This window comes from Chthonomonas calidirosea T49 (genome assembly GCF_000427095.1).
GTDB classification, from domain to species: Bacteria; Armatimonadota; Chthonomonadetes; order Chthonomonadales; family Chthonomonadaceae; genus Chthonomonas; species Chthonomonas calidirosea.
This window is the reverse complement of the sequence record NC_021487.1, coordinates 634387-692057: the sequence shown is the minus strand read 5'-3', so window position 1 is coordinate 692057 and position 57671 is coordinate 634387. Positions and strand designations below refer to the sequence as shown.

Sequence of the window (57671 nt, the reverse complement as noted above, 5' to 3'; positions counted from 1 at the left end):
GCGCTTCCCTTACATTGAAGAAGCCCCATACTCGTAATCGCAAGCAAAGGTTGTCGGCAATTTGTATGGTAAGCCGTCCCGCGGGCGTCCCTCCGAAGGTTTCGCTGTCAGCAAATTGGATATGAAGGACATCTGTAAGGGGGTAGTGATGAGGCGAAAGCTTGGAGGGTTCACCATTGGCGAGGTTGACATGCTGGATATACAAATTCTTATCGGTAAGCCCCACATTCACGAGGGCGGCGAAAAGGGCTTCCGGACACACATTCAGTTTTCCTTTCAGTCCTCCTGCGATCCAAGCTCTTGTGTAGCCGAGAAGATGTTCATCTGGAGCGAGTAGAGATTGCAGCCCTTCGATGAGAGAGGCTATTTCTGTTGGCTCTTCGTTTTGGGAGGCACGCGCTTCGTAGGCGTAGCGTGCTTTGTACCCGCGCTTTCTCATAGCAGTTCCCTTCTTTATGCTTTTTCTATAGCTTCCGTACGGAGCGGACAGGGATGAGGTTTCAGCTTTCTATCTTTGCAGGTAGTTTATAATATAATAATAGATCGCAAACCTGCAGCTTCAATTGCGCTAAAGCACGCTACGCTGAGCCAGTGAAATAAAGTTCCTGTATTCCCTCTATTTCACGGCATTCTGATAACGAGTTGGAGCATGGGCTTCTCAAGCGTTGCGTTCATGGTTTGCACCTTGCCGTTTTGGTTGACGGTTATTACATAATCGCCCAAGAAGCCGCGGGTAGTGCAAATACCTTTCGCATTTGTGGTAAGCTTTTCGTCCGTCCACCAGCGATGAAACACCATATCCTCCCAAGCTTGACCTACCGGTCGAATGCGCCAATCTTTGGAGAAGAGGGCGGCTTGAGGGATCCAATGGGCCCCTTCCCAAAAGCCCCACATGACGATGCCAGATACTGCTGGATGACTGAAGGCGGCCGTCAGGAAATCGCGCATGTATCGTGCTTGTGTCTGCGGATCGGAGACGTTGATATCTAACTCGGTTACCTCGATAGGAAGACCAAACTTGGCGAATCGATCGAGAATTTGAAGAATACGCGTGGGAGGGGTAAGATTGCGGCCAAAGTGGCACTGTACTCCGATGCCCTGTAGCGGGGCATGATGATCGAGCAGATATTGAATGATCTCGGCATACCGGTTCTGATGATTAATATCGGTGCCACCGGCAGCTAAAATGTTGTAGTCATTAATGAACAACCGAGTGGTCGGGTCTATCTCATGGGCAAGTTGGTACCAGTGTACGACGGCATCGAGCCCACCAAGGGCATCGTAAACCTCATGGTTGTCTACAGGCTCGTTGACGACATCCCACTCCGCGCACTGGCCTTTGAGGGCGCCTAGCTCGTCACGAATATGATCGTCTATCGCTTGCGCCAAGGCCTTTGGGTCGTCTTTAAGGGCGGCTACGTTGGCTGGAACATAGCGCCAGGTCGGCCAAACGAGGTTATGGCCTCGTACGGAGATATGGTGGTCGTTGAGCCACTGCACTGCCTTAGGGCCAGTCTGGCGGTCGAAAACCCACCACTGCCATTTCAGCTGATTTTCTATGGTGGCGCGATTAAAAAGCTTGAGAATCGTTTGCCGATACTGCTCGTCGTCCGGTGTGTTGCCCAAAAGATCCACCGCATTGACGGCGGAGCCAAATGGAAACGCATGCCGCAACATCGCGATGTGTACTTGGGCTCCGGGCACAGGTTTGCCTGAAGAATCAAGCACCTCTATGGTGATGGGGGCCATCCGAATCTGGCGGATACGTGCCTCGGCCTCTTTACGCCAAGCTGCGTTCGGCTCTTCTCCATCATAGTGAACAGGAGTGGTGGGCAGATCGCTTAGGGAGATATTAGGACCGTAGTCTCGTAGCTCAATGCCGCCGATGAGGAGCGTTTGCGGTGCGTAGCCAAGCCGAAAACAGACATGAGCCTCTCCAGGAGTGTAGTCTTCGACGGACTTGAAGGGGACATAGAATTTCTGCCATTGAGCCTGACATTGGACATCAAATTCCACCGACTTGGTATAGGGTTCGCCTGCTCTCTCAAAGATGAACTCGGTTTGAGCGTTGGCTGCCTTGAGGGAACGGACGTAGAAGATGCCCAACAGGACATCTCCTTTGTGCACCGGGGCGACGGTGGGGATAACGATCTGAGCATCCCACGGGTTTTGGGGCTTTGCTAAGGTCTGTAGTTCGAGGGCTTCGGTGAAAGGCTGCCCTTCTACCGAAACCACTTGGCCTTGAAGCAGGTTCGGGGTGTTGGTTAGCCAAGTTAGCTGAGGCGGGCCGTCGGGCAGAATACGGGTGTAGGGCGGAAGGCCCGCCGCCGATCGCATAACGAAAAAACCGAGTAACAGCATAACTGCCGTTTCTAGTATTGTGCGCGTCATGATGAGATATCTCCTTTCTTTCTCCATCCTCTTTGGGCCTCAACGGCCAACAGCAGCGCGACGCCGACAAAAAACCAACCCACCCGATCTTCCATGCCCATCAGGCGCACGCCGCTGAGCAGTACGGTGATGACCGCAACACCAAGCGCTGTCCCAAGTATGGTGGCTTGGCCACCAGTGATCGAGGTGCCCCCAAGGACCACGGCCGTGATGGCCTGTAGTTCTAGATATTGGCCGGCATCAGGGGTGGCTGTGGCTTTTAATGCCACATCAATGATGGCGGCCAAACCAACGCATAGGCCGCTAAGCATATAGACCAAAAGCTCGATGCGCGCTGTAGGGACTCCGGTGAGATAGGTAGCTCGACGGTTGCCACCGAGAGCAAGGAGACTGCGGCCAAAAGAGGTGTGTCGTAGAAGAACCCAACTGAAAACGATGGCGATAAGGCTGACCCACAAAAGAACTGGCAAACCGGCAAAGAGCGTGTTATCGAAAAGTTCGTTCATGGAGAGCGGAATCGCTGAAATGCTTCCACCATTGTAGATCATGGTAGCTCCCGCACGTGCGGCGGCGTAGCTTGCCAAAGTGATAAGAATCGCTGGCATGCGGGCTCGCCCAATAAGCACGCCGTGCAAGGCTCCAACGAGCAGGCCTACACCCAACGCGGCAAGGCACGCAGTAATCATTGTGCCGCCATGAAGCAGCACGAGGCCCAGCACCATCCCACTGAGGCCAAGTAAGGAGCCTACAGACAGGTCAATTCCGCCGGTAGCGATGACAAAAGTCATCCCTAGAGAGACCAACATCAGCTCGGCGGCCTGTTTGGTAAGGAGGCGGATATTAGCCCACGTTGCGAAGTCAGGTGCCCTCCAACTCAAAAAGCCTACAATAAAGATGAAGACAAAGGCAACACCGGTTTCTGCTGGAAGAGAGCGCAGCTTGCCCATTAAACCGTCTCCTCCTGCAGGTTGGTGTTTGCCCTACGGAGGCGCTCCAGAATGGCCGTCAATAGAATGACACCGCCGGTGATGACTCCGTACTCGCTGACCGGGCGCCCGGTAAGCACGAAGGCATCGCGTAGCAAGGCAAGCAGCACTGCCCCTAGAGCAGCCCCGATGACGGAACCCTCACCGCCTGTAATACGGGTTCCCCCAACGACACAAGCCGCGATGGCGTCGAGTTCGGTGCCTTGCCCAACACTGGCTTGGGTGGCGTTGTTGAAGGCCATAACGATGAGGCCGGCGAGACCGGCACAGAGGCCGCATAATAGATAGGCGCGTCGTTTTATCTTCTCGATAGGCACAGCGGAGAGTCTAGCCGCCATCTCATTGCCACCAATGGAAAGAAGCCAGCGCCCAAAGGTGGCACGTTGGACGAGAACCGTGAAGAGAAGCGTAACGGCTATAAGAAGGAGGACGGGAACCCAACCAGAGCCAATGCGGTTGAAGGCATGGGGAAAAGGGCCATAACTGTGATCATGAGTGAGAATGCCAGCCCCATGTCGGAAGATGAGAAATGTAGCCAGTGTGGCGAGAATCGGTGGCATACGCCGCCAAGTAACCAACATGCCGTTGAACCAGCCGGCACAAGCTCCAGCAAAGAGACCCATCGCTACAGCTATTGGCCAGGGCCAGCCCAACATAAGCACGCTGGCCGCACTGCAACTAGACAGAGCTAACGTAGAGCCGACGGAAATGTCAAGCCCTGCGGTAAAAAGAGGCAACGCCTCTCCACAAGCGAGGATACCAGTGTAGGCAGCGCTCTCACCGAGGGCGGTGAGGTTGCTTTCCGTGCGAAAAGCGGGCACAAAAATGCCCATAATCAGCAGGGTTATAAGTAACAGGAGAAGGACAGGAAGCTCGCGCGGAGCTTTCCGGGCGGTGAGCATAAGCATCCTACTTAAGTTCAGTTTGCCATATTGTAACGCATTCTCATCGAATTGTCTAGAGAGCTAGTTTGGGTTGCAATGCGGAGGGCTCTGCAGAATGGAGGGCTACTCGCCGATAATAGTTTGGGAAGGTGCATGTGTGATGGACAAAAGGAGCTGCATTTAACGACCTCTGCTTTCCGCTCTACGCCACACAGAGCACTTTCTGCGTGACAGAAGAAATTCGCTAGGGGCACGCTTCCGTGGCAGAAATTCTATCTCAAGAAGAGATTGAGGCGCTGTTAGCCTCTTTATCAAGCGACGGCACGGAGACCACATCGCCTACTGCAAGTCGCTCGAGCGGTAATCAGGCGAAACCCTCCTCACTCTCGGAGCCGCTACGACGCGATCAACGCGGGCCGATCGCCTACGAAATCTACGATTTTCGCCGACCCGACAAGTTCGCCAAAGACCAGTTACGCACACTCCAAATGCTTCACGAGACCTTTGCCCGTCTCTACGCCTCATCGCTTTCAGCCTATTTGCGCGTGCCGGTGCACGTTGACCTCGTTTCTGTGGAGCAGGTGCCCTATGAGGAGTACATCCGCTCTCTCTCTAGCAGCATCATTAACGTGTTCAGTATGGCACCGTTAGCTGGTCAAGCGATTTTGGAGGTGGAGCTGAACGTGATTCTCTGCATGATCGATCGCCTGTTGGGTGGGCCCGGTAGTGTGGTGAAAAGCTCTAGCGTGCTTACCGATATCGAGAAAGCGCTTACCGATTCGATCATCAACCGAGCGTTGAAAGACTTTCGAACGGCCTGGGAGGGCATCGCCCAATTTAATCCTAAGCGGGAAACCATGGAGACGCAAGCGCAGTTTGTGCAGATCGTCCCTCCGAACGACGTTGTCGTCTCTATTCTTTTCGAGGTTAAGGTGGGTGAACTGCGAGGCGCGATGTCTATCTGTATCCCTTATTTGCTGCTGAAGCCCATTACCGGCAAGCTCAGCGCCCAGAGGTGGTTCTCAAGCAGCTTGCGCAAAAACGTTGGCCGCCATGCACCGGTTTTAGCACAACGCCTGGCGAAAACTTATCTCACTTGCGTCGTTCGGCTTGGCAGTACCCAAATGACGGTACAACAACTGCTCGAGTTGAAGGAGGGAGATATCGTAACGCTCAGTCGCAAGCAGAACGAGGAGGTAGAGGTTCTGATCGGCGATAGGGTGAAATTTCGAGCCCAGCCAGGAGTGCGCGGCAAGAAGCTTGCCATCCATATTACTCGAGTGGAGCCGGCGACGGAGCAAGAAGCTCTGCTTACGCACAGATCCCCATCGTCTCGTCGCGCTTCCAAAATGAAAAACGCTGTTTAACGGTTAGGAGGTTATCTATGCCTGAACTTCTTCCAAAAGAGCTGGATACACTTAAAGAGCTTTTTTCAAATGTATGTTCGACCCTTGCTTTAAGTCTATCCGAGCAGATCAATCAGATGGTTGAGTGGGAACTGATCGCGTTCAACGAAATTCCCGTGCAGAGTCTGTTGAACCGAACGGAGACCGTGCTGTCTACCACATTTAGCCTAAGTCAACCCTATAGTTCTGAAGCGATACTTTGGTTTTCGGAGCGCGATGCCACGATCCTTTCTGACCTGGCGGCGGGACACGAGGGAACCGAGCCAACGGCATTAGATGCCACGCAGTTGGAGCCTGTTTCCACTACCTTGCGCGGTGTTGTGCGCGGATTTGCTAATGCTATAAGCAACGTGCAGGGCGAGACTGTTGAGGTGGAGAGCTGCGCTACTTTGCTTGGTCCGTTGAACCTTCCTCCTGTGTTTGCCTTAAGCGAAGGCGCTGTGCAGGCTCAGTTTTCCATTAACATCCCCGGTCTCGAAAGCCTGGATGCCACCCTACTCTTTACTCCAGAGCTTGCCCGAACGCTGCTCAACATTGCCGTTGAGGCAGAGGAGAGCCTCAGTGGAGAGGAAAGCGAACTAACAACGGCGGGAAGCGCGTCTGCGGGCGATGGTGAAACCCTTGGGTTGGAGGGTCTTTCTATACTTCCTTCCTTTGACCCAAATAAAGATGAAGACCTTCCACGTGGCATCTCGCTGCTGCTTGATATTCCACTGGAGGTAACGGTGGAGTTAGGGCGCGTTCGCATGTTGATACGAGACGTCCTCGAGCTAGGAGCCGGATCGATCGTCGAACTCGATCGCGTTGCCGGGGAGCCAGTGGACCTGCTCGTAAATGGAAAACTGATTGCCAAGGGTGAAGTGGTGGTTATAGAGGACAACTTCGGTATCCGCGTTACAGAGATCCTCAGCCCAGAAGAACGGGTAACAAGTCTGGGCAAGGCTAGTTAAGGAGCATCAACATGAAAAGGAAAGGCTTTCTGACATCTGTTTTGATGATCTTCATCGGATGCACTCTCTTGGCGAACGGGGTGCTGGCGCAGCCCTCTCAAGCCAGTGGAAAAGGCCAGTCGAGTGCGCCCAACAAGAGTTCGTCGGCGACGAAGACAGCGGTTCATTCTAGCGGAAAAGGTGCATTGTCGAACCTTTCACACGCTCAAAAGGCGTTGCCTTCTAACCAATCGAAGCCCATAGTGCGGACCACAAATTTGGCCAAAGGAACCGATCCACTTAGTCAGGCGCGCCCCGATGACCCAGCCCTTTCGGACAAATCTGCACGGCCTTTAGATAGCCCTGTTAGCGCCATAAGCGATGGTGGCCGTATGTTGCTCTATCTTATACCAATACTGGGGCTTATCGTGGGGGGAGTAGCGTTAGCGCGGAAGTTGCAAACTGGCCAGACAATCTTCTCCTTCTCCTCCGCACGTTCCAAGGCTCTGTCGAGAGGTTCCACACTCGGGCTCATGGTGAGGTTACAGCAGAGCCTAAAAAACCCTCTGCACTCTCCCTCTCTACGAAGTTTGAGAGTTATGGAGAGCTTAGCATTGGGAAACGCAGCCCTCTACCTTGTAGAGGCTCGGGGCCGATTGCTGCTGATAGGAGCGGCACCTGCTGGGGTCACTCTTCTGAAAGAGTTTGAAAGAGGGGATGAGACCGGTTTTGCATCCGATTTCCATGCGCTCGTGGAGGCCTCCGATGTGCAAGGCCTCGCTGTGCCTGACTCCGAGATTGTGGAAGAGTTGGACGAGCGATTGCAGGAGGTTAGCTCCAAGTTGGCGCGCAGAGCGCAACGTTTGAGAACCGTGCGAGAAGTGGAGGCGGATATTGAATAGGGGAGGCACATATCGAGGCTTCTATCAAAAGCTCACGTTTTGGATAGCTTTGGTAGTGCTAGGGTTGTTAGGATGTGCCGATGTGCACGCGCAGATGAATGGAGTGCCCGTACCGCACCTGCAAGTCGGCATCGGGAGCGCCAAGAACCCGCAGGATGTTGCCGTCACGGTACAGATCTTGATTCTGCTGACAGTGCTCTCGTTGGCGCCCTCCATTCTCATTATGATGACCTCTTTTACTAGGCTTATCATTGTGTTCTCCCTCTTACGGACGGCTTTAGGGGCGCCCCAAATCCCGCCCAATCAGGTGCTAGTGGGCTTATCGCTGTTTCTAACGCTCTTCATTATGCGCCCGACACTACAGGCTATCAATCAAGATGCATTTCAGCCGTATTTGAGGAAGCAGATCAACATCGAGCAAGCGATTCAGCGGGCGGAGGATCCATTACGTGCCTTTATGATTCGTCAGACCTATAAAAGCGATCTCTCTTTCTTTCTCAACCTCTCGCACGCTCCCCGGCCGCGCACCGCAGAGGATGTAAGCCTGATAACCCTGATCCCTGCCTTTCTCACCAGCGAACTGAAAACGGCGTTTATCATCGGCTTCTACATCTATTTGCCGTTCTTGGTCATTGATATCGTGGTGGCGAGCACCCTTATGAGTATGGGGATGATGATGTTGCCGCCGACCATTATCTCCTTGCCGGCGAAGCTCCTGCTTTTCGTGCTTGCCGATGGGTGGACGTTGCTTATTGGCTCGTTAGCACATAGTTTTCATTGAGCAGACACCTTTAACTGTTCCTCCGAAGCGAAGCTGCGCCTGTATAGGCGCAGTTTTTATGCCTGTCTTGCCGAAGTTGGCGAAAATCTACATGAGAAAGCAGGAACTAGAGGGGGCAGCGTGGAACTGTTATGACCGTCTATATATTCCAAAACAGGAGTGGTTGATGCTGAAGCATCCCGAAATCACACAACGTCGCATTGAGCAGTTTCTACAACGTACGCTGCGCCCTCTGCTTTGGGCAGAGACCGTGCCGATGGAGGCCGCTGTCTATCGCCCACATGGGGAATCGGCACGTGACTACCGTGAGATGAAGATAGATCCTGTAGCCGCACAGCGAGCGGAGTACACACCGGTAACGCCCGGCTATCGTTGGGGGCCTATTTGGTCGGACGCTTGGTTTAGACTTCAGGGACGGGTGCCGGAGGCTTGGCGCGGACAGGCAGTAGTCGCCCGCATCAACACGGGTGCCGAGTCGATTGTTTGGGATGAGGATAACCCCGTGCAGGGAATAGATCATCATCATGGCGAGTTGCTTGTGACCGAGGAGGCACGTGGGGGAGAGGAGATCACGCTTTTTGTTCAGGCTACCGGCATGAACCCGTATGTCAGTGTTAGCGGGCGACCACGCGATCCCGACCCGACTCCGTTTACCTTTCAGTATGCGGAGCTAGCTCTTTATGATCGTGAGCTTTTTGCCTTCTATTTCGATGTCAACATTGCCTATCAAGTAATGCTAGAACAGCCTCAAGACAGTCCTCGCTATGGACAGTTACTTTATGCGCTGAATGAAGTGGTCAATCTCTACGAGCCAGGCGATCGTGAGACCATGCGGGAGGCACGCAGAAGATTGGCCGAGGTCTATCAGCGTTCGGCCTCTCCTTCTGCCCACCAGATCAGTGCCATCGGCCATGCGCATATTGATACGGCGTGGCTTTGGCCTCTGGAGCGAACGCAGTACAAATGCATTCACACCTTTGCAACGGCCACGCGCTACATGGATCTCTATCCGGAGTACAAATTCATCTGTTCACAGGCCGCTCAATACGAGTGGGTCAAGCATATGGCGCCAAAGCTCTATGAGCGCATACGGGAGAAGATAAAGAGCGGTCAGTGGGAGGTAACAGGAAGCATGTGGGTGGAAGCGGACTGCAACCTCTCCAGCGGTGAGAGCCTGGTTCGCCAAATCTTGCATGGCAAGAACTTCTTTATGGACGAGTTCGGTATCGAAACGAGAGACCTTTGGCTGCCGGATGTGTTTGGTTACGCAGCGGCTTTACCCCAGATTCTCAAGAAGGCGCGGATAGACTATTTTCTCACTCAGAAGATCAGTTGGAACCAATTTAATAAGTTTCCGCACCACACCTTTCTCTGGCAGGGTATTGATGGCACACGGATCTTTACCCATTTCCCTCCGGCGGATACCTATAACGCCATGATGACTCCCAAAGAGTTGGCATATAATGTGCGCAACTTTAGGGAAAACGATCGGGCCACTCGCTCGCTTTACGTCTACGGTTATGGAGATGGGGGCGGAGGGCCGACCATCGAGATGATCGAGAACGCCGCTCGCCTTAAAGATGTGGAAGGCATGCCGCGAGTTACTCTAGAGAAGGCTTCTGAGTTTTTTAAGAAAGCGGAGGCGGAGGCCAAGGATCTCCCTGTTTGGGTAGGGGAGCTATATCTTGAGCTGCATCGGGGCACCTATACCACGCAGGCGCGCAATAAGCGTGGCAATAGAAAAAGCGAGTTCGCCCTCCGAGACGCCGAGTTTCTGAGCGTGATCAATCCAAAAGGCCTTGCCAGCTACCCGCACGGAGCGTTGGACAGAGCATGGAAGACAACGCTGTTGAATCAGTTCCATGATATCATCCCCGGCTCGAGTGTGAATGAGGTTTACCGAGACAGCGAGAAAGACTATGCGTCTATTTTGCAGACGGCGACCGCAATTATTCGCGAAAACGAAACGGCCTTGGCTGCAGAGATAGACACAACAGGGCTTCGGCGGCCGGTAATGGTGTGGAGCAACCTCAGCCATTTTGCCAATGAGGTGGTAAGTGTGCCGCTTGGTGCCAATGAAAAGCCTGTGGCTGCATTAGGGCCTGAGGGAGACATCATGCCGGTGCAGATCGAGACACGGGCCGATGGAAGCCGAGAGGCGCTCTTCTTGGCTCGCAACGTGCCTCTTCACGGTTATGCGGTTTGGGACCTTGGAGCTACCAGTGTTGCGCCAGAGATCGAGGATAGGGTTACCGTCACCAAAGCGAGTTTAGAAAACGAGGCGATCCGTGTGGAGTTCGACGAAGCAACAGGTTTGATCACGCGCATTTACGATAAAGACTGTGAGCGAGAGTTGCTAGAGCCCACGCGCGATGCAGACGGGCGTCTCCTACCGGAGAGATGTGCAAACCAATTTCAGCTTTTCGAGGACAAGCCCTTGTTCTGGGATGCCTGGGACGTGGATATCTTCTACCAAGAGAAAGGGCGCATTCTCGTGGAGTTGGAGAGCCTGGAGGTTGTTGAGTGGGGGCCCGTACGCGGGGCTTTGCGCATGGTAAGGCGCTTTGGAAACTCGCGGATCGTGCAGACGGTTTCTCTCTGTAGCGGCAGCACACGGCTCGATTTTCATACCGAGGTTGATTGGCATGAGGAAAACCAGCTTTTGAAAGTGGCTTTCCCCGTGCGCATCAACAGTCCACGTGCCACCTTCGAGATTCAGTATGGGCATGTTGAGCGTCCCACGCACTACAACACGAGTTGGGACTTGGCGCGCTTCGAGGTATGTGCGCAGAAGTGGGTAGATTTCTCAGAAGGGGATTATGGCGTAGCTCTGTTGAACGACTGCAAATATGGACATGACGTTCACGGAAATGTGATGCGTCTATCGTTACTGCGCTCGCCCAAGGCGCCCGATCCGGAGGCGGATATGGGACATCATCAGTTTCTCTACAGTCTGCTGCCCCATGCTGGAGACCTACGTGAGGGCGAGGTCGTGGAGAACGCCTATGCCATCAACTGTCCTCTTCGTGTTGTGCCGCTTCCTGGCAATCGCAAGGGAAGTCTCCCCTTGCAGCGCTCCTTTTTCGAAGTAGATAATGCCTCCGTGTTCATAGAGGCTATTAAGCGGGCAGAGAAGGAGGAAAATGCTGTTATTGTGCGGCTATACGAGGCTCACAACACGCGTGGAATGGTGGTTTTGAAGACGGTTTTACCCGTGAGACGTGCCTTCCTTACCGATCTGCTCGAAACGAACTTGGAGGAGCTGCCCCTTTCGGTAAATGGAGAGGTGCAACTGTACATTCAGCCTTTCGAGATCATCACCGTGAAGTTATTATTGTAGATGGAGAGCTAAAGGGGTGGCAGCTTACACGAAGATAGGTTATTTAGCCTGAAAGGAGGAAATAATGGCTTTCGATATCCCTGCAGAGGAGCTGGTGGCGACCCGTTTGCGCCAAATCCATCTGGACTTTCATACATCGCCTGAAATACCCGATGTGGGCTCCGAATTCGACGCGGAGGAGTTTGCGCAGACGCTGGTAGAGGCTCGGGTAAACTGGATCACACTGTTTGGGAAGTGTCATCATGGGATGAGTTACTATCCCACCAAGGTGGGAGTAAGGCACCCTTCCTTAAAGTTCGACCTTCTTGGGGAACAGATCGAGGCCTGCAAGAAACATGGCATTGCCACCCCCGTCTACATTTCCGTGCGGGTAGATCAACATATAGGCATAACGCGGGCAGACCTGCTTGTTCGTTTGGAAGATGGTCGTATATGGGGCCCGAATGCACATCAGGCTTCATGGTATCAGGTATGTCTTGGGAACAAAGAGTACATTGACTATGTGGCAGCTCAGACGGAAGAGATCTTAAAAGGCTATGAGGCGGATGGTATCTTTTACGATATGTGTTACTTGCCGCCAGATCCAGGATGTTTTTGTGAGAAGTGTTTGGCCCGTTTGGAGCGCAGCGGTCATTCCCGCTTCGACGCTGAGGCACATCGTGCGCAGGAGTTTGCGATCACAAGGGAATACACCACGCGTCTTGCCAAGCTTTGTAAAGACCTTAGACCCAACGCCACCATCTTTTTTAATGCACGCATTACGCCGAACGTTCACCGTGAGTTGGATATTCTGACGCATTTCGAGATCGAATCGCTTAGTACGGGGGGGTGGGGCTACCTTCACTTCCCGGCCTGGTCGCGTTTGGTACGCACCTATCCCCGACCCCTCCAAGGTATGACAGCGCGTTTTCATAAATCGTGGGCTGATTTTGGCGGGCTTAAAACCGTTCCCCAGCTGGAGTATGAGGCTGGCACCATACTAGCGGCCGGTGGTTCGGTAAACATTGGCGATCAACTGCATCCGAGAGGGCGTTTAGATAAAGGTGCTTACGCCATCATTGGGGAGATTTACAAAAAGGTTGAGGCTCTAGAGCCTTACTGTATTGGAGCGAAACCGCTTGCAGATATCGGAGTCCTTCTATTGCCGGATGCTGTGGATGGGCCGGACGCAGGCGAGTTAAGGATGAATTCCTCTTACGAAGGGGCGGCAGCCATGCTGATGGCTCTGAAGCAGCAATGGAATGGCGAGACCCCCGACCGAGATAATCTCAAGCAATACAAACTGCTTATCCTGCCCGACCGAGGACAGTTGGATGAGGGATTAAAACGCCGATTGGAGGGCTATCTAGATGCTGGAGGGGCCGTACTATTCTCTCATGAGGCAACATTGCAGGAGGGAAGCTTTACACTGCCCAAAGCTCCTGTTCGTTATCTAGCGCCCTGTCCATACACGCCTTCCTATATGCATCTTGGGGATGAACTTGGAGCAGGGTTGCCCGCCACCGAGCTGGTAAACTATCGAGCCGGCTCTTATGTGACTGCGCTAGAAGGTGCAAGCTGCCTCGGAGAGGTTTGGCAACCCTACTTTAACCGAGCGCCAGGGCATTTTTCATCGCATGCGCAGACCCCTGTCGATCGGCCTACTGGTCATCCTGTGGGGGTTCTTTCTGCAGATAACCGGATCGGCTACCTGTATGCGGCCGTTTTTCAGGGGTACCGGGAAGATGCGTTTTTCGTTTACAAGGAGATGGTCGCTCGGTTGCTAGAGCGTCTGTTGCCGGAGCCGTTGGTGCGTCCGGGTCAAAACATACCGTCCTCGATGGAGATCGCAGTATTGAAGCAGGAGGCGCAGCGTCGGTTTGTGGTACACCTGGTTCCATTTCAACCTCAGCGACGCACTGCTAACAACGAGTATATCGAGGCTACGGTGCCGCTTTATGAGGTCAGCTTCGCACTCAGAACGGAGGTTGCGCCGTCGCGCGTCTATGTAGCGCCCTCAGGTCAGGAGTTGGCGTTTCGACAGGAGGGCCACTACTGTGAGGTGCTTGTTCCAAAAGTTGGGTCTTACGAAGTAATCTGCTATGACATGAAGTAGAGTTATTGACGGCTAGAGAGTTAGTGTGGGGGCGACCTCTAACGTTTGCGGTTCATTGGCTCTCCATTTTAACAGCTTTTAAGTGGTGCAGCAATAAATACGGCAGGAAACTCTTGGGTAGTCGCTTCTACAGTAGTAAGGCCATCGTTACATGGCCTCTGGTTTCGCAATAATGTGGTAAGAAATTATTGCGCGATACCTAACAAACTAGTTATCTAACTCCCCCGTTGAACTGGTTGGATTCAATCTGCCCGCTAAGAAGTGCAACTATAAGGTATAATGAAACGTAAATCCGACTAGAATTATCGGAGATATTTTGTATCGGAGATAGGGGCGGCCGATGATCAGCCTCAGTAAACAGACCGACTATGGCCTTCTTGCGCTGAGCTATCTTGCTCATGTCAAGACGGGGCGTGCCGTTAACGCTCGGGAGATCGCTATCGAGTATGGCATTCCACAGGAGCTGCTAGCCAAGATACTGCAGCGGCTAGCCCGGGCGCGATTGGTTGTCTCCACAGCCGGCCCCAACGGAGGGTATCGGTTGGCAAAACCGGCCGAGCAGATCAGCATCGGGGCGGTGATCGAAGCGATAGACGGGCCGCCTGCCTTTGTCTACTGTATGAAAGAGGAGCATCTGAACGCCTGTGAGCAGATGCCGCGTTGTACCATTCGCGCGCCTCTGGCGCGGATCAACGCACGACTGCGGCAGATGCTGAACCTTATCACGCTTGCGGAGATATGTGGCGGTGAAGCACCTGCTGTCCAGGTGCCTACCGATGAGATCGATATTATGCCATCTCAGAAAGTATCGAAGAAGAATACGACCTGCCAATAAGGTTTGATAGGAGAATAGAGAGATGTCGGATGCATTAACCACCATCGAAGAGTTTGCGCGCAAAGAGTATGCTTACGGCTTCGAGACTCAAATAGAGATCGAGACCGTGCCGAAAGGTCTGAATGAGGAGATCATTCGCATGATCTCCGAGCGCAAGAACGAGCCCGCATGGCTCACAGAATGGCGATTGAACGCCTATCGGCACTGGCTTACCATGAAAGAGCCCCACTGGGCAAATGTGAAATACGACCCTATAGACTATCAAGATATCATCTACTACGCGGCACCAAAGAAGCGGCCGAAGCTCAACAGTTTAGAAGAGGCCGATCCGGAACTGATTCGCACCTTTGAAAAGCTCGGCATTTCATTGGAAGAGCAGAAACGGTTGGTCGGGGTTGCCGTAGACGCTGTTTTCGATAGCGTCTCGGTGGCGACGACCTTTAAAGACAAACTGGCCGAACTTGGCATCATTTTCTGCTCTATTTCGGAGGCGGTTCAAGAGCATCCCGATCTGGTGCGGGAGTATCTGGGTTCGGTCGTGCCCCCAACCGATAACTTCTTTGCTGCGCTCAACTCGGCGGTGTTCTCGGATGGAACGTTCTGTTATGTTCCTAAGGGAGTTCGCTGTCCCATGGAGCTTTCCACCTATTTCCGTATCAATGCCAGAGATACCGGGCAGTTCGAACGCACATTGATCATCGCAGATGAGGGAGCTTATGTCTCCTATCTTGAGGGCTGTACGGCTCCCATGCGTGATGAGCACCAACTGCACGCGGCAGTGGTTGAGTTGATCGCACTGAAGGATGCCACGATCAAATACAGCACGGTTCAAAACTGGTATCCGGGCGACAAGGAGGGGCGCGGAGGCATCTACAACTTCGTGACCAAGCGCGGGAAGTGTGCTGGTGAGAACTCCAAGATCACCTGGACGCAGGTGGAGACCGGTTCTGCCATCACCTGGAAGTATCCTTCTTGCATCCTGCTAGGTGATAACTCGGTGGGCGAGTTCTATTCGGTGGCGCTAACAAACCATTACCAACAGGCGGACACAGGAACCAAGATGATCCATATTGGCAAAAATACCCGCAGTACCATCGTGTCGAAGGGGATTTCAGCCGGCCATGGTCAGAATACCTACCGGGGGTTAGTACGAGTGAATCCTGGGGCGGATGGTGCCCGAAACTACTCTCAGTGCGACTCGCTCCTTATCGGAGACAAGTGCGGTGCCCACACCTTCCCCTATATTGATGTGCGGAATCCAACGGCGCAGGTAGAACATGAGGCGACTACCTCGAAGATTGGGGAGGATCAGATTTTCTACTGTAATCAGCGGGGCATTTCCACTGAAGATGCGGTGAATATGATCGTGAATGGTTTCTGCAAAGAGGTATTTCGAGAGCTGCCCATGGAGTTCGCCGTAGAGGCGCAAAAACTGCTGGGGGTCAGTCTTGAAGGTAGCGTAGGCTAAACGAAGATATATCTGGAGGAGACGAGAAAGAATGAGTTTGCTTGAGATCAAAAACCTGCATGCGCGTGTAGGGGATAAAGAGATACTACGAGGGGTCAATTTGCAGGTGAACGCCGGAGAGGTTCATGCGATTATGGGATTGAACGGCTCCGGAAAGTCCACACTAGCTAATGTGCTCGCAGGACGAGATGTGTATGAGGTGACAGAAGGAGAAGTGCTCTACGAAGGAGAGAACCTTCTTGAACTCGACCCTGAGGAGCGAGCACAAAGAGGCATCTTCATGGCGTTTCAAAGTCCCATCGAGATACCAGGGGTCAATAATGCCTATTTCCTCAAGGCCGCCATCAATGCGGTGCGCAAGGCAAGAGGTTTAGAGGAACTAGATGCCATAGACTTTATGAAAATGGCTCGAGAGCGGCTGAAGTTGTTGGGGATAGACGAATCGTTTTTAAAGCGAGATGTCAATTTTGGCTTTTCAGGCGGTGAGAAAAAGCGTAACGAGATTTTTCAGCTCGCTCTTATGGAACCACGGTTGGCCATTTTAGATGAGGCCGACACCGGTCTGGATATAGATGCGTTGCGAGCTGTAGGGTCGGCCGTAACGAAACTTCGCAGTCCTGATCGAGCCTTTCTGGTTATTACCCACTATCAGCGCCTTCTAAACTACGTAGAGCCAGATTTTGTGCATGTGATGATGGACGGTCGCATTGTACGCACGGGCGATGCCTCACTGGCCAAGCGTCTAGAGGCAGAGGGCTATGGATGGTTAGAAGAAGAGGTACGCCGTGCTGCGGCGAGTGCGGTTTAGGGAGGGCTTTATGACTGTGGTTACAGACACGCTTCCGCTCTATCGCGCAGAGTACGAAAGGTTTCGTCGGAGTGCGCCCGGGCCGGAATGGCTTATTGGACGCCAGCAGGAGGCCTTTACGGCTTTTGAGTCGCTAGGGTTTCCGCAAAAAGATGATGAGGAGTGGCGGTTCACCCCTATCGCTCCCCTTGTTCAGACACCGTTTCATCTGCCAGTAACTGCGGCCTCCCTTGTCGCGCAGGATATTCAATCGTGGCTCCTCGTTCAGGGGGCTTCTGCGGTGCTGGTGTTCCTCAACGGGAGATTTCAGCCGCAGCTTTCGGCAGTAAGCGAGGGCGATGGTGCAATCATCTCAGATTTACGAACTGCTTTACAAGCACACCCTGAGCTTCTGCGACGTCATCTAGCGCAATATACGCCCTTAACCCTGCATACATTCGTCGCTCTCAACACCGCCTTTTTCGACGATGCCGCAGTGATCTATCTTCCCCATGAGGCGCAGTTGGAAAAGCCTATTTACCTACTCTTTATTTCGGCAGGAACCGAAGAGGCTATAATGTCCACACCTCGAGTGCTTGTGGTGGCGGAGGAAGCAAGTGAAGCCTCTGTGATCGAGTGTTACGCTGGTGCTTCAGATAAAGCCTATTTTACCAACTCCGTTACCGAGATCGTGGCTGCTCCAGGAAGTATTCTCGACCATTATCGGGTAAATCTCGAAGGGGCTTCGGCATTCCATGTTTCGTACACGCATGCGGAGATTCATCGGGAGGCGAGTTTTACGTCGCATTCACTTACGCTTGGAGGACGATGGGTTCGTAACGAGGTCTATGCGAAGTTGCAAGGTGAGAAAGGCTATTGCCTGCTCAACGGGCTTTATTTAGGTACGGAGCAGCAAATTATTGACAATCACACAACCATTGATCACGCAGCTCCTGCTTGTGAAAGTCATGAGTTTTACAAGGGGATTCTCGACGGCCACTCGCACGGCATTTTTAACGGAAAGATATACGTGCGCCCCCAGGCTCAAAAGACGGACGCGAAGCAGACGAATCAAGGGTTGCTGTTGTCACGCAACGCCCAGATCAACTCGATGCCTCAGCTCAAGATTTATGCCGATGATGTGAAGTGTACCCACGGCGCTACCGTTGGTCAGCTAAGCAAAGAGGCTCTGTTCTACCTGCGTACTCGAGGAATAGACAAAGAGGAGGCGGAAGCGATCCTCATTAGGGCTTTTGCAATGGACATTATCAACCGTATGCGTTTGGAGAGTTTGAAGGAGGCCCTCGACACAGTGCTATTGGAACGGCTCAGCAAGGGTAGAGTGGTGGAAGCGAGGAAGTAACACAATGGCCGACAAGACGACGGTTTTATCTCAACAAGCCGCTATATGCTACGATGTGGAAAAGGTGCGGGCGGAGTTTCCTATCCTACAGGAGAAGATTCACGGAAAGCCGCTTATCTATCTTGATAACGCGAACACAACGCAGAAGCCGTTAAGAGTGCTAGAGGCCATTCAACGCTTCTACTCCCAGCAGAATGCGAATATTCATCGCGCGACGCACCTCTTAAGCGAGCGTGCCACGGTTGCATACGATGATGCCCGAGAGAAGGTCAGGCGTTTTTTAAACGCTCGCTACTTTGAAGAGATCGTCTTTGTCCGCAACGCCACAGAGGGAGTCAATCTCATTGCTCAGACCTTTGGTCGGCGCTTTGTAGGTGAAGGAGATGAGATCCTGATCTCAGCAATGGAACATCACGCCAACATCGTGCCTTGGCAGATGCTATGTGAGGAAAAGGGGGCAAAGTTGCGGGTGATCCCCATCTCCGCTGAGGGCGAGCTAGTACTGGAGGAGGCGGAGAAGCTCATCGGGCCTCGCACAAAGCTCGTCGGTATTGTACACATGTCCAATGTGATAGGAACCATCAACCCGGTAGAAGAGCTTATTCGTATGGCCCATGCGAAGGGGGTGCCGGTGTTAGTAGACGGAGCGCAATCGGCCTATCACATGCCCATAGATGTTCAGGAGATGGACTGCGATTTCTTTGTGTTCTCGGGGCATAAGCTATACGGACCAACAGGCATTGGAGTCCTCTATGCGAAGCGGGAAATTTTAGAAACCTTACCTCCTTGGATGGGTGGCGGTGATATGATCCTCTCCGTCACTTTCGAGAAAACGATTTATAACGAGATTCCTTATCGGTTTGAGGCGGGGACCCCTCATATTGCGGGGGCTGTTGGTTTGGGAGCGGCCATAGACTTTCTCGATGAGCTAGGTTTGGATAACATCGCCGTGTACGAGGCACAGCTCACGGAGTACACTGCTCGGCGGTTGGAGGAGGTACCAAAGCTTAAACGAATCGGCAAACCGGAGCGATTCGCGACCGTTTTCTCCTTTATGCTGGGCGATATTCATCCCCACGATGTGGGGACGTTTCTCGATCGAGATGGTATCGCTGTGAGAACTGGGCAACACTGCGCCCATCCCTTGTTACAATGTTTTGGGGTACCGGCCACCGTCCGCGTTTCACTGGCCTGTTATAACACAAAAGAGGAGATAGATGCGTTGGTGGAGAGCCTCAAGCGAACGGTGGAGGTCTTCGGATGATGGATGAAAGTTTGAGAGAGCTCTACCAGGAGATCATTTTAGAGCATAACCGAAACCCGCGGAACTTCGGAGCCCTTGAGGACGCTGATTTTACTGCAAGCGGGCATAACCCATTATGTGGCGATCAAGTAACGGTCTATCTGAAGATGGATGGCGACTACATTAAGGATATACGCTTTGTGGGGCAGGGCTGTGCCATCTCGAAGGCCTCCGCTTCTCTCATGACAACATCGCTTAAGGGGAAGACCAGAGGGGAGGCCGAAGCCATTTTTGAGGCTTTTCACAAAATGGTGACTTCGGATGAGGATTTAGATGAGCAAACGATGGAGAAACTTGGCAAGCTGGCTGTTTTCGCCGGAGTCCGCGAGTTCCCCACTAGGGTCAAATGCGCCAGTCTTGCTTGGCACACCCTCCGCGCCGCCCTGCACCAGTCCAACGAAATCGTTCGGACCGAATAGGACAAGGGAGGAAGCTATGAGTGAACAAGCACGTGAACAAGAACAAGGAGCTACGAGTCCTTCTGAGCCTCTTTCCCCAATGGATGTAACGATTTTAAAGGGCGAGGTCATCGAGGCTTTGAGGACGGTGTACGATCCAGAGATACCGGTCAATATTTATGAGTTGGGTTTGATCTATGACCTCGATGTCACCCCAGAGGGAGAAGTGAACATTCGCATGACGCTGACCTCTCCAGCATGTCCAGTTGCGGGAAGCTTGCCTGGTGAGGTACAGGAGAAGGTTGCATCGGTTCCTGGGGTAAAAAACGTAAATGTAACGGTGGTATGGGACCCACCATGGAACCTCGACATGATGAGCGAGGAGGCCAAGTTAGAGCTTGGTATTTTCTAGGAAACTCTGGTAGATAGGAAGAGGGAAAGCGATGTCTGAAGTTGTACTCAACAGACCGATCGTGCATTTAACCCCTGCGGCAGTGGCCCGAGTGAAGGCTCTTATTGCCAAACAGGGCGACCCCGATCTCGGTTTGAGGTTGGGGGTAAAGGGCGGAGGATGCTCAGGCCTATCCTATACGATGTCTTTAGACAAAACGCCTACAGAGCGTGATTATGTGTATGAAGTTGAAGGCATTCGTGTAATGATTGATAAGCGTAGCGCCCGTTTTCTTGAGGGGGCCTCTCTGGACTACAACATGCTTAACTTGTTGGAGGGCGGATGGAAGTGGAGCAATCCCAATGCCCAGCGCAGTTGCGGCTGTGGAACCTCCTTTGCTCCGAAGGAGGTGCAATAGGAGACGGGATAACACAAACAGCTCCTTATAGGCTCAAAGAGAAGAGATGAAATAAGAAAGAGGTGCTCTGTTTTGTGAATATTTGGCAAAACCCGAGTCTCCGTTTGTGAGGAGGCTCGGGTTTGCTTAGCGGGGATGATCTGGAGATATGAGCTATTTGTTCCCACCTGTTGGTTGGGTATAGCCGGGTGGTGCTCCTGGTATCGCATTAGGTGGCGGTGCCGCTGGTGTACCACCACGGGTATCACTTTGTGTGTTCGATTGGGATGGTTGACCGTAGTTGGGTACTGGAGCTGCAGGGTTCCCTGCAACTCCTGGCGAAGGTGGATAGTAACTAGGCTGCATCGCCTTGTAGAGCCAGAACCCTAGTACAATCACCACTACCACTACGACAATCGCCACGATAACAGGAGAGACTTGCTTGTTCACCGTTTTTACCTTCCTTTCAAATCTTCTCTAGCGCTTCACGCAGAAGTGCTAAGAGAGTTTGACGGATTTTTGTTAAGGCATGGTGCCTTGGTTTCCACCGCAGGTCACGTCTATACCGTCATGGTAGGGCAGAATGTCGTGCCAGTTCCCTGACCAACGAGAGGCTTGATGGGGGTTGTCGTGATACCAGCATCGGTAGCCAGGCAATACAGGGTATTGGCCCTTATTAGGCCATCCGGAGTTGTTGTTGGGGAAGCCTCTGACGTTGTGGACGTGCCCGTCGGCATAAAGGAGATTGCTGGTGCCGTTATGGCGCAGAGCGAGCTCGTTGGTGCCATCACCTACGGAGCACCAGTTCCACCAACCATTAGGCCAGTTGCAGTTGTCGCGCTCATAGAGCATAACGGTAATTGCTGGAAAGCCGGCCGCAGCGACCGGGACATTGAATTCGCAGCCGAACTTGCCGTTGTTCGCACAGGCGTAATTGTTTTCAATGCCGCCATTACCGCAGAACCAGCACCATCCAAAGGTACCCGGCATGGTGTAGGAGCGTTTAACTTGCCCGTAAGTGGTTTGTACGGTAGGAGAGTAGATGTCGCTAGGGCATGAGATAATCTGCATATTTTTGGTGTAGGGGTAGATAAGGCGGTCCCAAGTTTGCGGACTGTTAACGGTATCAAAGTTGCCAGAGGGCGGCATCCAGGCCAGCGGAGGACAGAAGCTATCGTCATAGTCCTGTTGATACATGAGTAGTGCTGTGCCCAGTTGCTTCATATTGGAGACACAGGAGATAGCCCGTGCCTTTTCACGTGCCTGTGCAAAAACGGGGAAGAGAATGGCAGCAAGGATCGCTATAATGGCGATCACGACGAGCAACTCGATGAGGGTAAATGCGGGTTTAGGTCGTTTCATCGTTTCGATTTCCTTTCTTCTGTTTGGGTTTGCTTTTCTACGCGTCGGAGCGAGCGCATAATTGAACGATCGTTTGGTGCAGAGGAAGCAACCACATAGCGCCTCTTCTGCGATAACCCCAGATCACACCCGCTAAACTATTTTAATTGTAACCCAGATATGGTTTGTTGTCAAGGGTTTTGCCGGATTTTTGCTGCCAATAGCTTGAGATTTCGCACGCAAATGTTTGTGAGAAGTATGATGAAGCGTCTGCAGGGATGACTCAGCGTCTCATAGACAGGGTAGGCAAAGACATTACGTTTGCGGCCGCGCAACCTTGACTTTTTGGGCTTGCGTATGATATACTAACACCAAACTCGGTGGGAGCCATTTCCGCCGAGTAAAAGTTTGCGTGAGGCGTCACGAACCTCACCGTTTTGGGGAGATGCCCGAGTGGCTAAAGGGGGCTGACTGTAAATCAGCTGCGGAAGCTACGGAGGTTCGAATCCTCCTCTCCCCACCTTTCCTGCCCACATAGCTCAGTGGTAGAGCACTTCTTTGGTAAAGAAGAGGTCCTGGGTCCGATTCCCAGTGTGGGCTGGCCAAAAATTCTAAGGCAAAGTTACGTAAAGCATATCTCTGATGCCTGCCCTGCGAAACGGGTAGGTGCGAACCCCTTAGGTAGGGGTATGGATGCTGGAGGGATCAAAGGAAGATGGGAAAGCAGAAGTTTGAGCGTACGAAGCCCCATGTGAACGTGGGGACGATAGGTCATGTAGACCATGGGAAGACGACGTTAACCTCGGCGATCACCCGGGTTTTGGCGGCTTATAACGGCAGCAAGGCCTTGAAGTACGAGGAGATCGACAGCGCTCCGGAGGAGCGCGCGCGTGGGGTAACGATTAACGTTTACCATGCGGAGTACGAGACGGACGCCCGTCACTATGCGCATGTGGACTGTCCGGGTCATGCGGACTACATCAAGAACATGATCACAGGTGCGGCTCAGATGGATGGGGCGATCTTGGTGGTCTCTGCGGCCGATGGTCCGATGCCTCAGACGCGGGAGCACATTTTGTTAGCGCGCCAGGTAGGGGTTCCCTACATTGTGGTGTTTTTGAACAAAGTGGACATGGTAGACGACCCGGAGCTTTTGGATTTGGTGGAGATGGAAGTTCGGGAGCTTTTGAGCAAGTATGAGTTTCCTGGGGATGAGGTACCGGTGATCCGGGGTTCGGCGTTGCAGGCGATGTTAAGTGAGGACTTAAGCCGTGGGGATAAGTGGAATGGTCGGATATGGGAGTTGTTGGATGCGATAGACACCTACATTCCGACGCCTCAGCGGGAGGTAGACAAGCCGTTTTTGATGCCGATAGAGGACGTGTTCACGATAACGGGTCGTGGGACGGTGGTGACGGGTCGTGTGGAGCGCGGGCAGTTGAAGGTCAACGAGCCGGTGGAGATCGTGGGTTTACGTCCGACACGTCAGACGGTGGCGACCTCGTTAGAGCAGTTTCACAAGACGTGTGATGTGATTTATGCAGGGGACAACGCGGGGATATTGTTGCGTGGTGTGAACCGTACGGATGTAGAGCGAGGTCAGGTAGTGGCAAAGCCAGGGAGCATTCGTCCTCACACGAAGTTTCAGGGAGAGATCTATGTGTTAACGAAGGAAGAGGGCGGCCGTCACACGCCGTTTTACAGTGGGTATCGTCCTCAGTTTTACTTTAGGACGACGGATGTAACGGGTTCGATGGTGTTGCCGGAGGGTGTAGAGATGGTGATGCCCGGTGACAACGTTCGGATAACGGCGGAGTTAATCCAGCCGGTAGCGTTGGAGGAGGGCTTGCGTTTTGCGGTACGAGAGGGCGGACACACGGTAGGAGCCGGTGTCGTGACCAAAATCCTGGAATAAGGAAGATGCGCTATAGAGGGAGGGCGACGTAAAATGCGCCCTCCCTCTATCTGAACATCGTTGTGGATAGAGCGTATTCGGTTTCGAGTTTCGTAGGGAGAGTTTTAGATGCCACAGAAAGAAGCGCGGGTAATTGTTGTGCTAGCTTGCAGCGAATGTAAGTCGCGCAACTACACGACAACGCGCCGCCGAACAGGAAATAACAACCAACAATTGCGACTAGAGCTGCGGAAATACTGTCCTCAGCCATCATGCCGTAAGCACACGCTTCATCGTGAGGCTCGTTAAGCACGCGTCTTGGTGTAAGTGAAGGTGTAGCGTGCGTAAAAAGAAGTGAAGGGGTATAGCTCAGCTGGTAGAGCAGCGGTCTCCAAAACCGCAGGTCGGGAGTTCGAGTCTCTCTGCCCCTGTTGTCTCCTTAAGGTAAAAGGTAGGGCGGGTGAGGATTGGCGCCGTTTTCGAGCCGTTATAAGGCGCTATGCTCACAATGAAAGGGTATATAGACCCGTTTAGACAAGGAAAAGAGCGACACAAAGATGGCGATAGAGAAACAGCATCTCTCTGTGGTTAAATCGAGCCAAAACCCCATCGTGTTTATTCGTGAGGTATGGCAAGAGCGAGCTTAAGAAAACCACATGGCCTAGCTGGCAGCAGGCGAACCGACTGACATGGCAAGTGATTGCCGTGGTCGTGGTGATTGGTGCTTACATGTGGATTTTGAATGTCGTGTTCGCTTGGCTCATAAAGCACATTCTGCCACAATGAGAGGCCATGAAGCGTTTGAGAGTGACCTTTTTGTAACACAACAGATGCCTATGCAAAAACAGTGGTACGCGGTATATGTTTACACCGGTCATGAAAACAAGGTGATGACTAATATTCAGCGCCGAGCTGAGTCGATGCATCTCGACGACAAAATAGGTCGAATTCTGGTTCCGACCGAGGTCGAGCTTCGCTCGCGGGGCGGAAAGAAGATGGAAGTCAAGCGCAAGCTCTATCCAGGCTATGTGCTAATAGAGATGGTACTGGATAACGATACCTGGTATCTTGTGAAATCTACAACGGGCGTCATAGATTTTATTCCGCCTGGTGGCAAGCCGGTACCGCTTCAAGAGCATGAGGTTCAGGCTCTTCTCAATACAGCCGAGGGGGCTGCCCCAACGCCGGTGGTACGTTTTGAAAAGGGAGAGGTGATTCGCGTGGTTTCCGGGCCGTTTGCGGATTTCACCGGCACTATTGAGGAGGTTCACCCGGATAAGGAAAAGGTACGCGTGCTCATCTCCATCTTTGGGCGGGATACACCGGTCGAGCTAGATTTTCAACAGATCGAGCGCTTGGATTAAGTTCATTTTAAACGAGGTTCTAAAGCGAGGAAGAAGGAATGGCAAAAAAGGTGACCGCTGTGGTGAAGCTACAGCTGCCGGCGGGGAAGGCGACCCCAGCTCCGCCGGTTGGCTCGACGTTGGGCCACTACGGTATCAATTTAAAGAACTTTATTGACAGCTACAATGAGAAGACTGCGCAGTATGCGGGGTCTGTGATCCCGGTTGAGATCACCATTTATGAGGACCGCTCTTTTACCTTTGTCACGAAAACCCCGCCGGCAACCGATCTGCTCAAAAAGGCTGCTGGTGTGGAGAAAGGATCGGGACGCGCCGGACACGAGCGAGTCGGTAAGATAACGCGTGAGCAGCTTCTGCAGATCGCACAGACGAAGCTGCCCGATCTCAATGCGGTGGACTTGGAGGGAGCCGTGAAAATCATCGAGGGAACGGCTCGCTCGATGGGGCTGGAGATCGTGGGCTGAGCACGAAAGAGGGCTACCTAGGAGAGTTCTGTTATGCATCTACAGCCGTTCGCTTGTTCCATGACCGTGTTGTCCGTCCTCTCCGTACTATGGGGAGTAGTGCGAGAGTGGGTCTGCCGGATAGATTATCATCTGGTTTATCACGTAGGGGTTGATCAGAGGAACAAGCGGCGCGCAAGGTTTTACTTCTGGTCGGTGTGGGTAGCGCTTTGCACCACACTGATAAGTCTTGCCTGCATCGCGCGGGTAGTGGATTGGGAGATACCTCACGAGCCTTGGCAGCCCTATCTTCTCGGTATCTTGTATGGGCTGGGGCTTTGGGGGTTAACAATCGTCGCGCTTATCTGGCTGTCGATTGGAAAGCGTGCCTCAGAGCTGACGTTGGATGGGGAAACTCCCGCATCCGTGAAACTCGTTTTACCGAAGAGGAAAAAATAGTTGGGAGAAGCCTAAACGGCTTTGTAACGACCACTGGAGGAGATTTATGGCAGATACAGACGTTGTGGTATCCACCACTGAGAGTGCGACCGAAGAGAAACATGGGCTTTCTACTGCGGCTCGTAGAAAGGTGAGAGCAAGCCGACCGAGACGACACAGCCTGCGTTTCCTCGATCTCACTAAGGACATAAAATCCGGGGAAATATACTCTTTGGATGAAGCTGTGGAGCTTGTGAAGAAGAAGGCGACCGCGAAATTTGATGAGACGATAGAGGCCGCTATCAATTTAGGCGTAGACCCTCGTCATGGCGACCAGATGGTGCGAGGCACCACAACCTTGCCCTACGGTACGGGTAAATCGCGCGTGGTGTGGGTATTTGCTCGCGGTGAAAAGGCTGAGGAGGCTAAGGCTGCCGGCGCTGACCTCGTTGGCGCCGAAGACCTCGTGGAGCGTATCCAGAAGGAGGGAGGAGCGAACTGCGATATTTTGGTAGCCGATCCGGATGTTATGCCCCTTGTGTTCCGGTTGGGGCAGATACTTAAACAGCGCATGCCCAATGCGAAGGCTGGTACGGTCTCTCCCAATGTGGCTCAGGTGGTACGAGAGATCAAGCAGGCTAAACGCGTAGAGTATAGGGTAGACAAAAACGGTATTATCCATGCGCCTATAGGGAAAGCGAGCTTTCCGGCCGAGCACCTTAAGGCCAATCTGATCGCTTTGGTTTCTGCCCTCCTTAAGGCTCGCCCAGCCTCTGCTAAAGGGAAGTATCTAAAGCGCATTACGCTCTCTTCTACTATGGGGCCTGGCATTCATATAGACCCTTCAGAAGTACAGCGCCTTGCCGAACACAGCTAAAAGTTGCGATAACACTTGCAAAAGAACAAACAACCCCCTATCAAACGATAGGGGGTTGTGAATTAGAAGCATCAAGAAGGTGATTGTTCTTGGTGCATCTGTGCAACGCGAATGCGGTTTTGTGCGCGCTCGATCATTTTTCGTATCTCCTCAGCGCTAAGCTCGCCTGGGATCTCAAGCAGTTGACGAGCTTTCTCCTCGGCAGCACGTGCTCGTTCCAAGTCAATTTCTGAAGCCAGCTCTGCCGTATCAGCCAGAATGACCACTCGATCTCGAGTGGCCTGTAGAAATCCTCCACTCGTAGCCACGAGTTCTACTTGGCCGTTAGGGCGTTCTACTCGAATAACACCGATGCCCAATTCTGCGAGAAGGGGCGCATGACCGGCGAGAATACCGAACGAGCCTTCCACACCGGGTGCGCTGACCTGTCGTACGGGTTCGGAAAGCAAGAGCCTTTCAGGTGTGACGAGATCGAATTGAAACGTCTCTGCCATTTATCAGCTCCCCTGCATTTTGCGTGCTTTCTCGACAGCCTCTTCGATGTTACCGACGTTATAGAAGGCCTGTTCTGGGAGATCGTCATGCTTGCCTTCAAGTACCTCTTTAAAGGACTGCACCGTCTCTTTCAGTGGTACGTACTTGCCCGGGAGGCCGGTAAACTGCTCAGCGACATGGAAGGGCTGCGATAGGAATCGCTCAATGCGTCGAGCTCGTGCGACAACGAGCTTGTCTTCATCGGAAAGCTCGTCTACACCGAGGATGGCAATAATATCTTGAAGCTCCTTATAGCGCTGAAGTATTTGCTGCACACCGCGCGCTACTGCGTAGTGTTCTTCTCCAACAATATGAGGTTGGAGGATGCGAGAAGTAGAAGCGAGCGGGTCAACCGCCGGATAGATGCCTTTTTCTGCGATACGTCTTTCAAGATAGACGTAGGCGTCGAGGTGAGAGAAGGTTGTTGCCGGGGCTGGGTCGGTGGGGTCGTCGGCGGGAACGTAGATGGCCTGTACAGAGGTAACGGAACCACGTTTGGTGGAGGTAATGCGCTCTTGTAGGGCGCCCATTTCGGTAGAGAGTGTGGGTTGATACCCCACGGCGCTAGGAATGCGTCCGAGAAGTGCGGAAACTTCGGAACCCGCCTGCACGAATCGGAAGATGTTATCTATGAAGAGCAGTACGTCTTGGCCCTCTTCCTCACGGAAATACTCGGCGATGGTGAGCGCCGAGAGAGCCACGCGTAAGCGAGCACCGGGCGGTTCGTTCATTTGGCCGAAGACCATGGCCGTCTTAGAGATGACGCCCGATTCGGACATCTCTAACCAGAGATCGTTTCCTTCACGCGTGCGCTCTCCAACGCCGGCAAACACGGAGAAACCTCCGTGTTCTGTGGCGATATTGTAGATAAGCTCTTGGATAAGCACTGTTTTGCCGAGACCGGCTCCTCCGAAGAGGCCAATTTTTCCTCCCTTTAAGAAGGGGGTGAGGAGATCTACTACTTTGAGACCGGTTTCAAGAACCTCTTGGGTACTGCTTTGGTCAATGAAGCCTGGAGCAGGACGATGGATAGACCATCGTAGTTTGGCTTGTACAGGCTCTTTTTCGTCAATAGGTTCGCCGAGAAGATTGAAGACGCGGCCAAGCGTTTCTCGTCCAACGGGCACGGTAATGGGCTGACCAGTATCCTCCGCGGCCATGCCTCGGATAAGGCCATCGGTACTCGACATGGCGATGCAGCGCACCACATTGTTGCCTAAATGCTGGGCGGCCTCTACAGTGAGGTCAATGTTGCGGGCAGGGTCTTTAATCTTGATAGCATTGTTGATGGCAGGCAACTCATTCGGGGCAAACTCCAGGTCTACGACCGGCCCTTGCACCTGTACGACATATCCAATAGCCATGCGGAAATCTTGCTCCTTCGGTTTAGCAGAATGGGTGTCGAGTAAGTTTGTGACTCTATTCACAATCATTGTAGCAGTTTTATAACCGTTATGGCAAGAGGGAAGATAGAACTTTTATGGGATAATTAGGAAGGAGTTTTCCTGTAGCAATGTTGGAGGCAAACGGTGGAGAGGACGAAGAAACTTACAGAAGAACCGCTGGAAAAAACGAAGTTTGAGGCTGCCGAGAGCTCTAGGCGAACGGAGGAGGAAGTGTTGCGCTGTCCTGTGTGCTACCATCCCATTCCTGAAGAGCAGTTGGGGACAAAGCTGCACTGTCGCCGCTGTGGTTATCTTGAAAGCTGCTGTAATCCTCACTGATTGTGGCTATGCCATTGCCGTATTAAAATCGCTTTCGGGTAAAATCTACGCCAAGAAGCGATACCGTTGGTAGGGGATGCACTTTTCGACAACCTCAACGTCCGCTTTGAAGGAGGCAATAGAATGATCACGACTTTGGCACAATTGGGCACAGCGCTCTTTTGGATACTCTATGGGAGCTTCTTCGAGTGGTACTGGCATTGCTGCTGGATGCACCGCCCTCGTTTTCCGCGGGAGGCGTTTCATCGGCATACGCTTGTTCACCACACGCGATATAAGGGGGATGAGAGTTTCTATTTTCAGGAAACCGGGCATCCCGATCATGTCCTTTTGAAGCCCTATGCGCTGCCGGCTATTTTGGCAGCGCATCTCCCCGTCGCATGGCTCGTGGATAGATTTCTCGTCCACCACACTTTATGGATTGCTTTAGGAACGATGTTGCTCTACTTCTTTACCTATGAATATGTTCACTGGAACATACACGTTCCGCGTGGGCATTTTATCGAGCGCCTTCGATGGTTCCAGTTTTTGCGGACGCACCATAAACTGCATCACCGCTACCATCGGTGGAACTTTTGTGTGCTCTTGCCGTTGGCCGATCTGATAATGGGAACACTATTAACAGAGGCGATGTTGGCACGTCGGACTGTGAGAAAGGCAGCTGCTAAACTTGAGGAAGCGAAGCCGACATCGGTGAAGCGTCGGCGTCGGCGCACGTCTGCACTCGCTCAAGACAGCATGATGGCGGCACTTCCACGGCAAGGGCGGCGCCTATCTTTGCGGGCACGACGTGAGCGTTTTTTATTGCAGAATCGCTGGCTTCTCCGCTGGGCCTTTTTCAGTGAGCAGCGCAAGGCGCGTGGGCGAGCAAAAGAGCCTTATTCGCTTGCCGATTTGAAGGATCTCTTAACTTTGCACCGACAGCGTGAAGATCGCTGAAAGGCATGTCGGGCATATAAATGCACACCTTTCTATGACAGACCAAACGAATGAGATACGGCGCCTCTCGTTTCTAGAGACACGTGTCTATATTTGGATTATTGTCGCTTTTGCTATTGCTATTCGATTCTATGTATCTTTGCGGACGCACTCCACTGGAGAAGATTTTTTCATTACCCTACGATATGCGCACGAGATCGCGATAGGAAAAGGATTTACCTATAACGCGGGCCAGCACGTTTTAGGAACCACGACACCGCTCTATACGCTTGTGCTGGCCTTTTTGCTATGGCTGCATCTTCCCGCGATCTTTTTGGGCAAACTTCTTAATATTGTGGCCGATGGGATTACCTGTTGGCTCATGGGCAAATTTGCCGATGAGATGGGAATACCAACCGTGGGGCTGCTCGCCGCTCTCCTTTATGCCGATGGAGTCACACCGATCAGTGTAAGTATCAGCGGCATGGAGACCGGGTTGGTAACCTGTGTAGGTATGGCAGCCATAGTTGCTTTTGCACGCTCCAATTCGCGCGCGCTATGGGTTTGTACTGCCGTGCTTTTCTTGTTACGTATTGACGGGTTGGTATTGGGTGGCTTGCTTTTGGCAGCTCAGACCTATCGGATGCGGCGTTTCGAGGCACGAGATGCCCTGATAGCCGTTCTTATCGTGCTGCCTTGGCTCCTCTTTGCACTGTTCTATTTCGGCTCGCCGTTACCATCTTCGGTTGTGGCGAAACTTACGGTCTACAAGGTAACGATGGCTGGGGCTCATGGAGCGATTCTGAGGGCATTTAGAACCCAGTTTGATAGCGGTCTATTTCAAGATCTATTAACTCTGCTTTTTGGAATTGGCGTTGGTGAAAGCCTAGCAAAAAAGCGTTGGCAACTGCTCGTACCGTTGTGTTGGGTAGGGATCTACTATGGCACAATGCTTGCCTCACCCGTTCCAGCTTTTAGCTGGTATTTTCTCCCCCCATGGCCACTCTATCTGATAACGTCAGCGTTAGGCGGGTGCCTTGTAGCGGGAGTAGGCTGGACGTATCTCCTGTCAAAGCGATTTGCTCCTGCGCCGTCATGGCGATACATGAGAGCGGGAGGGCTTGGACTTATCGCTCTCCTAGGGCTGCTACATTTGCCGCGCTTGATCGTTGAGATCCAGAGGCCTCAGCAGGAGGAGGACGAGGTGCTACGCCCCACAGGTCTTTGGTTTCGGCGCCATGCTGCACCGAACGAGCTTATTTTGCTAGAGCCTATTGGTACCATCGGATATTACTCAGAGAGGCCCATTCTTGATATGATCGGTTTGGTGACCCCACAAGTGTTACCTTGCTATCGTACATCAGAGCCGCTACTCTGTATGATCACGCGGTTTCATCCTACATGGCTGTGCTTGCGGCCGAAGGAAGCAGACATATTAGGACAAGAGTCGTCGATCGTTTTGAAACAGGATTATAGGCTTGTACGGATCGTGCGTTGGCAGCGGGCGCACGCTCCGATCTTTCTCATTTTTCGCAGACGATAACGATCGATTGTAACCGAAAGAAGGATAAGAGGCTACAACTGACGAACAGGTAGATGAGCTAAGCATTTTGGGGCCAATGGGGGAGAGTTTTTATGTTGCTTGAGAGACTCGTGCGTTCGCCGGAGCTTCTAGGCTTTGATCCCGAACGTCTAAAGGCTGTAGAGAAAATGCTCCATCGAGGTATAGAGGAGCAGCTCTACACCGCTTATGCTTATCTTGTGATGCGCCACGGGAAGGTGGCCATTATGGGAGCCGGAGGCCTAGCACAGCCAGACGCGACCCCACCCGTTGCCGCACAGCTAGATACCATTTTTGATGCTGCCTCTCTCACCAAAACGATCACGGCTACCCTTCTTCTCCAATGTGTGGAAGCAGGGCAGCTTCATCTCGAACAGCCGCTACGATGGACTTTACCCGAATCGAAAGAGACGCCGTTAGGCGAGGTGACTCTCAAGCAGTTGGCGACCCACACAAGCGGTTTACCCTCTTGGCGTGATGTCAACGAAACGGGCAACGCTTTAGAGCATATTTTGGCTACGCCGCTGGAGGCAGAGCCTGGCACAAGATATGCGTATAGCGACCTTGGCTACATCCTTTTGGGATTTGTGCTTGAGCGTGAGCTGGGCGAGACATTGCCCAATTTAGCCAAGAAGCGAATTTTCGACCCTCTTGGGATGGAGCGTAGCGGCTATTTTCCATGCGAGCACCTGAAATCCCATCTTGCCGCGACCTCTGCGCCCTTAGGACAGGTGCACGACCCAAACGCACGAGGAATGGGGGGAGCAGCAGGACATGCCGGGCTTTATACCACAGTCTCCGATTTGGCCCGTTACCTGTTGGGGCTACGGCCGCCGGAGGGTGAAATCCCTCTCTTGCCTCCGCTCCTAAGCCCGCTAACGCGCCGGCTTATGGAAACGAATCAGAATCCATCACCCCTCAACGGCCATACCATCGGTTGGTTCGCCTATCCGAGTGGTTATCTCCCAAAAGGTGATCTTCTCTCAGAGAAAACCTACGCACATACGGGGTTTACCGGAACGCTTTTGATGGTTGACCCACTGCTAGACCTTGGGCTCATTTTATTGACGAATCGGGTTTACTATGAAAAACAGAACGACGGATCGGGGGTTTTGCGGTTGCGTCGTCTTTTTGCCAACGCGGTTGCTGGAGCCCTGCAACGGCTCTAGAGATGCTTGTTAGCCTTCGTTTTATAGGAGGGAATGATGTCATTTAAAATGCTATCTAGTAAAATTGCCCCTGCCCGTGAATCGATTGGCACGCGCTCTGCGCTGCGGCCAACCTTCCTCTGGGCTGCCGTTTTTGCGATCGTGGTGGCGTTGGTTCTGCGTCATCTGCATGAACAACCGGCTCTGCCACCGCTGGATCCCCTCTATGGAAATAGCGAGGACGCCTTGCCAGCGCTCATAACGAAGCTCAACGGGCTGTCGAAAGAGCAGCAGTTGCCCTTGTTACTGCAGTATGTACACAGCGCAAGTGCGGGCTTGCGCTATGCGGCGGTAGACCAGCTTGGGAACTGGAAAACTCCTGAGGCCATTGCTGCGGTGAAGCAGGCTTTTCAGGATTATGATTCGGAGGTGCGCCGAAGGGCGCTTTACGAACTGCCGCGCATGGACTTTTTGAAAGGACAGCAGTTGTTGGCTGCGGCTCTGCAGGATGAGGATCCCTGGGTTCGAGAAGATGCGGCTACGCAGCTCGCACTTATTACGGAGCGTCATAAGCAGAAGCTTGATCCTAGCTTGGTGCCGGCGTTAGTACAAGCGACGGAAGATCCAGATATAAACGTTTCCCAGATGGCCATGAGTGCCTTAGCGCATTGGCTGCATAGGCCTTGGCATGTCTCGATGCTGGCACCTCAGACGTTGCGCCAAAAGATGGCAGCTCAGTGGATCAGGTGGTGGCAGACCAAACGAACACATTGGCCGGTAAGTCGCCAATTTGTCGCTACTGGTCCTGTGGCACCTACCCTAACGGTTCCCTGCCCAGATTTCACCCTGCGAATGATAGATGGACGCACTTTGACCCCGCGGACACAGCGTGGACGAATTACCCTGCTCACCTTTTGGGGGTTCAACTGCGGCCCCTGTATGGCGGAGCAGCCGGATCTCAATGCCCTCTACGAACGCTATGTGGGCAAACCAGTAGACATTATCGGGGTAGTTGTTGGGAACAACACGGCCTCCGAGGTACGCAACTACTGTCGGCGTAATAACGTGATCCCACCTCAGGGGATGGCAACTCCGCTGCTATTACGTCAATTTGGGTGCATTGAGGATGTTCCGGTAAACGTGTTGATAGATCCTCAAGGGCGCATCTGTCGTATTTGGCAGGGAGCGCCACGGGACCCAGAGCCTTATAGTAAAGTTATCGATCAGCTATTAACGGGGGTGAAGGGATCGTGAGCCAGACGATTCGCTTCTGTCTTCTGTTCATTGGCGATGATGTTGCTAGGGGAGAAGAGGAGGCAAAGGCTGTAGGAAACTGGGTAGAGGAGACCTTCCAAACGCGTGGTTGGGAGCTCGTGGAGAAGCAGGCTGTTCCGGATAACCCTCCGCAGATCGCCGAGACCCTTCGCCGTTGGAGCGATGGTCGCTGTGATCTGCTATTGACGTTGGGAGGGACCGGCTTTTCTCCGCGTGCGTCAGCGCCGGAGGCTACGAGACAGGTGATACAAAGGGAAGCACCGGGGGTGATGGAGTGCATACGTCTGTGGGGCGCTATGCAGGCGCCTACACTGCTGCTCTCGCGAGGTGTTGCAGGCCTACGAAATCGGGTTCTTATTGTGAACTTGCCATTTAGCTTAGAGGAGGTTCAGGCCGCCTTAAGGGTTCTTATGCCACTGCTTCCACGCGCGATTGCCGAACTGCGTGATGAGCCGGTGCCATCCTTATCATGGGAAGAGTTGCCACGCGAGCTAGCTACCGGACAGGAGGCTTCATCCGAGGATTCAGGAGGGGAGACTCCGCAGACCGTGGCCGTTTTGGAGACCAACCTCGACGATTTTTCTCCGGAGTTCTATGAGCCGCTTCTGGAGCGTCTATTTGCAGTCGGAGCGCTCGATGTCTATCTAACGCCCATCTATATGAAAAAAGGGCGCCCGGCAACTCTGCTAACCGTGTTAGGGCCGCAGGAAAAAAGCGAAACACTTGCGGAGGTTATTTTTACCGAAACGACCACTTTCGGCATTCGTCATACTTTAATGGCGCGCTATGTGCTGGCACGGCGATGGGAGAGTATAGAGACGCCCTATGGCCCGATTCGTATCAAGATCGGGAGCTGGCGTGGCGTGGAGCGAACGGCATCACCGGAGTACGAGGATGTTAAGGCAGCCGCCGTGGCGCATAACGTGCCTTTGAAGCAGGTCTATCATGCCGCTCTGCAGGCCTATGCGGCGCGGCAGAACCGACAGGGTACGTCTTCCTAATACTCCCAATACTTCTATCCACTATTTTGAAAAAGAGGAGGATACCGTTTGTGCTGGTTGTATGCAAAACATGGCATTCCGTTTGTCGTCTTCTCTTCATTTGTGGCTTTCTATTGTCGCTTACGTTACGAGTTGCCTTCGCAGGCCCTCCATTCATTACCGACGATCCGGAGCCAGTAGAATGGCATCATTGGGAGGTTTACATCTCCTCGATCTACGAGCATACGAAGGATGGCACCAGCGGAACGCTGCCTCATGTTGAGATAAACAATGGTATCGTTCCCAATGTACAACTACATCTTATTCTGCCAATGGCTTTTTCTCAAGCGACAGGTGGCCCCCTGCTTTATGGCTTTGGAGATATAGAGCTGGGGGTGAAATATCGTTTCGTGCAGGAGGGGCGTAGGCGCCCTATGGTTGGCATTTTTCCACTGCTCGAGGTGCCTACAGGCGACGCCAACCGCGGATTAGGCTCCGGCCATCTTCAGACCTTTCTGCCTATCTGGTTGCAAAAGAGCTGGAGGACTTGGACGACCTATGGTGGCGGAGGATACTGGATTAATCCGGGAGCAGGCAATCATAATTATCTCTACTTGGGATGGCTGCTGCAGAAAGACCTCAATTCTCATTTGACCCTTGGTGGGGAAGTGTATTATAACACCTCACCGGCGGTAGGGGAAAGTGAGACAATGGGCTTTAACTTTGGTGGGCAGTACAACTTTGATGATGGACATCATCTCCTCTTCTCTTTCGGCAGGACGTTCAGTGGCGATACCAGTTTTATGAGTTATATCGGTTTTCAGTGGACGTTCGGCCCTCATGAAACGAGTGAGCAAGAGGCACAATAGAATAGAGAGCATAGTGGTCTTAAGTACTTTGCTCTGCAGCTACTGAGGAAGCGATAGATCGGTTTTAGCGATAGAGGCGAGCAGTATTTCTGCAATATCGGCAAGGTGGGCGGTATTTTGTTCTGAGGTAGCGAGGCTATCGCCTAGCATGACTTTGCAGAAAGGGCAACTGACCGCTATGGTTTGGGCACCGGTAGATAAAAGCTCCTTCACTCTTCGGTTGCTAGGCCGCTGGGTGCTGGGCTCTTCCATCCACATGCGTCCTCCTCCAGCACCGCAGCACAGAGTGCGATCGGCGTGGTGCTCCGGCTCTTTTAGGGGCTGATGAGTGAGCGTTTGCAGCAGGGCCCGAGGGGCCCTCACCTCACCGTTAACCCGTGCCAGAAAACAGGGATCGTGATAGGTAACGTTCGTCTGTGCGCCACGCTCTAGTTGAAGGCGACCATTCTGCACGAGTTGTTTTAGAAATTGAGTGTGGTGCATAACCTGGTAGTTACCCCCGAACTGGGGATATTCGTGTTTAAGCGTGTGAAAGCAGTGAGGGCAGGCAGTAAGAATGCTGGAGGCACCAGTGCGATTTAGTACGGCGATATTCTCCGCTGCCAGCTCTTGAAAAAGAAACTCTTCTCCCATTCGACGGGCAGGGTCGCCCGTACAGCATTCTTGGTGACCTAGAACAGCAAACGAGACGTTGGCGGCATGTAGCAAGGATACCAGTGCTCTCATAGTGGCTTGCGCACGAGGCTCAAAAGCTCCGGCGCATCCCACCCAAAGCAGGATATCTGGTTTTTGTCCGGGTTCTACGATAGGGACATCTAGCCCTTTTGCCCACTCCATTCTTTGAGAAGCCGGAAGTCCCCACGGGTTCTTTTGGCTTGCTAGCTGGCGCAGCATGGTGCCTGCCGAGCCACTTAGGTGTCCCTCACCCACACGATATCTACGGATGCCATTGATAAGATCTACGTGGCGGATGGCCGCAGGGCATTCTTGCACACATGCATGGCAGTTGGTGCAGGCCCAAAGCGATTCTTCATCAATAACATCGGTAGTTGTTTCTAAGAGATCGGCTGCCCACATCTGTTGTCTTAGGGAAAGCACGATCTGTTTGGGATCGAGCGGTTTACCTACCGCGTGGGCTGGGCAGGCTTCGGTGCATCGGCCGCACTCCATGCAAGCATCAAGGTTCAGAAGGTAGGTGCCGTTGAGATCAGCGAGGGTTCTCAAGCCAATATGGCCGGTTTGCTCGACTTTCTCCATGGTTTCCGGTTCTAAAACGCCCATGTTTCGGTTAGGTTGGAGGAGGATGGAGAGAGGGGCGGTAAATAGATGAAGCCGTCGTCCATAAGGAAGAGCGGCGATGGTGATGAGCACGAGCGGCGCATGAACCCACCAGATGAGGACATAACCGGTTGGCGATAGATGGGGAAATAGCAGAGCAAACCAGCGCCCGATGGGAGAGTAGGCCATATAGGCATGGCGTGAGGGATCGGCGGCTAGCCCGGCTCCTTCCAAAAGAAAACCGGTAAATGTGGCTGCGAGGAGGAGGAGTAGAAAACCGGTATCCCATGGCGTGTGGCCGAGCATCTCAGGGCGAAAGCAGAGACGGCGCAACAGAGTGAGCAAGATGCCAATGACGAGAGCTAGTCCAAAGATGTCTAGGGTAACTTTACAGGTTAGGTAGAACCCACCATAGTAGAGCCAGTGAGGGCCGAAAAAGAAGGCTCCGTAGTGTTCGATAGCGACAATGCAGGTTCCAATGAAGAGAACGAGCATGCCGTAGAAGAGCAGAAGATGGGCTATGCCAGCGTAACGGCGTCGCAGAACATGGCGATGTGCAAAGACTTCACGGCTGAAGGATGCAAGGTGTTGAAGGGCTTGCTGTAAGGCGAAGGGGAGACCGCCTCGAAGCCAGATTCGCGCATGACGTACGATGGGGATGAGAGCAATACCAGTGCTGATCAGCGCCAGAGTGTAGAAACAGGCCTGTTGGAAGACGCTAATATGAAAAAAGATCGTGCGAGTTGGCATATTCAGAGTTTTTCAAGCAGTTCGGGAACGGCCTCGTAAAGGTCGGCTACGAGCCCATAGTCCGCAACCTCGAAGATAGGTGCATTCGGATCGTTATTGATAGCCACAATAACTTTAGAATCTTTCATGCCGGCTAGGTGCTGTACGCTGCCGGATATCCCCACGGCGATATAGAGGTCTGGAGCAACCACGCGACCGGTTTGGCCGATCTGCAGCTCGTTTGGGGCGATACCACTGTCCACGGCGGCGCGAGTGGCGCCTACAGCCCCGCCTAGGCGGTCGGCAAGACCGCCGATAAGGCGTTCGAAGGTCTCGGCATCTTTTAAGGGACGGCCTCCCGAGACAACGACACGCGCGGAGCTTAGTTCGGGGCGTTGTTTATGGGATTTTTCTTGCCCCATCCAGCGGGTCGAGGTTGGCAGCTCGGAAGGATCGAGCTGCAGTATTTCGACCGGACTCAGTGAGTCGGTGGTAGCTGCATAGAAGGCTGAGGTACGTATGCTTAGGATGCCTCTATTGGCCACCGGCCTATAGGTTTCAATAAGGTTCCCGGCGTAGGCAGGGCGCTGGAACAAGAAGCCAGCCTCATCTCGTTCGGCACGCATGATCTCGGAAAGCATTGGAAGATCTAGCAGCCCAGCTACGCGAGGCAAAAGATCGCGTCCAAAGGAGGAGGCGGGACCTACGAGCCAACTTGCTCCTTCCGATTGCATGGCTTTGACGACGATGGGGGCGACCTTGTCAGCTGTAGGATGAGCCAACTCCGTTAGAGAGCCAATTAGCAGTTTTTCGGCTCCATAGCGGCGCCACGGCTCCAGGGCGTCAAGAACGGTTGTTCCTCCGATAATGAGGAGTGAAAAGTTGTTAGGAGCAAACTGTTGTGCGAAGCCGATCGCAGACAACGTAGTCTGTAGCACGGTTTCGCCGTTGGTGTCTGCCAAAACTATCCACTTGGTCATCCCATACCTCCGTTCTTAAGAGGTCTTGTTCGGCAAGACTTTGGCTTCCTCGCGCAGGGCAGCGATAAGCTCCTCTACGTTTTGAACTTTGCGCCCAGGTTTGCGTGGCGGGGGAGTTTCACGTTTCACCAGAAGAAAGCCGGGCGAGGTGAGAGGCACCAGCTCGAAGCCGGAGAGGCGTAGGAGCGGTTTAGTGCGCGCTTTCAAAATGGCGGGTAGGGCCACATAACGCGGTTCATTCAGGCGTAGATCGGCGGTAATGACAGCAGGGAGTGTAAGCTCAAGTATCTCTCTACCGCTATCCACCTCGCGTGTCACTTGGGCGGTTTGTCCATCGGATGCCAAATGGATGGAGGAAGCAAAGGTGGCTTGTGGCAGCTGCAGAAGAGCAGCAAGGCGCTGGCCTACTTGATTTGAATCGTCATCGGTAGCCTGTTTACCCATAAGAATGAGGCGGGGTTGTTCGCGATGATAGATGGCAGCGAGAAGTTGACTTACTCTTTGGGGATCTGGTGGCCGTTCTTCTAGAATACAGATCGCCCGATCTGCCCCCATGGCGAGGGCCGTGCGCAGCGTTTCTTCGACTTCAGGACCACCAATGCTTACCACAATAATTTCAGTGGCGACGCCTTTCTCACGTATTCGGAGGGCTTCCTCAAGGGCAATGGCATCGAAAGGATTCATTGTCCAATTTAGGCCAACGGTATCAAGAGCTCCCTGCGGAGTCAGCCGAATCTTGGCATAGGGGTCTGGCACCCGCTTGATAGAGACAAGTATCTTCATAGAAATTTCCAGACGGAAACCGCTCCCTTGAGAGATTTTTCAAACACCTTGTTATTCTTCAAATTCGTGGTTTTTCCGTTGTTTTCCTGCTTTTAATGGGGAGAGCGTCGGCTTATTGTCGAGGCCATACAAAATGTTTTAAAGAAAACTGGGGCCCGTCTCTTCAAGCGGAGGCTAACAACGAGATAGAGGTGCTGAGGCCGATCAAGGCTCACTAGGGCAGCGTGGAAAGTCAAGTTGGAGAGCTACGCCCCCGGCAGGGATCGAACCTGCGGCCGACCGCTTAGAAGGCGGTTGCTCTATCCACTGAGCTACGGGGGCTTATAGAGAGCGGACCATTTGTGCTCGAGACCATTATCGGCGATGAAGCACTGTCTTTACACGCCGAGCAAAAGTATATCATATTCCTGCTGAGGAGGGCAAATGCCGCATCAGCTAAGGAGGGGATGACATAGGAGGCTGCGGTGCGATTTCGGGGCACCCATATGCGGAAGCGGGAGACGGGAATCGAACCCGCGTCGCCTGCTTGGAAGGCAGGAGCTTTACCATTAAGCTACTCCCGCATGCTGCATTTATAATATGGCATGAAAGCGGCCTCTACGTCAAGCGAGGATCGCAGCCGTCCAACAAGCCAACGCGTGGCAGCATTATATACGCTATACATCCGCCCTAAAAAGAAACACGCCGGTGACGAGATACATATCGTCGGCTCCCCAGTAGGCCTCCCATCTTTGAACGTTGAGGGTAGCGAGCCAAGTTTGGGCGATACCATCAAAAAAAAGTTGCACAGAGGGTTCGATTTGGAGGGCTCCGATCGTTGGAAGAGGAAGGGAAGCAGAATGTCCCATAAACGCTCCGATCTTGAGGCCGGTGCCAAGTGCCTTTGCGGAAGCCTCCATCAGCGAGAAATGGGCCGCTACGCGACGGCGTAAAGCCTCTTCATCATCTTGTTGGGCTGCGCTCTGAAACCGCTCAAACTCTAGAGGTCCCATGAAGCGGGCTGCTAAACGGTAAAGATAGGTCTTGTCTTTGTGTGGACTACGCAGTCGTGGAAGGTAGACCACGTCAAGCCCAACACCGGCTAGGTTTTCGTGTTTGGCCGCTAGGAGGAGGCGTTGACCCCCATCGTGAGTGTTGGAGATATGTAGGTACGGAATTGGATTCCCTTGGCGGGCTGGGTAAGGTTTTCCCAGGGGATCGTGAGTAAAAGAGAGACCATCGAGCGATTCGCCAAGAAAATGCGCGGCGAGCAGCAGCGCGTCTGCGTCGGTTCCAACGGTTTCAGGCAGCCAGACGAGGGTGGTGGGTGAGCGCAAGTGGGATAGCCAGCGGATGGCGGCCGTATGAAGTTGAGTTTCGAGGCGGCATATTTTGCACAGTTCGGCTAACCGATCTGGGGTTATCATGATGGTCAGACGGGCAGATCGGTGGTTTCAAGGGCAAGCTCCGCTGCTCGACGTCCTGAAACCAGCGCCCCATGAATGGAGCTTGAGACCGTTATCTCTCCAGCAAGGATAAGCCCAGAATAAGGTGTTTGTGCGGACGGCAGCAGTTCCCAGATACCTGGAGGCTGGGCAAACTGAGCGTGACGGATACGATAGGTGCGCAAGTGTCGCCAAGAGCCGGTGTCGGCGTATGGAAAGGCAGCAGCAAGCTCTTGTTTGGCACGCTGAACGAGCTCTTCGTCCTCCATGGCGGGATCCCCTACAATGTTGCAGGCAAGGAGGTGTTGACGGGGTGGTGCATAGGATGGAGCGATGTTAGAGACAAGCGCTGCACTCGTAACCAACCGGCCGACGCCGGGAAACAGAACCACAGCTTTCTCCGGATAGAGGGCTTGGGGAAGAGCAAAATAGACCGTTGTGGCGCTGCGCCACGTGGCAGGAAGATGAAGTCCCGCCAGTTTTGCAGCCTGGTGGAACTCGGTTGCTAGCACCACCTTGTCGGCTTCGATATGTTCTCCATTTTCCAAAATGATTCCCTTGACACGATCTCGTTCTTTCCAGAGGGCAGCAACGGGACTGTTAAGGTGAAGGCTGTTGGCAGCTAAGCTGCTGGCGATCTGTTGAGCAATGGCGCCCATGCCGTTCTCAGGTAAGGTCGCTTGTGATTCGGCCAGCATTTTAAACACAAATGCAAACATTCGGACGCTGGTATGTAGGCGTGTTTCTAAAAAAATACTGCCATAGAAGGGGCGGATGAAGTGGTTGATGAAGGCGTTGGTGAAACCATACTCTTTGAGGAACTGCTCCGTAGTTTTATCGGGCTGTTGAAAGAGATTTTCAACGGAAAGTTTTTTGACCTGGGATTTCAGGCGTAGCACGAGAAATCGATCTTTTAGGGTAAAGATGGGGGCAAAAGCGGTGGCCAGAAGCGTGGAGGGTGCACGGCTTGGGTCGGCGACCAGGTAGAGTTTGTCTTGGAGATGAATGAGGGCTCCAGGAAGAAAGGAGTGCAGACGGAGGGCATTGAGATCGAGCTCTGTTTGTACAGCCGGATAGGCCGGAAAGAGCACTTGAAAGCCCCTATCGAGTAAAAAGCCATCCATGTAATCCGTACGAACGCGGCCGCCCACAGCATCCGAGGCTTCATAGAGATGTGCGTAATGACCAGCACGCTGAATAATGCGAGCGCACGCTAATCCCGAAAGGCCGGCCCCGATCACGATGACACTTTGTCTCTGCATATTTCGCTCCTTAGCCACTATCCTAATTGTACCGGACTTACAGCGAGAGGAGATCATGATGGAATACGATATATGTTAGTCAATTAGGCAAAATGGTTAGTGAAAACAGGCGTTCACACCCTATGCGTAACACCGGACATAATGGCATTACTCTTCAGAGACGTTTGTGCCTTCTGCGGCCGGCTGGCGTGTTACGATCTGGAGGATGTTTTGCTGCGTTTCTGGGGTCAGCTGAGTGTAATGGCGCACGGCGTTCCGTTGTTGTTTTGCGGCATAGAGCGCGATATCGGCTTGGCGTATCAGATCTTCTGGGCTATGAACTGTTTCGGAGAGAGAGGCAACACCGATGCTGGCCGTAACTCCATCGTTGGAAAAAGTATGCTCAATAATCGCTCTTAGGCGTTCAGCTTGAGCGATGGCCCCGCTTTGATCGGTAAAGGGAAGGATGACAGCAAACTCCTCGCCTCCATAGCGAGCTACCACATCGGTGGAACGTGCGCGAGTTTGGAGCAATGAGCCAAGGGTATTAAGGAGGGCATCGCCCGCAGCATGACCACGCGTATCGTTAACACGTTTAAAATGATCGAGGTCTATAAGCAGGAGTGAGAGAGGTGTTCGGGTATTGCGGGCATGTTGGAAAGCATGGTTTAGGCGATCTCGGAAGGCACGGTAGTTGCGTAGCCCTGTGAGATAGTCGGTCATCGCCATGCCGCCGAGATCGATATTAATCCGTTCGAGTTTTTGTAGGCGCTCATGGAGCCGGCGGTTATGACGATGGAGGCGTGCGACATGGTCGGTAATCAGTTTTTCAGCTTGCTTTCGCTCCGATATGTCGCGTGCAATAGCCTGGAAACCAAGAATACGGTCGTCACGGGTAAAGAGCTGCACACTCTGCCCAATCCATACGACTTTTCCTGGTTGGGTAATGATAGGGAATTCACAGTAAGTTGATGGGGTGCGCGAAGAGACCTGGCGCGCATAGAAAGCGAGTATTTCTGCTCGATAGTCCGGATGGATCAGCTCGGAGAAGTGCACTCGGCGCAGCTCTTCGAGAGAGTAACCAAAAAGTCTCAGGGCGGCAGGGTTAATGTAGGTGATGTAGCCGGAGGGATCGGTGCGGTAGATGAGATCGGCAGCTTGTTCAACGATCTGACGAAAGCGCCGCTCGCTACGACGAAGGGCGCGGATGTCGCTTTCGCGCTCGGTGACATCAAAGATCGTATATTGCAGCAGTGGCTGTCCTTCGCGAACAATCGGGTAGATAAAGACATCGGCATCACGCACTTCGCCCTGCGCGAGGCGGTAACGGGCGCGAAAGAGTGAGGCTGCCTCTCCTGGGGTTGGGAGAGGTGCCCCCTTTTGTGAAAGGAGATCGAGGTCTGCAATATGCCGACCTCGGAGGGCCTCCACACCGTAGCCAAAAAAGCGAACGGCGGCGGGGCTAGCATCAACGATCTGTCCTGTTGCTGGATCCACGGAAAGGCGAATGGTGCCGGCTGCGGCAACCGCTTCGGGGCGTGAGGCTGCGGCGGCGGTTTCTTCTCCCTTTTTTGAGGCGGCTTGGGCTTGCTGAGCTTGACGTAGAAGAGCATTTTCGCGTTTTAACTCCTCGATCTTCTCTTCAAGCCGCAGTAACCGTTCCAAAAGTGTGTTTGGGTCCATTCTTTCGGCGATCTTATCAACAACCATCGAGATTTCCACATCGGCAGCTACTACTACAACAACAGCTTGCTTGTCATTATATCACGTCTGCAGGGTTGAGACAACTGGTGTTTTTACTTGAGTTTTGACGGTAGGAGGTAGGTATTTAACGCTCTTTGGAAATAAGGCGTAGGAGGTAGGCCCCATAGTCGGTGTTTTTGAGGCGATCGGCTTGGCTTTGTACCTGTTCGGCGGAGATGTAGCCGAGTTGGTAGGCTATCTCTTCGAGGCAGGCGATCTTTAAGCCTTGTCGTTCTTCAATAACGCGCACGAAGTTAGAAGCTTCGAGGAGCGCCTCGTGGGTGCCGGTGTCGAGCCAAGCGAATCCGCGGCCCATTAGCTCGGCGTGCAGGCGTCCCATCTGGAGGTAGATATTATTGACATCAGTGATCTCTAGTTCACCTCGCCAGGAGGGCTTTACTTGGGCTGCGATCTCTGTGATCTGTGCATCGTAGAAGTAAAGGCCGACCACTGCGTAGTTGGACTTTGGAGTTTCTGGTTTCTCTTCTATCGAGAGCACATGGCCTTGCTGGTCAAACTCTATAACGCCGTAGCGCTGTGGATCTTTCACCCAATAGCCAAATATCGTTGCGCCTGTGGTTCGAGAGGCGGCTGCTCGTAGCATGGCAGGCAGTCCGTGCCCATAGAAAATATTGTCGCCTAAGATAAGACAGGCGGGGGAGCCATTGAGAAAGCTTTTGCCAATGAGAAAAGCTTGGGCAAGCCCTTCTGGGCGCGGTTGTGGAGCATAGCTTAGTGAGATACCGAACTGACTGCCGTCGCCCAACAGTTTTTGAAAGAGGGGCAGGTGATGAGGTGTAGAGATAAGCAGGATGTCACGAATACCGGCCAACATAAGTGTGGAGAGAGGGTAGTAGATCATGGGTTTATCGTATACTGGCAGCAGCTGCTTCGAGATGGCAAGAGTTGCGGGATACAGGCGTGTTCCCTCGCCTCCCGCCAAAATGATACCTTTCATTGATGAAGCCCTCCGAATGTAGGTTTTAGTAGCGACGTGCTTGTTCCCAGTTCCAGGCCGTCTGTACGATCTCTTCCAGCGTTTGAAACTGAGGATGCCAGCCCAGCTCTTGTTTGGCTTTTGTGGAGCTAGCGATGAGCCGTGGTGGATCTCCGGCGCGGCGAGGGCCATCGAGGGTTTTTATTGGGCGACCGCTGATCGTTTCACAGGTGCGGATGACCTCGCGTACTGAATAGCCTTGTTCGGTACCGAGGTTGTAACAGGCACTCGGCAACCCCCTGCGCAGACGTTCTAGGGCAAGGGCATGGGCTTGTGCCAAATCGAGAATATGAATGTAGTCGCGAATGCAGGTTCCATCTGGAGTGTCGTAGTCGGTGCCGTAGACGGTGATATGTTCACGCTTACCCAGCGCAACTTGGAGGGCTAGGGGAATGAGATGGGTTTCAGGATCATGACTTTCACCAATACGCCCTTGAGGATCGGCGCCGGCCGCATTGAAGTAGCGCAGGGAGACAAAGCGCATGTTATAGGCACGGTCGTAGGAGTGAAGGACACGCTCGACAAAAAGCTTGGATTCACCGTAAGGGTTGATGGGGTTTTGTGGATGGTTTTCATCTATAGGAACATATTGAGGAAGACCATAGGTGGCACATGTGGAAGAGAAAACGAAATAGCGAACACCATGGCGGCGCATAGCTTCGAGTACCTGGAAAGTCGCAAGGGCGTTGTTCTGATAGTACTTGGCCGGTTGCAGCACCGATTCCCCAACATAAGCGTAGGCAGCGAAATGGACGACCGCTTCAATTGGGTAGGTTTGAAAGAGGTGATCGAGCAGCGCTATATCTGCCATATCACCGATGACAAGGGGGACGTTTTTCGGTACAGCCTCCTTGTGTCCATAGACCAGGTTGTCGAGGACGACGATCTGTTCGCCCCGTTCCATCGCGTACAAAACGTAATGACTACCGATGTAGCCGGCACCTCCGGTAACTAGAATCAAAACTTCTTCTCCTTTTGGTTAATCTGTCAGACGATATTTTATTATAGTCCAGATGGCGATGAGTCCATCTTTCCAGCTCACTTTTTTGCCTTCCGTATAGTCACGACCGCTATAGGATATGGGCACTTCATAAATGCGATAGTGTCGTTTGGCGACTTTGGCTGTGACTTCCGGCTCGAAGTCGAAGCGGTTACAGCGAAGAGGAAGTGACTGGATGATCTCTCGTTTAAATACCTTGTAGCAGGCCTCCATGTCCGTGAGATTAAGGTTGGTAAGCATATTGGAGAGCAGCGTGAGGAAGCCATTACCTACGCGGTGCCAGAAATAGAGAACACGATGGGGTCCGCCTCCAAGAAATCGACTTCCGAAAACCACGTCGGCCCTTCCATCTAGGAGAGGTTCAAGGAGGGATGGATATTCGCGGGGGTCGTATTCGAGATCGGCATCCTGAATGATCACGTAGTCCCCTGTAGCGTGAGCGATAGCGGTACGGATAGCAGCGCCTTTACCACGATTACGCTCGTGGTAAATGACAGCCACGTCGTCGAATTGGCCCTCCACATGTGTACGCAATAGCTCCCGTGTGCCGTCTGTGCTGCCGTCGTCTACAATGATGATCTCTTTAGGGATATTAACCGAGCGCACGCGTCGCAAGATCTCTAAAATTGTTTGCTGTTCGTTATATACGGGTATCAGCACGGAAAGGCGATAGGCGGGTTTCGCCAACTGGGCTCCTCCTTAAAGCATGCGAAGGACTTCTTTGAGATAAGCGGCGCTAGGGAGCTTTGAACACTTTGGTAGCATTATACCCATTCCTTAGGTAAACCTAGAGAGTTCGTCGGCTAAGCAAGGCTATTCCTTGGGAAATTTAGGTAGAATCTATGGGGTCAGCAAGAGGAACCTCTGTTGACAGCGCGTCGTAGAAAAGACTATAATGTTTATAATACAGACCAAGTAAGTCAACATTTATCATGCTGGCGAACCTGGTCCATTCCTAGCTCAGCTTGCCGCTGAGTAAGAGAACCGTATTAAAGTACAGAGATTTCGAGGAGGTGATTTCGATGAGTGAGGAAGTGGTAACACAGCGTTCGCTCCCACGGCTCAACGAGCCAGCGCCGGATTTTACGGCGGAGAGCACACAAGGCCCGATTACGCTTTCCAGTTTTCGTGGCAAGTGGGTGGTTCTTTTTTCCCATCCGGCAGATTTCACTCCCGTGTGTACCACGGAGCTTGTCGAGTTTGCGCGCCGTTACGAGGAGTTCAAGGAAATTAACACCCAGCTCATCGGTTTGAGCGTAGACAGCGTCTATGCTCATCTAGCTTGGGTGCGCAACATGGAGGAGAACTTTGGGGTCAAGATACCCTATCCAATGATAGCGGATTTGAACACCAACGTAGCGCAGCTCTACGGGATGATCCATCCTGGTGCTAGCTCCACGGCCACAGTAAGAGCGGTGTTTGTGATTGATGACAAAGGCATTCTGCGCGCGATGATCTACTATCCTCTCACCACCGGACGCAATGTAGACGAGATCTTGCGATTGGTGAAGGCGCTGCAGACAACTGATGCCTACAAGGTATCTACCCCAGTTAACTGGAAGCCTGGGGATGAGGTGATCGTCCCCGCGCCTACCACACTGGAAGGTGTGGAGAAGCGGCTTAGCCAAGAGGAGGGTGTAGAGGTTAAAGACTGGTACTTTGCTAAGAAGAAGATTTAGCTTCACCGACGAAGCGTACTAGGAGAGGCAGTATTGCACTGCCTCTCTTTTTATTGCACCGACCGTTAAAGGCGGCTAGGGTGAAGTTTGCGAGTGGGTCTATACGTATTCAAAGGTGACTCTGAAAGGAGAAGATCACCTAGATGATCGAGGGCAATAAAAAAGGCACTGCTGCTTTCACTCCAGAAGATACGCCTACATCTTTTGTCTCCCGACCTGTCTGCACGCTACACACGGGCAGGCTGGGGGAGCTTATACGTGATGCATTTGGCATGCTGCTCAACAACCCGCTCAGATCGGCTCTTACCATCAGCGGCATCGTGATCGGAGTTTTAGTTATTGTAACCCTCATCGCCATCTTACAAGGGGTGCGCGCCGAGATCGCCAAACAGGTGGATGGTCTGGGAGCAAATCTGGCAATGATCGTACCCGGCCAGCTTGATGAGAATGGGCAGCCCAATCCAGCGGCGTTGTTGGGCGTGTCACCGCTTACGGAGAACGACGTAGCCGCTCTGCGGCGTGTACCTGGAGTGATGCGTGTCTCCCCGGTCTATTTTGTAAGCGGAACCGTAAAAGGTCCAAACGGAGTTGTGGCCTCAGCATTTGTGGTAGCCACGAATGAGGCTGGCGTTCAGATGAATCGCACGCCCTTAGTGGCGGGTCACTATTTTTCGGATGATGCGGGCTACGTATGTATTTTGGGGGCTAAGCCGAATGCGTCGCTTTTCGGAAAGCGTTCAGCGGTTGGTCAGCAAGTTTTTATTGCAGGGCATCGCTGGAAAGTTGTAGGAGTTTTAGGAAAGCCTCCTGGCAGCGATATGCCCGGAGGGCCTGTGCCGGGTTTCGATACCCTTGTCTATTTACCTGCGAACTTAGTACGGCGCGTGATACCCCACGTACAAGTCAATCGAATTGTATTGCAGACCGATTACAGGCATCCCCCAGATAAGTTGATCCATGCCATCGAAAGCACGCTGTTGGTGAATCATCACGGGGTGGAAGATTTTGGGCTTATCACGCAGCGTACGGGGCTTAAGATCGTTTACAAGCTGATCAACATGGCACAAGCTTTGCTTGGGCTGATCGCGACGATCTCCCTATTTGTGGCAGGGATAGGAATTATGAACATTATGTTGGTGACCGTAACGGAGCGGACGCGCGAGATCGGTATTCGCAAGACGGTAGGGGCACGCCGCAGCGACATATTTGTGCAGTTTTTAACGGAGGCCGTCGTTTTATCTTTGGTAGGAGGATGGATAGGATTGGTTTTATCATGGGGAATTTGCGATATAGTCGGTCACTTTTCCGTGCTTCATCCCCTCATTTCACCGACTCTCGTTTTGTTAGCTCTGTTCGTTTGCACGCTCATTGGTGTGCTTTTTGGGGTCGCTCCGGCCATTCGGGCAGCTCGGCTCGACCCCATCGAGGCACTACGACATGAGTAGGATTCCTATCCGCTCTTCAAAATCTTGACCCATACGTTCCGATGGGTGAGAGGTTTTTCAGCCTAGATATAGATTTTATAGGCTTGAAGGTGGTTATAGGCTCCAAAGAGCGCCCAGGAGGCGCCCATAACGTAGTCGCCGAGGATAAGGCCTAGGAAGAAGGGAATGGCGGCTTGATAGGCTTTCATACCACCGGCGCGTACTAGAAAGAACTTTACTAGCCAGGCGATGAAAAAGCAGAACCAGAAGTAGTCCATGGCAAAAGAGACGGCCAGGGCGTAGCCGGCCGGATGGAATGGCCACCAGAGAAAAGCTCCCCGCATGAGACGTAGGAACAGCACCAACAGAAAGCCACCGATAAGGTAGGAGATTTGGCGAATATCCACACGTGCAGGAGTTTGTAGCCACTGTTGAAGGTTATTGTAGCTTTCTCCACCAACCCACACTTTGAAGCCGATGCACTTTGCGGTGGCGCCATTGGTAAAAGTGACGTGGATGTTGGCCCAGCACGCAACTAGGGCTCCCCAAACGAAGGCGATCACGAGAGTGGTGATGATGGCGCTTTGACGAATACGTGCCATTTCACCCATGCGCATGGCTTCCAACTGGTTGGGCATCGGATGACATCGGTAGCCTCGATTAAACCAGTACATGACGGAGAGATCGGTCAGGTTTTGAGCGCCCAACGTTTGGCTTCCGAAGAGCGTAACTAGGATAAGGCGTGGGTTCACAAAGTAGATTTCGTGTGGGGTTCCTAGTTCTGCGCGGGCTCGGGTGATGGTAATGGCAAGCAGAAAATAGAGACCGAAAAAGAGAATGGCGACCCATGGAGACAGGTTGATGCGCCAGCTATAGATAGCGAGAATCAACGTGCCAATCGCTAAACCGAAGAAAGCCCCTCTGTAGTGGCGAACCATTTCTGGCTCTTCGAGCGGGTTGAGCGGCTCACGCTGAAAAGCCACGCGCCAGGCATGGCGAAACTGCCCACGCAAGGCCCAAACGACCGTCAGCCCCCAAGCGATCCAAGCGCCGCTCGCCTGTTGAGGGAAGTAGGGAAAACCACCGCTGCCAGGGCCATCGAGGCCAGTTATAGCACCGAATACTTGGAAAAGCTTACGTGCAACGAAGAAGAACCAGCAGGAGAAGGAGAGATCCAGAGGGACGAAGTAGGCTAAGCCGATGGCGAACGGGTACATAGAGATGTTTGTGTCGCGAATGGCGTTCCAAGGTCGGCTGGTGAAGTATTGGCCAATGTTATAAAGTTTCAATATAGGGATAAAGGGCCAGGAGGGATAAAGGTTATGCATGCCGTTGATGAGATCTAAAATGGCTGCAAGGAGAAAGCCCGCCCACATAGCGCGACTGGCTAGCAGATCGGAAGCAGCAGTTTGGGGATGAGAGGTAAGAGCAACGGGCAACTCTACGATGGGAAAAGCAAGGCGTTCGTGGCCACTCCAGCGGGTACGAATAAGCACATTCAGACAGAGGCAGATGCCGATGAGCGTACCGATAAAGAGGAGCCACCAGAACAGAGGCGCAATAAAGGGCACCCAGTAGTGTGGATCGTAGGGGGAAACATCACCACGGTAGAAGCCTTTTAATGCCACCGGATCGCGCACAAGCCAAAAGTTGGGAAGCAGAGGAAAAAAGAGAGTCTTCCAATGGTTTTCTGGAGTGGCAAAATAGGAAGCGTGACCGATGGAGCCAAAGAGGTTTTGAAGCATATCGTGTGCTGCCATAACGGTGCCCACAACAAGAATGATATAGACGAGGAGCAGCTCCTGTTGCGAGAGCGCCCAACTCGGTTTAAGCGATTTTAAGCCACGATTGAGAAGAACGAGCCAAAAAAGGAAGAAGATAGGCATGATGAACAACGGTAGGCAGGTGCCGTCCAGGGAGTACCAACGGACTTCAATAACGGTAGTCCAAAACGTTGCAGGAATGGTAAGCAAGAGACCTAAGAGGACGGCACGTAAAGAAAACCCCCTTGCAGGAGTAACAGCCTTTGAATTGAACGCCTCAGAAGGATCGGCTGTCGAATACGACTGGGGTACTCTTTCTGTAGTCATGGCGTTACATACCGTTTGTAAGGAGTTTACTAGGTGTTGTGTCCATCGGCCATCGAAATCGTTTGGGGGAGAGTGAATAAGTATAGAAGCAGTATACCAAAACTTTGCTAGAATCTATGCGATTTCTGTCTATTAAACGGAAGGAGAAGAGCGTTTGATTCGCATTAAAATTTGCGGCATTACAAATAAGGAAGATGCATGGGTTGCTGCTGAGGCGGGCGCCGATGCTCTCGGTTTTATCTTTGTGCCGAACACTCCTCGCTATATAGGCGATCGAAGCGATCTAGAGGATCTATTGGAGAATCTTCCACCATTTGTGACACGGGTAGGAGTTTGTCGCAACCTATCGGATGCGTCGCGTTTACGTGGCGTTCCGCTAGATGCGATTCAGCTTTACGAGCCGCCGCGTATGGAGGAGCGGGCGCTGCTTTCGGTGGTGTTGCAGGGCCGAGGGCTCATATTAGCCTGTCGAATGCGCAGTGTAGAGGATGCTTTGGAAATAGGAAGTCGTTTGGAAGGTTTAGCGATTTCTGGTGTACTGTTTGATGCCTATGACGAGAAGCGGTTAGGAGGAGGTGGAGTGGTTTTTGATTGGAATTTAGCGTGTCTTGCCAAGAGCCGGGTTTCAGTGCCTGTGATATTAGCCGGGGGATTAACTCCGGAGAATGTGGAGGCTGCGATTCGGCAGGTAGGCCCTTGGGGTGTGGATGTATCGAGTGGGGTTGAGGTTGCGCCTGGAAAGAAAGACCCCCAAAAAGTCCGGCAATTTGTGGTCAACGCACGCCGTGCAGACATTTGTAAAGCAAGCGGGTAAAATAAAAACGCCTCCACGCGCAAAGTTAGCGGGAGGCGTATAGCCGGATCTTTGGCGTTTTAGGTGCCAAGGTACTCCTCTAATGCACGCAAGCGTGCGGCGGATTTCAGTTTTTTTATAGCTAGTATCTCTATTTGGCGCACACGCTCCCGCGAAAGATGGAGAGTTTCTCCTATCTTTTGGAGCATCTGTTCGCAGTTTCCCTCAAAGCCAAGCCGAAGGCGCATGACCTCGGCTTCCCGTGGGGTGAGAACGGAGAAGAGACTCTCTATCTGTTGACGCCGCTCCTCTTCGATCACAACCTCTTGGGGGTCTACGGTATCCTGGTCGTTAAGGAGCGTAAGAAGCGGTGTGCTCTCATCTTCACCGACCAGAGTATCGAGCGACAGTGGCTCTTGCGCCGTTTGCAGCAGGAGGCGAACCTTAGCCACCGGCATTCCTAAGCGTTCAGCGAGTTGTTCGGCGGTAGGCTCTTCCTGGAGTTCGGTGAGAAGCTGCAGACGGGCTTTTTCTAGGCGCCTTAACGATTCGGCCACGTGGGCAGGCACGCGAATGGCTTTTGCCTTCGTATCTATGGCTCGGCTAATGGCCTGGCGTATCCATGGGGTGGCATAGGTGCTGAGACGACAGCCACGCTGTGGGTCGAAGCGTTCGACTGCTTTCATCAGCCCGATCGCACCTTCTTGGACAATATCCTCAAAGGAGATGAGAGATGTATGATAATGGTGAGCAATACCAACAACCAGTCGCATATTTGCCTCGACGAGCAGGTTGCGTGCCTGTTGATCGCCTTGGCGAGCACGGTTTGCCAACTCGATCTCCTCTTCGGCCGTCAGCAGGCGCCTACGTGTGAGGAAGCGCAAATAGGAAACCCCCTCTTGAGGTACTTCTGCGCTCTCATGAGCCGGTTTCGACGGAGAGTCAATGCAGTTAATAGACTTGCGTGACGATTCTTTTTTTCGCTCATTCATCATCTTGCGAACGCCTTTCGTTCAAATCGGATGGAGGTTCTAGGATGAGCGTGTCTCAAATAGAGGGATGCTCCATAGTGTATCCTCTCTATGCGTACAGCATAGTACATTCTATCGTCATATCGGGGCAGGTAAGAGAACATCCCCAACCTATTTTTTTCCATAGGAGAGTTCACCTCATCGTTAGAAACCTACACCGCTTGCGAAAAACCAGTAAATACTCGTGTTTGACACGAGAAGAGCAAAATACGAGTAGTAAGATTTTTCTGAGTGTTTCCCGTTCTATGGCCGTTGACCGCAATACGAAGCGGAGACGACCCTGGCTGCCCCTCCTTTGGCTTCCGGGTCATGGAAGCACGGCGTTCGCGTTCTGCCGGTCGCATCCGAACCATGTAGCCTCACTTTGCCTCCTCAGGCCATCCCTTCTGCCTAGGGTGCTATCTCTGAGGCAGAACGTTTTGACCAGGCGGCTGGTCGAGGCACGACGTGCAGACGACAAGGAGATAAATCAATGAGAGCGCTTACGAAATCATCTGCTGCACGATCGCTGGATACCTATCTGCAAGACGTCGCGACGCCTCTTACTGCATTAGACGATTTTTTTAGCAAAAATGTTTGCCGATTGGCAGTCAATCGCAACGGAACGTTATGTTTCGGCACGGAGGAGGGTATTTTTTACCAAAATCGGCGCCGCGCCTACTCGGTCATTCCTAAGCTCCTTAGCTTTGGTTTTTTACCGGATAACCGCCTCGTCCTGTTGGGATCTGATCAGCTCGTTATTGAAGGAGAAGAGCCGCTAGTTTTGCCGCAAGGGATACACGTCGTTGGAATGTCTATTTCTCCTGAAGGAGACATCTACATCGCAACCCGTTCAGAGATATGGAGACGGGTGAAGGGAAAGTGGGAGTCTTTTGGAATAGATGTCTCTCTCTGCTCTTTCGCCGTGGGTGCCTACACAACCATCTGGATAGCAGGCAACAAGCGGCTTTATGTATATGAGGGCGGTGTGTTGCAGGATGTAGATGCAGTAGCCCCTCCGCCGGTTCTTCCCGTGCGCTGCATGGATTTAGGAGCTGATGGCGTTTTGTGGATAGGGACACGGCAGGGCGCTGCCTGTTTGCGCGACGGAGTCTGGAGATACTATGCCGGGAGGCGCTGGCTACCGGATAACGAGGTGCTCTCTGTCGCAGCCGACCAGAAGGGAGGAGCGTGGATCATGACACGCAGCGGTGTTGTGCATTTAGAACGACGGCCCATGACGTTGTTACAAAAGGCAGAGCACTACCAACGTCTCACGGAGCAGCGACATGAGCGTAACGGGTATGTGGCCGAATGTTTTTTGACTCGGCCGGGCGACTTAGAGAGCGTGTTACTGCATGCCACGGATAACGATGGCCTATGGACGGGGCTGTATTTGGCGGCGCAAAGTTTTCGCTATGCGGTTACAGGAGAGAAGGAAGCGGCAGAGCGAGCGCGGCGCTCGTTGCGGGCACTTCTTGACCTCGTTTATGTTACAGGCGTTCCCGGTTTTCCTGCTCGTGCGCTCATCCGGCCTGGCGAGCGGGTGTTTCAGTCAGACCCCGGTCCGAATTGGTACCTATCTCCCACTATGCCGGGCACCTTTTTTAAAGGGGATACCTCTTCCGATGAGATTGATGGCCACTACCTCGCTTGGTATCTCTACTACAAACTTGTAGCAAATGAAGAGGAAAAGACAGAGATCGCGGAAGTGTGTCGTGCAGTGACCGATCATATTCTTGATAATGGCTTCACATTAGTTGGTCCTGACGGTAAAGTGACCTCTTGGGGAGTTTGGACACCCGAGAAGATCAATGATGATCCAGATTGGGTAGATGAGCGGGGGCTAAATGCTTTAGAGATTCTATCCCACTTGCGAGTAGCCCTCTATTTGTGTCCGAGTCTGCGCTATGAGGAGGCCTATAGCGAGCTTGTAAGGAAACACCACTACGCGCTCAACACACTCTTACAGAAGGTATTGCCTCCTCTAGGGGTTAATAATCACTCCGACGATGAGCTAGCAGCTTGTGCTTACTATCCGCTTCTTCAACTTGAGTCCGATCCGTCGTTACGTGCGTTGTATCTTTTAAGCTTAGAGCGTACTCAGCGAATACTCCGGCCGCAGCGTTCAGCTTTTCACAACATTCTTTACGCAGCATGTACTGGTAGGAAAGAAGATGTCGGTGCGGCTATTACCTGGTTGGAAGAGAGCCCTCTTGATCTAAGAAACTGGGCGATGAAAAACAGCCACCGGCGCGATGTAAAACTTGCTACAGAACGCGATAGATTTGGTAGGTTACAGTTAGAGGAGGTGCTATCTCCTGCCGAGGTGGGAGTCTATAAGTGGAACGCGAATCCGTTTGTGGCCGACACAGAGGGGGAGGGTGAGGTGGAGTTAGACGGATCGCATTGGTTGTTGCCGTATTGGATGGGGCGTTATCACGGCTTGATCGGCGCTTGACAATCGATATACCATTATTCGTGTGGCGGAGTATCCGTTAGACCATTGGGATGACCGCCGTTCCAGTTGTAGATGTCATCGCCAATACGACCATAGAGCGAGTCGTGCGGACCATCGGCGGGGCCGTAGTGTGCCACGCGAAGCGATTTTGCATGCCCATCGGCCGCAACGACGGCCATTTTGCCAAAGTGTGTGGATGGATAACACACAAGTCCTTGTACCCGGTCGGTTGTATCACCGTAGTCAATGCGCGCGATAGAGTGTGGGGTTGGGGTTCTGTTGGTTCCTCGTCCGGTATGACTCCACATGGGGCCGGCCTCAACCAGCAGGACGGTTTGTTCCGGTAGCTCTAGATTATCGAGCGAGAAGGGGCCTTTGCTAAAGACTCCGAAGAAACGGCGGTTGAGGGCATAGGATGTAGGGATACGGTAGCGATGGGTTGGATCGGTAAGTGGTTTGGGGGCGGCGCTAACGGGATTGGCCGGGTTATCCAGCAGCCCTGGGAGCGAAGAGAGGTAGCCTTGTGCACGTACCGGCCATGTGAGAGGCGGAGCCTCTTTACGGAACTCTACCGGTGGCATGAGGCAGCCATCGTAGTCTTGGGCGTAGAGCTGCAGCGAGTCGGCCAGGCGTCTAAGATTCGACAGGCTTCTTTCTTGAGCGATCTCTGCTTGCTGCCAGTGGAGAAGGGGCAATAGCGCCAACATGAGGCCTAGAAGGATAAGAGCGATGATCGCTAGTGAGAGAGGTGAGGGTGAGGTTGGTTCAGTAGGGCCACTCATAGGCCTCCAACCTTCGCGAGCCGATCTCTATGGGGATGATGATCGCCAGTAGAGAGATAACGAGAAACAGACAGACGCCCGTTGGGATAAGCAAAGTTTTGGCGGGTAGATAGTCTGCAGCGGCAAAGGCGGAAAGGGCGAGCGCGGCGCCGGCGCTAAGAACATAGAGGGTTGCGGCTACAAAACCAAGGATAAGCGCCCAAGGGCTGACCCGCACGGCAGGGTTATCATGAAGAAATCGAGGGAAGATGGCGGAGAAGCCCACACCAATGCCGCAAAGTCCTGCCGATAAGATGAGGACGATTCCCATGAGCAGTATCACTTCCAGGAACTTTCCTCGGAAGAAAAGGCCATCGAGAGTGCCTAGAAACAGGCCGAAACCACCAGAAAGGCTGGTGCTGGTAAGCCATTTAGCAAAAAGATTGCGACGAATCGTGATGGGAGCTGTAAGAACGAGCCAGTAACCGCGTCCCTCCATACCCAGCAGAGACAGGCTAAGGATAGATGTTTGCGTATAGAGGATAATCCCGAGTAGAAGTGCCGCTAGATAGAAGAGGAGGGCGAAAGTGTCTGGGGAGTGATCGTGTAGGGCAAGCACAAAGGGCACCGCGAAAAGAATGGCCGGTACGGCTAACTGGGAGAGGAGCACCGGGTCGCGTAAGATAAGGCGGAGGTCACGTTCAACAAGCCCACCGAGCTGATCTGGCAGCAGCCGTCGGAGTAGGTTTTGGCCTTGGGTGTTAGACACGTGAACTGTGTGCGAACGCTCCATGGAGAGCGTTTCGTCCGAGATGATATGACGACCTATGAGAAGCACTGTCCCGAAGAGCAGGCCGTTGCTAACAAGCAAGACGATTGTAGGCAAGAGGGCACTGCTTAAAGGTTGTTGGCCGCCCAGTGCAATAAGCATCGTGACAAACCAGCCTGAAGGCGCTAAACGGGCGGTAATAGGCACGGTATGCAGAACAACAGGGTAGGGAAGCGAATGAGCATTGGCAAGGAGCGCGAAGATCGGCGAATGAGGTAGCGCTATGGCAATGTCGAGGCAGATGAGGGCCCCCATGAGCACATTCAGGAGACTGATGGAGGCACGTATGCGCGCAAGACCCACGATGCGGAGCAGAATGATGAGCCCCAAGGCCACCAGCAACGCGGGTAGGAGTAGAAAAAGGAAAGTAAGTGGCATAAGTAGCATCCAGGCAATGGGGGATAGGGAGAGAGCGAGGCCTGATGCA

Annotated in this window: 52 protein-coding genes and 5 tRNA genes (2 of these 57 only partly in view); 34 read left to right on the top strand and 23 right to left on the bottom strand. The window is 52.9% G+C overall.

Annotation, left to right across the window (positions count from 1 at the left end):
- From CCALI_RS03060 to CCALI_RS03045, 4 genes are all read right to left on the bottom strand, one after another.
- On the bottom strand, positions 1-439 hold the 5' portion of the coding sequence (locus tag CCALI_RS03060) for a zinc ribbon domain-containing protein (RefSeq protein WP_016482008.1). The gene continues 209 nt to the left of window position 1, outside the view; the window shows 439 of its 648 coding nt (coding positions 1-439); it begins with the start codon at positions 437-439; its stop codon lies beyond the left edge, outside the window.
- 182 nt (positions 440-621) lie between these two features.
- Positions 622-2391: an endo-1,4-beta-xylanase gene (locus tag CCALI_RS03055; protein ID WP_016482007.1), complete on the bottom strand. Its 1770-nt coding sequence runs from the start codon at positions 2389-2391 to the stop codon at positions 622-624.
- Positions 2388-3338: an ABC transporter permease gene (locus CCALI_RS03050; RefSeq protein ID WP_016482006.1), complete on the bottom strand. Its 951-nt coding sequence runs from the start codon at positions 3336-3338 to the stop codon at positions 2388-2390. Before CCALI_RS03050 ends, CCALI_RS03055 begins: the two co-directional genes overlap by 4 nt.
- Positions 3338-4279, bottom strand: coding sequence for an ABC transporter permease (locus tag CCALI_RS03045; protein ID WP_016482005.1), 942 nt, complete (start codon positions 4277-4279; stop codon positions 3338-3340). The genes CCALI_RS03050 and CCALI_RS03045 overlap by 1 nt, the downstream gene beginning before the upstream one ends.
- Positions 4280-4521: 242 nt before the next feature.
- On the opposite strand from CCALI_RS03045, the gene fliM reads away from it, so the two are divergent.
- From fliM to CCALI_RS02975, 14 genes are all read left to right on the top strand, one after another.
- Complete coding sequence (gene fliM / locus CCALI_RS03040; RefSeq protein WP_016482004.1) at positions 4522-5628, top strand: flagellar motor switch protein FliM; 1107 nt, start codon at positions 4522-4524, stop codon at positions 5626-5628.
- 17 nt (positions 5629-5645) lie between these two features.
- A complete protein-coding gene (fliN, locus tag CCALI_RS14760) occupies positions 5646-6617 on the top strand; it encodes a flagellar motor switch protein FliN (protein WP_016482003.1) in 972 nt (323 codons plus the stop codon).
- 11 nt (positions 6618-6628) lie between these two features.
- Complete coding sequence (locus tag CCALI_RS03030) at positions 6629-7498, top strand: flagellar biosynthetic protein FliO (protein WP_016482002.1); 870 nt, start codon at positions 6629-6631, stop codon at positions 7496-7498.
- Entirely contained in the window at positions 7491-8279 is a 789-nt protein-coding gene (gene fliP / locus CCALI_RS03025; protein ID WP_016482001.1) for a flagellar type III secretion system pore protein FliP, read from the top strand. Before CCALI_RS03030 ends, fliP begins: the two co-directional genes overlap by 8 nt.
- A 58-nt stretch (positions 8280-8337) precedes the next feature.
- Positions 8338-11619 (top strand): alpha-mannosidase, encoded by a 3282-nt coding sequence (locus CCALI_RS03020; protein WP_052572317.1) that lies wholly within the window; start codon positions 8338-8340, stop codon positions 11617-11619.
- A 64-nt stretch (positions 11620-11683) separates the two neighbouring features.
- Positions 11684-13714 carry an alpha-amylase family protein gene (locus CCALI_RS03015; RefSeq protein ID WP_016481999.1) on the top strand — a complete coding sequence of 677 codons (2031 nt, stop codon included), beginning with the start codon at positions 11684-11686 and terminating at the stop codon, positions 13712-13714.
- A gap of 340 nt (positions 13715-14054) precedes the next feature.
- On the top strand, positions 14055-14549 hold the full coding sequence (locus tag CCALI_RS03010; RefSeq protein WP_016481998.1) for an RrF2 family transcriptional regulator: 495 nt from the start codon (positions 14055-14057) through the stop codon (positions 14547-14549).
- A 22-nt stretch (positions 14550-14571) separates the two neighbouring features.
- Positions 14572-16017 carry a Fe-S cluster assembly protein SufB gene (gene sufB, locus CCALI_RS03005; protein ID WP_016481997.1) on the top strand — a complete coding sequence of 482 codons (1446 nt, stop codon included), beginning with the start codon at positions 14572-14574 and terminating at the stop codon, positions 16015-16017.
- 31 nt (positions 16018-16048) lie between these two features.
- Positions 16049-16825, top strand: coding sequence for a Fe-S cluster assembly ATPase SufC (gene sufC, locus CCALI_RS03000; RefSeq protein ID WP_016481996.1), 777 nt, complete (start codon positions 16049-16051; stop codon positions 16823-16825).
- A gap of 10 nt (positions 16826-16835) precedes the next feature.
- Positions 16836-18167 (top strand): Fe-S cluster assembly protein SufD, encoded by a 1332-nt coding sequence (gene sufD, locus CCALI_RS02995; RefSeq protein WP_016481995.1) that lies wholly within the window; start codon positions 16836-16838, stop codon positions 18165-18167.
- Between the two features lie 4 nt (positions 18168-18171).
- Positions 18172-19431 carry a cysteine desulfurase gene (locus CCALI_RS02990; protein ID WP_016481994.1) on the top strand — a complete coding sequence of 420 codons (1260 nt, stop codon included), beginning with the start codon at positions 18172-18174 and terminating at the stop codon, positions 19429-19431.
- Positions 19431-19889 (top strand): Fe-S cluster assembly sulfur transfer protein SufU, encoded by a 459-nt coding sequence (gene sufU, locus CCALI_RS02985; protein ID WP_044949658.1) that lies wholly within the window; start codon positions 19431-19433, stop codon positions 19887-19889. The genes CCALI_RS02990 and sufU overlap by 1 nt, the downstream gene beginning before the upstream one ends.
- Positions 19890-19905: 16 nt before the next feature.
- Positions 19906-20280, top strand: coding sequence for an SUF system Fe-S cluster assembly protein (locus CCALI_RS02980; protein WP_016481992.1), 375 nt, complete (start codon positions 19906-19908; stop codon positions 20278-20280).
- Between the two features lie 31 nt (positions 20281-20311).
- The gene (locus tag CCALI_RS02975; RefSeq protein ID WP_016481991.1) at positions 20312-20677 is read left to right on the top strand and encodes a HesB/IscA family protein; all 366 of its coding nucleotides are present in this window, start codon (positions 20312-20314) and stop codon (positions 20675-20677) included.
- A gap of 153 nt (positions 20678-20830) precedes the next feature.
- Here the strand turns inward: CCALI_RS02975 and CCALI_RS15920 are convergent, their stop codons facing one another.
- Both CCALI_RS15920 and CCALI_RS16285 read right to left on the bottom strand, forming a co-directional pair.
- The gene (locus tag CCALI_RS15920; RefSeq protein ID WP_155850460.1) at positions 20831-21106 is read right to left on the bottom strand and encodes a hypothetical protein; all 276 of its coding nucleotides are present in this window, start codon (positions 21104-21106) and stop codon (positions 20831-20833) included.
- A gap of 72 nt (positions 21107-21178) precedes the next feature.
- Positions 21179-22018: a DUF1559 family PulG-like putative transporter gene (locus tag CCALI_RS16285; RefSeq protein WP_016481990.1), complete on the bottom strand. Its 840-nt coding sequence runs from the start codon at positions 22016-22018 to the stop codon at positions 21179-21181.
- A gap of 418 nt (positions 22019-22436) precedes the next feature.
- On the opposite strand from CCALI_RS16285, the gene CCALI_RS02965 reads away from it, so the two are divergent.
- The 10 genes from CCALI_RS02965 to rplA all read left to right on the top strand — a co-directional run bounded on the left by CCALI_RS02965 (position 22437) and on the right by rplA (position 27013).
- Positions 22437-22517, top strand: a tRNA-Tyr gene (locus CCALI_RS02965).
- Between the two features lie 8 nt (positions 22518-22525).
- Positions 22526-22597: transfer RNA gene (locus CCALI_RS02960), tRNA-Thr, on the top strand.
- A gap of 115 nt (positions 22598-22712) precedes the next feature.
- Positions 22713-23912, top strand: coding sequence for an elongation factor Tu (tuf, locus tag CCALI_RS02955; RefSeq protein WP_016481989.1), 1200 nt, complete (start codon positions 22713-22715; stop codon positions 23910-23912).
- 108 nt (positions 23913-24020) lie between these two features.
- The gene (rpmG, locus tag CCALI_RS15650) at positions 24021-24200 is read left to right on the top strand and encodes a 50S ribosomal protein L33 (RefSeq protein ID WP_016481988.1); all 180 of its coding nucleotides are present in this window, start codon (positions 24021-24023) and stop codon (positions 24198-24200) included.
- A 49-nt stretch (positions 24201-24249) separates the two neighbouring features.
- Positions 24250-24322: transfer RNA gene (locus CCALI_RS02950), tRNA-Trp, on the top strand.
- Between the two features lie 190 nt (positions 24323-24512).
- Positions 24513-24677 carry a preprotein translocase subunit SecE gene (gene secE, locus CCALI_RS16890; protein WP_075060758.1) on the top strand — a complete coding sequence of 55 codons (165 nt, stop codon included), beginning with the start codon at positions 24513-24515 and terminating at the stop codon, positions 24675-24677.
- The gene (nusG, locus tag CCALI_RS02945) at positions 24674-25255 is read left to right on the top strand and encodes a transcription termination/antitermination protein NusG (protein WP_343123216.1); all 582 of its coding nucleotides are present in this window, start codon (positions 24674-24676) and stop codon (positions 25253-25255) included. Before secE ends, nusG begins: the two co-directional genes overlap by 4 nt.
- Positions 25256-25293: 38 nt before the next feature.
- Complete coding sequence (gene rplK, locus CCALI_RS02940) at positions 25294-25719, top strand: 50S ribosomal protein L11 (RefSeq protein WP_016481985.1); 426 nt, start codon at positions 25294-25296, stop codon at positions 25717-25719.
- 33 nt (positions 25720-25752) lie between these two features.
- Positions 25753-26157, top strand: a complete 405-nt coding sequence (locus CCALI_RS02935) for a hypothetical protein (RefSeq protein ID WP_016481984.1) — start codon at positions 25753-25755, stop codon at positions 26155-26157.
- Between the two features lie 46 nt (positions 26158-26203).
- On the top strand, positions 26204-27013 hold the full coding sequence (gene rplA, locus CCALI_RS02930; protein ID WP_016481983.1) for a 50S ribosomal protein L1: 810 nt from the start codon (positions 26204-26206) through the stop codon (positions 27011-27013).
- Positions 27014-27084: 71 nt separating this feature from the next.
- On the opposite strand, the gene atpC is transcribed toward rplA, so the two are convergent.
- Together atpC and atpD are read right to left on the bottom strand one after the other, a co-directional pair.
- Positions 27085-27507: an ATP synthase F1 subunit epsilon gene (gene atpC, locus CCALI_RS02925; RefSeq protein ID WP_016481981.1), complete on the bottom strand. Its 423-nt coding sequence runs from the start codon at positions 27505-27507 to the stop codon at positions 27085-27087.
- A gap of 3 nt (positions 27508-27510) precedes the next feature.
- Positions 27511-28911 carry a F0F1 ATP synthase subunit beta gene (atpD, locus tag CCALI_RS02920; protein ID WP_016481980.1) on the bottom strand — a complete coding sequence of 467 codons (1401 nt, stop codon included), beginning with the start codon at positions 28909-28911 and terminating at the stop codon, positions 27511-27513.
- 483 nt (positions 28912-29394) lie between these two features.
- On the opposite strand from atpD, the gene CCALI_RS14750 reads away from it, so the two are divergent.
- The 6 genes from CCALI_RS14750 (at position 29395) to CCALI_RS02890 (ending at position 36022) form a co-directional block, all read left to right on the top strand.
- Positions 29395-30210: a sterol desaturase family protein gene (locus CCALI_RS14750; protein WP_016481978.1), complete on the top strand. Its 816-nt coding sequence runs from the start codon at positions 29395-29397 to the stop codon at positions 30208-30210.
- Positions 30211-30244: 34 nt separating this feature from the next.
- Complete coding sequence (locus tag CCALI_RS02910) at positions 30245-31732, top strand: hypothetical protein (protein ID WP_016481977.1); 1488 nt, start codon at positions 30245-30247, stop codon at positions 31730-31732.
- A gap of 92 nt (positions 31733-31824) precedes the next feature.
- A complete protein-coding gene (locus CCALI_RS02905; protein WP_016481976.1) occupies positions 31825-32919 on the top strand; it encodes a serine hydrolase domain-containing protein in 1095 nt (364 codons plus the stop codon).
- A gap of 48 nt (positions 32920-32967) precedes the next feature.
- A complete protein-coding gene (locus CCALI_RS02900; RefSeq protein WP_172636618.1) occupies positions 32968-34152 on the top strand; it encodes a HEAT repeat domain-containing protein in 1185 nt (394 codons plus the stop codon).
- Complete coding sequence (gene larC2 / locus CCALI_RS14745) at positions 34149-35174, top strand: nickel pincer cofactor biosynthesis protein LarC2 (RefSeq protein WP_016481974.1); 1026 nt, start codon at positions 34149-34151, stop codon at positions 35172-35174. The genes CCALI_RS02900 and larC2 overlap by 4 nt, the downstream gene beginning before the upstream one ends.
- Positions 35175-35224: 50 nt before the next feature.
- Positions 35225-36022: a transporter gene (locus CCALI_RS02890; protein WP_016481973.1), complete on the top strand. Its 798-nt coding sequence runs from the start codon at positions 35225-35227 to the stop codon at positions 36020-36022.
- 39 nt (positions 36023-36061) lie between these two features.
- Here the strand turns inward: CCALI_RS02890 and CCALI_RS02885 are convergent, their stop codons facing one another.
- The 11 genes from CCALI_RS02885 to CCALI_RS02835 all read right to left on the bottom strand — a co-directional run bounded on the left by CCALI_RS02885 (position 36062) and on the right by CCALI_RS02835 (position 46884).
- On the bottom strand, positions 36062-38050 hold the full coding sequence (locus CCALI_RS02885) for a (Fe-S)-binding protein (protein ID WP_016481972.1): 1989 nt from the start codon (positions 38048-38050) through the stop codon (positions 36062-36064).
- Between the two features lie 2 nt (positions 38051-38052).
- Positions 38053-39009, bottom strand: a complete 957-nt coding sequence (locus tag CCALI_RS16705) for an electron transfer flavoprotein subunit alpha/FixB family protein (protein WP_016481971.1) — start codon at positions 39007-39009, stop codon at positions 38053-38055.
- A 15-nt stretch (positions 39010-39024) separates the two neighbouring features.
- Positions 39025-39792, bottom strand: coding sequence for an electron transfer flavoprotein subunit beta/FixA family protein (locus CCALI_RS02875; protein ID WP_016481970.1), 768 nt, complete (start codon positions 39790-39792; stop codon positions 39025-39027).
- Positions 39793-40040: 248 nt separating this feature from the next.
- A tRNA-Arg gene (locus CCALI_RS02870) sits at positions 40041-40113 on the bottom strand.
- 171 nt (positions 40114-40284) lie between these two features.
- Positions 40285-40355 (bottom strand) — tRNA-Gly (locus CCALI_RS02865).
- 93 nt (positions 40356-40448) lie between these two features.
- A complete protein-coding gene (locus tag CCALI_RS02860) occupies positions 40449-41198 on the bottom strand; it encodes a 4'-phosphopantetheinyl transferase superfamily protein (RefSeq protein WP_016481969.1) in 750 nt (249 codons plus the stop codon).
- Between the two features lie 5 nt (positions 41199-41203).
- Positions 41204-42478, bottom strand: a complete 1275-nt coding sequence (locus tag CCALI_RS02855; protein WP_016481968.1) for an NAD(P)/FAD-dependent oxidoreductase — start codon at positions 42476-42478, stop codon at positions 41204-41206.
- 147 nt (positions 42479-42625) lie between these two features.
- Positions 42626-44167: a GGDEF domain-containing protein gene (locus CCALI_RS02850; protein WP_016481967.1), complete on the bottom strand. Its 1542-nt coding sequence runs from the start codon at positions 44165-44167 to the stop codon at positions 42626-42628.
- Positions 44168-44285: 118 nt separating this feature from the next.
- Positions 44286-45158 (bottom strand): glucose-1-phosphate thymidylyltransferase RfbA, encoded by an 873-nt coding sequence (gene rfbA, locus CCALI_RS02845; protein WP_016481966.1) that lies wholly within the window; start codon positions 45156-45158, stop codon positions 44286-44288.
- Positions 45159-45183: 25 nt separating this feature from the next.
- The gene (galE, locus tag CCALI_RS02840) at positions 45184-46158 is read right to left on the bottom strand and encodes a UDP-glucose 4-epimerase GalE (RefSeq protein ID WP_016481965.1); all 975 of its coding nucleotides are present in this window, start codon (positions 46156-46158) and stop codon (positions 45184-45186) included.
- An 18-nt stretch (positions 46159-46176) separates the two neighbouring features.
- Entirely contained in the window at positions 46177-46884 is a 708-nt protein-coding gene (locus tag CCALI_RS02835) for a glycosyltransferase family 2 protein (RefSeq protein WP_016481964.1), read from the bottom strand.
- Positions 46885-47219: 335 nt separating this feature from the next.
- On the opposite strand from CCALI_RS02835, the gene CCALI_RS02830 reads away from it, so the two are divergent.
- Both CCALI_RS02830 and CCALI_RS02825 read left to right on the top strand, forming a co-directional pair.
- The gene (locus tag CCALI_RS02830) at positions 47220-47876 is read left to right on the top strand and encodes a peroxiredoxin (protein WP_016481963.1); all 657 of its coding nucleotides are present in this window, start codon (positions 47220-47222) and stop codon (positions 47874-47876) included.
- Positions 47877-48019: 143 nt separating this feature from the next.
- Complete coding sequence (locus tag CCALI_RS02825; RefSeq protein ID WP_016481962.1) at positions 48020-49321, top strand: ABC transporter permease; 1302 nt, start codon at positions 48020-48022, stop codon at positions 49319-49321.
- A gap of 62 nt (positions 49322-49383) precedes the next feature.
- Here CCALI_RS02825 and CCALI_RS02820 read toward each other — a convergent pair whose 3' ends face one another.
- A complete protein-coding gene (locus CCALI_RS02820; protein WP_016481961.1) occupies positions 49384-51390 on the bottom strand; it encodes a DUF6785 family protein in 2007 nt (668 codons plus the stop codon).
- A gap of 154 nt (positions 51391-51544) precedes the next feature.
- Here CCALI_RS02820 and CCALI_RS02815 point away from each other — a divergent pair, with 154 nt between their 5' ends.
- Positions 51545-52204 carry a phosphoribosylanthranilate isomerase gene (locus CCALI_RS02815; RefSeq protein ID WP_016481960.1) on the top strand — a complete coding sequence of 220 codons (660 nt, stop codon included), beginning with the start codon at positions 51545-51547 and terminating at the stop codon, positions 52202-52204.
- Between the two features lie 59 nt (positions 52205-52263).
- On the opposite strand, the gene CCALI_RS02810 is transcribed toward CCALI_RS02815, so the two are convergent.
- Positions 52264-53178, bottom strand: coding sequence for a sigma-70 family RNA polymerase sigma factor (locus CCALI_RS02810; RefSeq protein ID WP_016481959.1), 915 nt, complete (start codon positions 53176-53178; stop codon positions 52264-52266).
- 508 nt (positions 53179-53686) lie between these two features.
- On the opposite strand from CCALI_RS02810, the gene CCALI_RS02805 reads away from it, so the two are divergent.
- Entirely contained in the window at positions 53687-55654 is a 1968-nt protein-coding gene (locus CCALI_RS02805) for a hypothetical protein (RefSeq protein ID WP_016481958.1), read from the top strand.
- A 14-nt stretch (positions 55655-55668) separates the two neighbouring features.
- On the opposite strand, the gene CCALI_RS02800 is transcribed toward CCALI_RS02805, so the two are convergent.
- Positions 55669-56436 (bottom strand): hypothetical protein, encoded by a 768-nt coding sequence (locus tag CCALI_RS02800; protein WP_016481957.1) that lies wholly within the window; start codon positions 56434-56436, stop codon positions 55669-55671.
- Positions 56420-57671, bottom strand: the 3' portion of a protein-coding gene (locus tag CCALI_RS02795) for a putative ABC transporter permease subunit (RefSeq protein ID WP_016481956.1). The gene runs 389 nt beyond the window's last position; the window shows 1252 of its 1641 coding nt (coding positions 390-1641); its start codon lies beyond the right edge, outside the window; the stop codon is at positions 56420-56422. Before CCALI_RS02795 ends, CCALI_RS02800 begins: the two co-directional genes overlap by 17 nt.

What these genes read in the sequence shown, in the direction of transcription:
- CCALI_RS03055 (WP_016482007.1), bottom strand. Translation starts at nt 2,391, where the DNA reads ATGACGCGCACAATACTAGAAACGGCAGTTATGCTGTTACTCGGTTTT.
- CCALI_RS03050 (WP_016482006.1), bottom strand. Translation starts at nt 3,338, where the DNA reads ATGGGCAAGCTGCGCTCTCTTCCAGCAGAAACCGGTGTTGCCTTTGTC.
- CCALI_RS03045 (WP_016482005.1), bottom strand. Translation starts at nt 4,279, where the DNA reads ATGCTCACCGCCCGGAAAGCTCCGCGCGAGCTTCCTGTCCTTCTCCTG.
- fliN (WP_016482003.1), top strand. Translation starts at nt 5,646, where the DNA reads ATGCCTGAACTTCTTCCAAAAGAGCTGGATACACTTAAAGAGCTTTTT.
- CCALI_RS03030 (WP_016482002.1), top strand. Translation starts at nt 6,629, where the DNA reads ATGAAAAGGAAAGGCTTTCTGACATCTGTTTTGATGATCTTCATCGGA.
- CCALI_RS03020 (WP_052572317.1), top strand. Translation starts at nt 8,338, where the DNA reads ATGCCTGTCTTGCCGAAGTTGGCGAAAATCTACATGAGAAAGCAGGAA.
- CCALI_RS03015 (WP_016481999.1), top strand. Translation starts at nt 11,684, where the DNA reads ATGGCTTTCGATATCCCTGCAGAGGAGCTGGTGGCGACCCGTTTGCGC.
- CCALI_RS03010 (WP_016481998.1), top strand. Translation starts at nt 14,055, where the DNA reads ATGATCAGCCTCAGTAAACAGACCGACTATGGCCTTCTTGCGCTGAGC.
- sufB (WP_016481997.1), top strand. Translation starts at nt 14,572, where the DNA reads ATGTCGGATGCATTAACCACCATCGAAGAGTTTGCGCGCAAAGAGTAT.
- sufC (WP_016481996.1), top strand. Translation starts at nt 16,049, where the DNA reads ATGAGTTTGCTTGAGATCAAAAACCTGCATGCGCGTGTAGGGGATAAA.
- sufD (WP_016481995.1), top strand. Translation starts at nt 16,836, where the DNA reads ATGACTGTGGTTACAGACACGCTTCCGCTCTATCGCGCAGAGTACGAA.
- CCALI_RS02990 (WP_016481994.1), top strand. Translation starts at nt 18,172, where the DNA reads ATGGCCGACAAGACGACGGTTTTATCTCAACAAGCCGCTATATGCTAC.
- sufU (WP_044949658.1), top strand. Translation starts at nt 19,431, where the DNA reads ATGGATGAAAGTTTGAGAGAGCTCTACCAGGAGATCATTTTAGAGCAT.
- CCALI_RS02980 (WP_016481992.1), top strand. Translation starts at nt 19,906, where the DNA reads ATGAGTGAACAAGCACGTGAACAAGAACAAGGAGCTACGAGTCCTTCT.
- CCALI_RS02975 (WP_016481991.1), top strand. Translation starts at nt 20,312, where the DNA reads ATGTCTGAAGTTGTACTCAACAGACCGATCGTGCATTTAACCCCTGCG.
- CCALI_RS16285 (WP_016481990.1), bottom strand. Translation starts at nt 22,018, where the DNA reads ATGAAACGACCTAAACCCGCATTTACCCTCATCGAGTTGCTCGTCGTG.
- tuf (WP_016481989.1), top strand. Translation starts at nt 22,713, where the DNA reads ATGGGAAAGCAGAAGTTTGAGCGTACGAAGCCCCATGTGAACGTGGGG.
- rpmG (WP_016481988.1), top strand. Translation starts at nt 24,021, where the DNA reads ATGCCACAGAAAGAAGCGCGGGTAATTGTTGTGCTAGCTTGCAGCGAA.
- nusG (WP_343123216.1), top strand. Translation starts at nt 24,674, where the DNA reads ATGAGAGGCCATGAAGCGTTTGAGAGTGACCTTTTTGTAACACAACAG.
- rplK (WP_016481985.1), top strand. Translation starts at nt 25,294, where the DNA reads ATGGCAAAAAAGGTGACCGCTGTGGTGAAGCTACAGCTGCCGGCGGGG.
- CCALI_RS02935 (WP_016481984.1), top strand. Translation starts at nt 25,753, where the DNA reads ATGCATCTACAGCCGTTCGCTTGTTCCATGACCGTGTTGTCCGTCCTC.
- rplA (WP_016481983.1), top strand. Translation starts at nt 26,204, where the DNA reads ATGGCAGATACAGACGTTGTGGTATCCACCACTGAGAGTGCGACCGAA.
- atpC (WP_016481981.1), bottom strand. Translation starts at nt 27,507, where the DNA reads ATGGCAGAGACGTTTCAATTCGATCTCGTCACACCTGAAAGGCTCTTG.
- atpD (WP_016481980.1), bottom strand. Translation starts at nt 28,911, where the DNA reads ATGGCTATTGGATATGTCGTACAGGTGCAAGGGCCGGTCGTAGACCTG.
- CCALI_RS14750 (WP_016481978.1), top strand. Translation starts at nt 29,395, where the DNA reads ATGATCACGACTTTGGCACAATTGGGCACAGCGCTCTTTTGGATACTC.
- CCALI_RS02910 (WP_016481977.1), top strand. Translation starts at nt 30,245, where the DNA reads ATGACAGACCAAACGAATGAGATACGGCGCCTCTCGTTTCTAGAGACA.
- CCALI_RS02905 (WP_016481976.1), top strand. Translation starts at nt 31,825, where the DNA reads ATGTTGCTTGAGAGACTCGTGCGTTCGCCGGAGCTTCTAGGCTTTGAT.
- CCALI_RS02900 (WP_172636618.1), top strand. Translation starts at nt 32,968, where the DNA reads ATGCTATCTAGTAAAATTGCCCCTGCCCGTGAATCGATTGGCACGCGC.
- CCALI_RS02885 (WP_016481972.1), bottom strand. Translation starts at nt 38,050, where the DNA reads ATGCCAACTCGCACGATCTTTTTTCATATTAGCGTCTTCCAACAGGCC.
- CCALI_RS16705 (WP_016481971.1), bottom strand. Translation starts at nt 39,009, where the DNA reads ATGACCAAGTGGATAGTTTTGGCAGACACCAACGGCGAAACCGTGCTA.
- CCALI_RS02875 (WP_016481970.1), bottom strand. Translation starts at nt 39,792, where the DNA reads ATGAAGATACTTGTCTCTATCAAGCGGGTGCCAGACCCCTATGCCAAG.
- CCALI_RS02860 (WP_016481969.1), bottom strand. Translation starts at nt 41,198, where the DNA reads ATGATAACCCCAGATCGGTTAGCCGAACTGTGCAAAATATGCCGCCTC.
- CCALI_RS02855 (WP_016481968.1), bottom strand. Translation starts at nt 42,478, where the DNA reads ATGCAGAGACAAAGTGTCATCGTGATCGGGGCCGGCCTTTCGGGATTA.
- CCALI_RS02850 (WP_016481967.1), bottom strand. Translation starts at nt 44,167, where the DNA reads ATGGTTGTTGATAAGATCGCCGAAAGAATGGACCCAAACACACTTTTG.
- rfbA (WP_016481966.1), bottom strand. Translation starts at nt 45,158, where the DNA reads ATGAAAGGTATCATTTTGGCGGGAGGCGAGGGAACACGCCTGTATCCC.
- CCALI_RS02830 (WP_016481963.1), top strand. Translation starts at nt 47,220, where the DNA reads ATGAGTGAGGAAGTGGTAACACAGCGTTCGCTCCCACGGCTCAACGAG.
- CCALI_RS02825 (WP_016481962.1), top strand. Translation starts at nt 48,020, where the DNA reads ATGATCGAGGGCAATAAAAAAGGCACTGCTGCTTTCACTCCAGAAGAT.
- CCALI_RS02820 (WP_016481961.1), bottom strand. Translation starts at nt 51,390, where the DNA reads ATGACTACAGAAAGAGTACCCCAGTCGTATTCGACAGCCGATCCTTCT.
- CCALI_RS02810 (WP_016481959.1), bottom strand. Translation starts at nt 53,178, where the DNA reads ATGATGAATGAGCGAAAAAAAGAATCGTCACGCAAGTCTATTAACTGC.
- CCALI_RS02805 (WP_016481958.1), top strand. Translation starts at nt 53,687, where the DNA reads ATGAGAGCGCTTACGAAATCATCTGCTGCACGATCGCTGGATACCTAT.
- CCALI_RS02800 (WP_016481957.1), bottom strand. Translation starts at nt 56,436, where the DNA reads ATGAGTGGCCCTACTGAACCAACCTCACCCTCACCTCTCTCACTAGCG.